This is a genomic window from Candidatus Hydrogenedentota bacterium (genome assembly GCA_019637335.1).
Taxonomy (GTDB): Bacteria; Hydrogenedentota; Hydrogenedentia; order Hydrogenedentales; family JAEUWI01; genus JAEUWI01.
This window is the reverse complement of sequence record JAHBVV010000042.1, coordinates 1-41,367: the sequence shown is the minus strand read 5'-3', so window position 1 is coordinate 41,367 and position 41,367 is coordinate 1. Positions and strand designations below refer to the sequence as shown.

The 41,367-nt window shown below is 61.9% G+C and carries 40 protein-coding genes; 22 read left to right on the top strand and 18 right to left on the bottom strand.

Annotation, left to right across the window (positions count from 1 at the left end):
• The 13 genes from KF886_25875 to KF886_25815 form a co-directional block, all read right to left on the bottom strand.
• Positions 1–672 (bottom strand): hypothetical protein (locus KF886_25875; GenBank protein ID MBX3180792.1); only part of this gene is annotated, 672 nt, incomplete at its 3' end.
• 134 nt (positions 673–806) lie between these two features.
• Positions 807–1,013, bottom strand: a complete 207-nt coding sequence (locus KF886_25870) for a hypothetical protein (protein ID MBX3180791.1) — start codon at positions 1,011–1,013, stop codon at positions 807–809.
• Between the two features lie 80 nt (positions 1,014–1,093).
• A complete protein-coding gene (locus KF886_25865) occupies positions 1,094–1,501 on the bottom strand; it encodes a hypothetical protein (GenBank protein MBX3180790.1) in 408 nt (135 codons plus the stop codon).
• A gap of 66 nt (positions 1,502–1,567) precedes the next feature.
• The gene (locus KF886_25860; protein ID MBX3180789.1) at positions 1,568–2,419 is read right to left on the bottom strand and encodes a hypothetical protein; all 852 of its coding nucleotides are present in this window, start codon (positions 2,417–2,419) and stop codon (positions 1,568–1,570) included.
• A 598-nt stretch (positions 2,420–3,017) separates the two neighbouring features.
• A complete protein-coding gene (locus KF886_25855) occupies positions 3,018–3,863 on the bottom strand; it encodes a hypothetical protein (protein ID MBX3180788.1) in 846 nt (281 codons plus the stop codon).
• Positions 3,864–3,969: 106 nt separating this feature from the next.
• Positions 3,970–5,355 carry an RHS repeat-associated core domain-containing protein gene (locus KF886_25850; protein MBX3180787.1) on the bottom strand — a complete coding sequence of 462 codons (1,386 nt, stop codon included), beginning with the start codon at positions 5,353–5,355 and terminating at the stop codon, positions 3,970–3,972.
• 326 nt (positions 5,356–5,681) lie between these two features.
• Positions 5,682–7,358, bottom strand: a complete 1,677-nt coding sequence (locus KF886_25845; protein MBX3180786.1) for an RHS repeat-associated core domain-containing protein — start codon at positions 7,356–7,358, stop codon at positions 5,682–5,684.
• 56 nt (positions 7,359–7,414) lie between these two features.
• Positions 7,415–8,131: a hypothetical protein gene (locus KF886_25840; protein MBX3180785.1), complete on the bottom strand. Its 717-nt coding sequence runs from the start codon at positions 8,129–8,131 to the stop codon at positions 7,415–7,417.
• A 147-nt stretch (positions 8,132–8,278) separates the two neighbouring features.
• A complete protein-coding gene (locus KF886_25835) occupies positions 8,279–8,968 on the bottom strand; it encodes a hypothetical protein (GenBank protein MBX3180784.1) in 690 nt (229 codons plus the stop codon).
• A 202-nt stretch (positions 8,969–9,170) separates the two neighbouring features.
• A complete protein-coding gene (locus KF886_25830; GenBank protein ID MBX3180783.1) occupies positions 9,171–9,908 on the bottom strand; it encodes a hypothetical protein in 738 nt (245 codons plus the stop codon).
• A 91-nt stretch (positions 9,909–9,999) separates the two neighbouring features.
• Positions 10,000–10,482, bottom strand: coding sequence for a hypothetical protein (locus tag KF886_25825; GenBank protein ID MBX3180782.1), 483 nt, complete (start codon positions 10,480–10,482; stop codon positions 10,000–10,002).
• A 333-nt stretch (positions 10,483–10,815) separates the two neighbouring features.
• Complete coding sequence (locus tag KF886_25820) at positions 10,816–12,321, bottom strand: RHS repeat-associated core domain-containing protein (protein MBX3180781.1); 1,506 nt, start codon at positions 12,319–12,321, stop codon at positions 10,816–10,818.
• A gap of 922 nt (positions 12,322–13,243) precedes the next feature.
• Positions 13,244–13,930 carry a heme-binding protein gene (locus KF886_25815; protein MBX3180780.1) on the bottom strand — a complete coding sequence of 229 codons (687 nt, stop codon included), beginning with the start codon at positions 13,928–13,930 and terminating at the stop codon, positions 13,244–13,246.
• Positions 13,931–14,082: 152 nt separating this feature from the next.
• On the opposite strand from KF886_25815, the gene KF886_25810 reads away from it, so the two are divergent.
• From KF886_25810 to fliP, 21 genes are all read left to right on the top strand, one after another.
• A complete protein-coding gene (locus KF886_25810; protein ID MBX3180779.1) occupies positions 14,083–15,162 on the top strand; it encodes an exo-alpha-sialidase in 1,080 nt (359 codons plus the stop codon).
• Positions 15,163–15,270: 108 nt separating this feature from the next.
• Complete coding sequence (locus tag KF886_25805; protein ID MBX3180778.1) at positions 15,271–15,744, top strand: metallophosphoesterase family protein; 474 nt, start codon at positions 15,271–15,273, stop codon at positions 15,742–15,744.
• Between the two features lie 25 nt (positions 15,745–15,769).
• Complete coding sequence (locus KF886_25800) at positions 15,770–16,618, top strand: alpha/beta fold hydrolase (protein MBX3180777.1); 849 nt, start codon at positions 15,770–15,772, stop codon at positions 16,616–16,618.
• A gap of 155 nt (positions 16,619–16,773) precedes the next feature.
• On the top strand, positions 16,774–17,172 hold the full coding sequence (gene flgB, locus KF886_25795; protein MBX3180776.1) for a flagellar basal body rod protein FlgB: 399 nt from the start codon (positions 16,774–16,776) through the stop codon (positions 17,170–17,172).
• A gap of 10 nt (positions 17,173–17,182) precedes the next feature.
• Positions 17,183–17,605, top strand: coding sequence for a flagellar basal body rod protein FlgC (gene flgC, locus KF886_25790; GenBank protein ID MBX3180775.1), 423 nt, complete (start codon positions 17,183–17,185; stop codon positions 17,603–17,605).
• Between the two features lie 65 nt (positions 17,606–17,670).
• Positions 17,671–17,991 (top strand): flagellar hook-basal body complex protein FliE, encoded by a 321-nt coding sequence (gene fliE / locus KF886_25785; protein ID MBX3180774.1) that lies wholly within the window; start codon positions 17,671–17,673, stop codon positions 17,989–17,991.
• Positions 17,992–18,433: 442 nt separating this feature from the next.
• Entirely contained in the window at positions 18,434–20,023 is a 1,590-nt protein-coding gene (gene fliF, locus KF886_25780) for a flagellar M-ring protein FliF (protein ID MBX3180773.1), read from the top strand.
• 37 nt (positions 20,024–20,060) lie between these two features.
• Entirely contained in the window at positions 20,061–21,062 is a 1,002-nt protein-coding gene (fliG, locus tag KF886_25775) for a flagellar motor switch protein FliG (protein ID MBX3180772.1), read from the top strand.
• Positions 21,063–21,099: 37 nt separating this feature from the next.
• Positions 21,100–21,783: a hypothetical protein gene (locus tag KF886_25770; protein MBX3180771.1), complete on the top strand. Its 684-nt coding sequence runs from the start codon at positions 21,100–21,102 to the stop codon at positions 21,781–21,783.
• 7 nt (positions 21,784–21,790) lie between these two features.
• On the top strand, positions 21,791–23,104 hold the full coding sequence (locus KF886_25765) for a FliI/YscN family ATPase (protein MBX3180770.1): 1,314 nt from the start codon (positions 21,791–21,793) through the stop codon (positions 23,102–23,104).
• Between the two features lie 3 nt (positions 23,105–23,107).
• On the top strand, positions 23,108–23,596 hold the full coding sequence (locus tag KF886_25760) for a hypothetical protein (GenBank protein ID MBX3180769.1): 489 nt from the start codon (positions 23,108–23,110) through the stop codon (positions 23,594–23,596).
• Entirely contained in the window at positions 23,584–24,147 is a 564-nt protein-coding gene (locus KF886_25755; protein MBX3180768.1) for a hypothetical protein, read from the top strand. Before KF886_25760 ends, KF886_25755 begins: the two co-directional genes overlap by 13 nt.
• Positions 24,148–24,602: 455 nt before the next feature.
• On the top strand, positions 24,603–25,904 hold the full coding sequence (locus KF886_25750; protein ID MBX3180767.1) for a flagellar hook-length control protein FliK: 1,302 nt from the start codon (positions 24,603–24,605) through the stop codon (positions 25,902–25,904).
• 16 nt (positions 25,905–25,920) lie between these two features.
• The gene (locus tag KF886_25745; protein MBX3180766.1) at positions 25,921–26,508 is read left to right on the top strand and encodes a hypothetical protein; all 588 of its coding nucleotides are present in this window, start codon (positions 25,921–25,923) and stop codon (positions 26,506–26,508) included.
• Positions 26,509–26,613: 105 nt separating this feature from the next.
• Complete coding sequence (locus tag KF886_25740) at positions 26,614–27,906, top strand: flagellar hook protein FlgE (GenBank protein MBX3180765.1); 1,293 nt, start codon at positions 26,614–26,616, stop codon at positions 27,904–27,906.
• Positions 27,907–28,063: 157 nt separating this feature from the next.
• A complete protein-coding gene (locus tag KF886_25735; protein ID MBX3180764.1) occupies positions 28,064–28,846 on the top strand; it encodes a MotA/TolQ/ExbB proton channel family protein in 783 nt (260 codons plus the stop codon).
• A gap of 1 nt (position 28,847) precedes the next feature.
• Positions 28,848–29,636, top strand: coding sequence for a flagellar motor protein MotB (locus KF886_25730; GenBank protein MBX3180763.1), 789 nt, complete (start codon positions 28,848–28,850; stop codon positions 29,634–29,636).
• 6 nt (positions 29,637–29,642) lie between these two features.
• On the top strand, positions 29,643–30,188 hold the full coding sequence (locus tag KF886_25725) for a hypothetical protein (protein MBX3180762.1): 546 nt from the start codon (positions 29,643–29,645) through the stop codon (positions 30,186–30,188).
• A gap of 7 nt (positions 30,189–30,195) precedes the next feature.
• On the top strand, positions 30,196–30,531 hold the full coding sequence (locus KF886_25720) for a FliM/FliN family flagellar motor switch protein (GenBank protein MBX3180761.1): 336 nt from the start codon (positions 30,196–30,198) through the stop codon (positions 30,529–30,531).
• Positions 30,524–31,276: a FliO/MopB family protein gene (locus KF886_25715; GenBank protein ID MBX3180760.1), complete on the top strand. Its 753-nt coding sequence runs from the start codon at positions 30,524–30,526 to the stop codon at positions 31,274–31,276. Before KF886_25720 ends, KF886_25715 begins: the two co-directional genes overlap by 8 nt.
• A 28-nt stretch (positions 31,277–31,304) precedes the next feature.
• Positions 31,305–32,042: a flagellar type III secretion system pore protein FliP gene (fliP, locus tag KF886_25710; protein MBX3180759.1), complete on the top strand. Its 738-nt coding sequence runs from the start codon at positions 31,305–31,307 to the stop codon at positions 32,040–32,042.
• A 355-nt stretch (positions 32,043–32,397) separates the two neighbouring features.
• On the opposite strand, the gene KF886_25705 is transcribed toward fliP, so the two are convergent.
• The 5 genes from KF886_25705 to KF886_25685 all read right to left on the bottom strand — a co-directional run bounded on the left by KF886_25705 (position 32,398) and on the right by KF886_25685 (position 38,360).
• Positions 32,398–33,240 (bottom strand): PEP-CTERM sorting domain-containing protein, encoded by an 843-nt coding sequence (locus KF886_25705; protein ID MBX3180758.1) that lies wholly within the window; start codon positions 33,238–33,240, stop codon positions 32,398–32,400.
• A 724-nt stretch (positions 33,241–33,964) separates the two neighbouring features.
• Complete coding sequence (fusA, locus tag KF886_25700; GenBank protein ID MBX3180757.1) at positions 33,965–36,001, bottom strand: elongation factor G; 2,037 nt, start codon at positions 35,999–36,001, stop codon at positions 33,965–33,967.
• 237 nt (positions 36,002–36,238) lie between these two features.
• Complete coding sequence (locus KF886_25695) at positions 36,239–37,030, bottom strand: class I SAM-dependent methyltransferase (protein ID MBX3180756.1); 792 nt, start codon at positions 37,028–37,030, stop codon at positions 36,239–36,241.
• A gap of 2 nt (positions 37,031–37,032) precedes the next feature.
• Positions 37,033–37,197, bottom strand: coding sequence for a hypothetical protein (locus KF886_25690; protein MBX3180755.1), 165 nt, complete (start codon positions 37,195–37,197; stop codon positions 37,033–37,035).
• Complete coding sequence (locus KF886_25685; protein ID MBX3180754.1) at positions 37,191–38,360, bottom strand: DUF481 domain-containing protein; 1,170 nt, start codon at positions 38,358–38,360, stop codon at positions 37,191–37,193. Before KF886_25685 ends, KF886_25690 begins: the two co-directional genes overlap by 7 nt.
• A 282-nt stretch (positions 38,361–38,642) precedes the next feature.
• Here KF886_25685 and KF886_25680 point away from each other — a divergent pair, with 282 nt between their 5' ends.
• Positions 38,643–41,285 carry a tetratricopeptide repeat protein gene (locus tag KF886_25680; protein MBX3180753.1) on the top strand — a complete coding sequence of 881 codons (2,643 nt, stop codon included), beginning with the start codon at positions 38,643–38,645 and terminating at the stop codon, positions 41,283–41,285.
• The last annotated feature ends 82 nt before the right edge of the window (positions 41,286–41,367 follow it).

Below are 41,367 nucleotides of genomic sequence, written 5' to 3'. Positions count from 1 at the left end.
ATAATGCCGCAAAATGAAAAGAAGAACAAAGCCAGCGCTAATTGATTTTCCTGTCCAACTGCTTTCCCGGTACAGCGCTGTCAAGACAATCGTCGCTAGCAATGCGATACAATAGAGAATCCAACCAATAATAAGAATTCGATGAAGGTACGGCGGCCGCGGCGTAAGTAGAGACGCTATCCGCGCATGAATAGCCCTTCCTTCGTCCGTATCCTTGAAGCCGAGATTCACTGCGATGGTATCGAACACATCGGTCGGGCATACATAGTCACCGAGGTGCACCGTACCGAGCTCTCTGTCATCACGAACATCTTCCAAACGACAGCGGAGTCCGCCAAGATCGACAACACGAATGTAACACCACGGCGTCCGGATCAATCCCCTCCATGGATGAAGGTTCCGAACGCCTGTCTCCTCGACACGGAGAAAAAGTTCTTTTGCGACGATATATGTGAAACCTCCAGTAAGAATCGCAAAAAAGAGCAACATTAGAAGTACTCTAACATCGAGATCCCCCTCTGCTTGAAAGTCCCCAGAGTAAACATACAATGCTACAGCCGCCAACATGAACAAGAACATCCCGAAAAACGGTAACGTCTGAAAAAAATCACGTACTACACTTAATCGTATCATCTCCAGATTCTTGCTCTCGATCTCGATTGTACTTCCCACAAGCAGAATCTCCTCTTGTGCAAGCCGCCAAAATCCGTGTCGGATGGCCAGGCTACACCTTCCGACAGAAACTGGCCGGGCAAGCACCCAAAATTGCGGGAAGCCGCGACGGCGGCATGGCAATGCGGCTAATCTCAATCCTCGGACGGGCTTGGGTCCAACAATTCACACAGCAACACCAAACCCAGGCACTGTGCCATGAGGCAGGTCGCGGCCACCGAAATGCTTAACGTGCATTCCCCCATGAACACAGCACCGACCAAAGCCGCCACGGCGGCAACCAGCCAGATCGGAATCAGACGTCTTGTTGTGATAACCAGGGACTTGGTATTCATTTTCATAGTTGCGGAATTCCCAAAGCAAGAACCACACCGTAGTATTATACTATGTTCACCGGCGCAACGCGGCGCCGCGGCCATCCTCAGGTAAGTTTCTCATTTCGATCCACTATCATGCCAATGACAAAGCCCAGGACGACGAGATAGCCAACAGGCCACAAATATAAAAAGACCTCATGAACTCCCCAGATGCCGCGATCCTCCGCCAGATAGAACGCCGGATGCGTCAGGATCAGGATGGCCGAGCCAAGCTCGCCCAAACTGCAGCCGACACCCTTCCCAAACACAACGCGCCGACTGGTGAGTTTGTTAAGTTCCAGCCAGATAACAAAATAAACTGCGCAAACCCCTATACCATACAATACGAATGGCAGCGGAAAGCTTTGCCCGCCGATACGTGTGAAGAACCATGCGGAACCCAACACGAACACGTACTTGGTATTCAGGAATTGGCAACAACGGATTGCCATAGTCACTGCGCGATTCGACATATCATATACCCTCCTACTGAGCTTGCCGCCATTCCTCTATACCCGCGCCCGCGCTTCCCCTTCTACTCATTCGCGGCACGCGCGCTCACCAGTTCCCCGCATCTTTCGATTGTAGTCCGCAACAAACCTCCGGACAAGCGCCGCACCGGTCGCTTCATCACCGGTCCACTCCAGCCGGGAAACGCTCAGGGACCGGTCCCCGTCGGGTTCCGATTCGCCCTCGACGGCGGTGTCCTCCAGGGTAAACAGGCGCAGATTGCCGGATTCGTAATCCGATTGCGCCAATCGCAGACTGAGGGAGTATACCGCCACGTCCTTGAAGGAAGCCTCGTTCAGCAAATCCTTTCGCACCTCCGCGATAGTCACCTTGTGCCAGACGACGCCGACCGCCATCACGGCGGCGAATACGAAGATCAAGCCCAGTTGCAGCCCAAGCGCCCTGCCCAGCGAGACTTTGACCCCGCCGCCGCCCGGCGATCGGCTGTCTTGCGCTGCCGCCGGAAACCCCGATCTCCCGCGGGCGTTTCGGTAGATGGATACCAGCAGGCAAATGATTCCTATGGACAGCACCAGACACGCCGCAATGCCGATTCTCTCGGACATCCGCTCCACGGGTACCGGGGCAAAGGGCGGCAACGAATCGCGCAGCCAGATCCAGAAAAAAGAGGCCGACAGCGAGAAGAGGTTGCCCACCACCAGCAAAACAGCGGGTACGAATGCGCCGACGGCATTCATGCTGAACTGGGTGGGATCGCGTCCCTCGTGCCTCGCCAGACGAATGCCGAAGTAAATCGCCACGCCCAGGAGAATGAGATCTGCCGCAAACTTGTTGTGAAGTTCCCCGCGCGCCGCAAAGAATAAGGCGAGCGAAATTACCGCGTGGACGCACACGCTGCAAATGAAGATAATCAAGCGCATATGGACAGCCTCCCAACATTCTCCGCGATGCGCAGCGCTCGGCGGCTAACCGCAATTGCGCTCGCAAGCCTCCTCGGATTATCGATTGCGCCTCACTCTCTGCACAAACAAGATTACAACAGCAACCTACGAAATATTCAACCCACCCGACGAGCGAGATACCCCCCCCACCCTAGCATTCCGCCCCGCTGGCTGCAAAAGCGCAACCCGCCGCCCTGGATCCAATCAGAAGCCCTCGCGCCACCACCACGCTTTGCGTTCCCCATTGAAATGGGTGCAATGCTAATATTACCGCACCCGGACTATGAGGAAGTAAGAATAGTCCCGATTTTTGCAGTTCGCCGGAAACCCACTATGATACGGGCTTTCAGCCCTGGCCGAATTCGTCGGCATTCTTCCTGGGCCTGCGGCCCAGGCTGATATGATCGGGCGCCTTCGGCGCTGAAGAAACGATATTCAGGGCCGAAGGCCTGTTTCAAACCAGCCTGGGCCATCGGCCCAGGCAAAGGGGTCCAATAACCTATGAGGGCTGAAGGCCCGCTCCATAGCGCTCGTAATTCATCGGTAATATCAGAACTGCACCCATTGAACTCCAAAGCTATTCGCGACCGGATGTTTCGCCCCTTTGGCGTGCATGTTTTACGTACATGTTATATCCTTCGACAAATCCCTTTTGTACGATGTAGTGCATGTACCCCAATTTGCTCTCCCAGTATTCAACCCTTAAGTCTCCGGGCACACGGTCAGTATTAGCCACGGGCCGTCTACGCAGAACCATATCCTTGGGAGCCTCTCCTTTCTCTAGTTCAGACTCCGCCGCCCAGCCGCCCGCCATATATGCTGTGGCCACTGTGGCGTGTTGCGTAACCCAAATCGCCTTCAACCACAACGATGCAAAGACTGCGACCAGTGAAAATAACACCAACACCATAACCCGCTTTACACAAACCGGGGGCGGCACCAAAATTGCACGCAATACCCGCGCGGAGTTAGATGAAGGTCGATATGCTTCGTATGAACGTAAGAGTGCCAACCCCGCACCCGGGGCCCGAACTTCTCTCCAATAGATTTCTGCCATGCCAGTACTAAACCCAAGCAGGGCACAGAGAGCCAAGGAGCCTAGAGCCAAAGAAATGAAATACCACGCTTCCAAGAACTCATGCAACAGCAACCACCCTTCTTGTTCCGTGATCCACGTGCTTATGAGTAAGGAGTAGACTGCAACTTGAATAAGAAGACACCACCCACGAAGGCGCTTGAGGTGTGTTGTGGCTTGCGCACTTGCCATCTCCTTTTGGAAGCGCTTTACAATACGACCGATGATTACAGATGCAGAAGACAAGGCGAGCAGACAAGCGATGATTATGTACATGTCATATTTCGCCACAGCAAATAGAAAGATCACTGGAAAAGTGAAAAAAGAGTTTGCTTCGGGAATTTGCACGGAATCACACCCTCTCTGTTACTCTATTGACCACGTAGAGTTATCCCGTTACTCAACACTTTCAAAACCATTGGCTCTTTGAGTGAGGTCGACCTGACCTTGAGTGTTACGATCTCACGGTCGGTATTCGACGCCTATGCCCTCGTTCGTCTCGGTAGTATCCGCCACCCAGGTCCAAGTCATCGGAATCAACGCCGATTTGAAGTAAGCATCGTTTCAGACTCTTTACGGTTTCTCTCAATGCCGTATCTACGCTCCCTGTTGGAGGGCTAACGAGAACAGCGCTCAAGCCCAAGAGCCCAAAGGAAGACACCGCCCAGCACGCTGCGGCGACAACCGAAAGAGTTCCAGCACTGGCAATGGCTACATATGTCGCATACGCACAATAGAAAACGAGGCCGCCCTCAAGGAGGAGTCCGACCACATAACCTATGGCTTGGGACGCAAGATAGTCTTCGACTTCGCTCAGGAACTCTCTCCGAAGTTTTTCATAGCACTCCGCTTCGTCTGCCCGCGCTGACAATCCGAGCACGTCTACCATCATTACCACACCTCCGCCCACATACGCATACACATTCGGCCCATCCACCATCCCCAGCGGGTCGCGGGTCATCCAGCGCGCGCGTTCGGGGCTGTACATGCGGTAGGGGAAGTGGTACAGGTTGCTGTCGGCGTCCCAGGGCTTGCCGGTGAAGCTGGCGGAGAGGGTCTCCAGCGCGTCGCCCGCGACGGCGTAGGCCCCGCCGTAGGGGCTGTATTCGTAGGTTCCGGCGGCGGCTCCGGACGCGTCGTACGCGCCGCGGGTGCTGCCGAGGTGGTCGGTGACGTAGTAGCGCGGCGCGCCGCTGGCGGGGCTGGCCCCCGCGATGTCCGCGAGAAGTGCGCTCACCTCCGCGCCCGGCGTCAGCAGCACGTTCGTCGCCGTCAGGGCGCCCGTGGCCCCGTCCGCGTCGTCCTCCTCGGACAGCACGTTCCAGCCCATGTCGTAGTTGTACCACGTCTCGCTGGCGCCCGCGACGCGGCTGCGGCGTTTCTGGTCGCCCCCGTACTCGTAGGTGACGTCCCCCTCGCCCGGGAAGTCGCTGGTCACGCTGTAGAGCTTATCGCCGTAGCGCCGAAGGTCCGCCGCAGGAGGATAGGCGTAGGTGGCGCTGTAGCCGCCCTGGGCGCGGCCCGTAAGGCGCCCCCACGCGTCGTAGGCCTGCGTTGTGGTCGTCCCGCCGAGATTCATCGCCGTCACCCGGCGCCATTTGTCGTAGGCATGGCTCATGATCCCGCCGCTCACCGTGCTCCGGGCGCTCACGCGCCCCAGGAGGTCGTAGGTCGTCGTCTGCGCCTCATTGATGCCCGGGGAGGACACCTTTGTCAATCGGTTCATCCCGTCGTAGGCCAGCAGCGTGTCGTCCCGGCCCGTGGCGGTGACCTTCGTCAGGTTCCCGTTGTCAGAAATTCGGCACCTATCCCCAATCCCTCTATTTCGTCGAAGTGTCATCGCTCGCTCGTGACGAATTCCTTGAAATGCCGCCCAGCGCAGTAAAGATAGATCGCACCTTGACATAGACTGGCCAACCGAGAAAAAGCCATACCATAAATATAGGAACCAGAATTAGGGGTGCGACGACGAGTGTGCTTGGAAATATGAAGAGAACTTCCATGACAGCAATGTAGATGCATGCAAAGATGGCATCTGTTATGAATACTGCACCTCTTAAGCGAATCCACTTCCTCGCCCCGACGAAGTATTTTTTCCCTGAGGACGAAACCCATCTTCCAGCTGTTCGCATCATCGATTTAAATCTCCTTGCCTCAAGAAACCAATTACGCTCGTCCAGCCTTGCAGTTCTTTCGCCTATGACCCTGATCCATACCCGTGCATTGGTAGTACACATATATATACTCATACTGGGCATCCTCGTTTCTGCAGAAATCTCTACATGTATAATGGGTCACAAAGGTGGAGAACCCGAGTGTACCATAACCCTTTATAAATTCCAATATATCGCCCAAGAGCGAATCCGGAGCCAACCATTCTCTGCATTCATCATAACATTCTTGATAAAACCCCGCGTTCCAATACTCCTGCTGAATCAAGCATCGATATTGGCGAATCTCTACGGTTGAACCCTGAAGATAGCACCCTCTACTCTGCTGAATTAATCCTTCAGAAGTTTTATACTTATAGGAGAGCCAATTCGTCCAATTAAGGTCTCCTGGATCAGATGAGACGTTCCCAAGCAAATCTGTAAACATAACCGGATTTGCTCTTACATAGGTAAAGACATTCGGCCCATCCACCATCCCCAGCGGGTCGCGGGTCATCCAGCGCGCGCGTTCCGGGCTGTACGTGCGGTAGGGGAAGTGGTACAGGTTGCTGTCGGCGTCCCAGGGCTTGCCGGTGAAGCTGGCGGAGAGCGTCTCCAGCGCGTCGCCCGCGACGGCGTAGGCCCCGCCGTAGGGGCTGTATTCGTAGGTTCCGGCGGCGGCCCCGGACGCGTCGTACGCGCCGCGGGTGCTGCCGAGGTGGTCGGTGACGTAGTAGCGCGGCGCGCCGCTGGCGGGGCTGGCCCCCGCGATGTCCGCGAGAAGTGCGCTCACCTCCGCGCCCGGCGTCAGCAGCACGTTCGTCGCCGTCAGGGCGCCCGTGGCCCCGTCCGCGTCGTCCTCCTCGGACAGCACGTTCCAGCCCATGTCGTAGTTGTACCACGTCTCGCTGGCGCCCGCGACGCGGCTGCGGCGTTTCTGGTCGCCCCCGTACTCGTAGGTGACGTCCCCCTCGCCCGGGAAGTCGCTGGTCACGCTGTAAAGCTTATCGCCGTAGCGCCGAAGGTCCGCCGCAGGAGGAAAGGCGTAGGTGGCCGAATAGCCGCCCTGGGCGCGACCCGTAAGGCGCCCCCACGCGTCGTAGGCCTGGGTTGTGGTCGTCCCGCCCACGGTCATGGAGGTTTGCTCGTTGGCGCTGTTGTACGCGAAGACCGTGGTGGTCGTCGTGGAGGTCCCGTTGTCCAGCACCGCCTTGGTCACCAGGTTGTCCCCCGCATCATAGGTGTAGCTGTAGCGGTGCAGGAGCGTCGTCCCGTCCGTATCGAAACGCTCCGCCCTGGTGAGCCGCTTGCGCGCGTCGTGCTCGTATTCCCACAACGAGCCATCGCCGTGGGTGATCTTTGTAATGGCATTCCCATCGGTGAACGCGTAATCAAAACTCTGCTTCACCGTCGAGCCGTCCTTATGCGTGATGGAGGTCCGCCGGCCCTCGGAATCGAAGGCGTATTCCGTGTGCATGCCGTTGGGGATGTCCACCCGGGTCAGCCGGTCGTAGCCATCGTAACTAAAGGCCCATGTTTTCGAGCCCGGCGCCGTGATGGTGCTCAGCTTCCCGTCGCTCGCGTAGAGGTAGCTTGTGGTGTTGCCATGGTAGTCGTTCATCGAGGTTACCCGCCCCTGGCTGTCGTAGCTGTAGTCCAGGTGGCTGCCGTCGTAGTCCGTCCGTACTCCCACGATTTCACAGAGGCGCCCGCTCTTCGTTGGCCTGCGCCATGCCACTGGAAATGCGGTTAGTAGCGGGCGTGTTTGTAACTTCCCATGTATTCTACATCGAATCTCATCGTTATTTCTTGTCCGCCTCCCTTTTCTACTGCAGTAATGATAAGCGCTCCATTACGAAACTCCGCCGCCTCAAAACCTACCAGAAGTTCCCTTACGTCTTCTGGCTCTACGGTGAACTTGGCATTCACGAAAGGTTGGGGTACCCCGCCGGCGTCCTGATAGAAGGTTTGTTTCCTGTGGTACACCGTAACTCTTCCAGGCATCTCGCCACGGCGCACAACCTGGGCCCAGTCTGCAGGTACTGTTCTCTCCGGAGAGCGTGAAGCCTTCTCTTCCTCGCCATCCAACTCGGCCGCAACGTCCAGCTGCATGGACCCGAAGGGAATGGCGAATTCGCTATCCCCATTATTGAATATCCGTAACAAAATTTCAGTTTGGTCCTTTATGCACAATACGCTTAACGGCTCTATATTCAGGCCGCGAAATTCGCCCCGAACCGAGCGGCGACTATCTGCCCACCTGGCCCCGTCAGTTGGGAGCGGAAAAAAACGTGGATCCGTCGTAACAGTAGGTTCTATTGCTATTGCCTCGCCGCCGGCCTCGCCCGATACATCCGGGACCTCATACACGTGCACGTCCGGCATACAGCTCATGCCGGAAAACGCACAGTAAAACAGGGCCAAAACTGCGAGAAGTCGTTTATGTTGTTCGATATAACGCGTCATGCATGCCTCCAAACAAAACGAGAACGCCCGGGCGCCTCGGGCGCTGCGCGTCGCGCAACTTTAGTAAAGCCCGTTCTCGCGAACAGGGTGGCGCCGCGACCAAAATCGCACCGGGCGCGCGATCGCGTTCAAGGCATGGTGAATGAATCAATAGATCGCGCCTCGATACGTCAGGAAGTGCTGGATGTCGAACGATAGGGTGGTTTTTTCCAGGGTGGTCTCGTTCCGAAGTGAAAACACCAGCGTGCCAGTTTCAAAGGGTGGACTGCGAAAATCCACATTGATAATCGTTTCGTCATGCGCAAACAAGGTTATAGAACTTTCTTCGCTTTTACTTACGGCAAATTCACCCTTGAACGCCTCGAAAGCCGGCTCAACTCTTTTTCTCATAGCGGAAAGATAAGCGGGAAGGATTTCCTCATTTGCCCCTTCGGGCGCCTCGGCGCGCACATCGCCGCCTCCATCGATTGGAATCTCGAGTCGGATCTCATCGACCGGCACCGCGTACACGGCCTCACCGACATTGTCGAAACGTAAATGCACCTCAAAGTAATATGCATCCCCGGCCAGGTTCAGCGGCGAAACGGAAAGGTCGTTAATACGGGCCTGAATCGACTTCCGGCGCTGCAACTGCGGGTCTACTTCCATGGGATCTTTTGGCAACCGGTTCGTGAATTCAATCACGATGGGGGAAACTTCCAGTGGCATTGCGGAATTGCTCGACTGCACCCCATTGCACGAATAGGCCTGTCGAATTGGCCCACATCCTGACAACGTGATCACTCCAAGCAGGATCACGGCAACGACTAAGCAACGATGCGCTCGCGACTTTTCCATGGTGGATACCTCCTCGGCAACCTGGCTCTGGAAGAATTCGAACCAGGTCCTTCTGTCGCCCGTCCATTTCCGTATGTGACGCTGTCGGATGTATACGCAGTATAATCGAATCCGGCCGAAATAACATGGTCTGCAAGAACTTCTACACTTTTCTCGCCGCGAAGGTATCGGTCCTTTCCCAATCGTATGTACCTGCCTGAGTTCAGGGAACGGGAAGTATATTATGACCACGGGCTCTGTAGGCTCCAACATACCGAATTTGGAATCTCGGCATTACCTCTTGTTCGCTATCACTTTCCAGGACCGCGAGGCGCAGTTCCCCGGTGTTGAAATTGAAGCCCGGATATCCGAGTACAACGTCGAGCTCTTCCTTCGGGAGCACCGATATTGTGCCCTCCGAAAAAGGCGAGTTGGGCTCCGCGCTTTCACCCTTCTTTACATCCAAATGGTAAAGACGTATATTAATATACGGCAAATCTCGACGCAGGCCGACCGGTTCACCGTTTTCGTCTTCCAGCCTTGTTGTTTGCAGATACGCCAAGGGGAGAATCTCACCGCCCCGGCCTTCATCTGCCACTTCCAGATAAATGGATTCAAGAGGAATGGATTGAACGGAACTCCCCGCATTCTTCAATCTCAGTGCGATGGTCAACCCGGATATCCGCGTCGCGCGAATTGGTTCGATATACAGCCCCTTGTATTCGACACGTATCGACTGGCGCCCTTTGAGTAGCTCCCGCCCTTTCGAATCAACTGGAAACCACGGGGTCACAATATAGTCGACTTTGGTCTGCGCCGTACCAAGCAGCGGCGATTCGTTTACGCCGGATACGTCATACGTTTCGTAAACGCGCACCTTCTGCGAAAGACAGGCGAAATTAGAACTCCCGCAGCACAAAATCATCAGTAGAGTGCCTATAGACTTGTAGACGTTCTTCACCTCATGGGTCCTCTCAGCGGCCACATTGGGGACGCTCCTCGGCCTGCGGCGCCAGGCGCTCTTGGACTTTCTACCGATTTGCGCATCTGCGCTAGGGCACTGTGCCCCTGTATTGAAGCATGTGCTTAAGATCAAAAAACAGCATGGTCTCCATGCCGCTTGTTTCCTGCTTCAGGGGAAGAACAAGCGTACCGGCCTCAAACGGCGCGGCATCGATATTAACATGCACATAGGCTTCGCCCCGCGGAACCAACTGTATTGAATCCACTTCAACGGTCCCGTCCGCTGTCTTACCTTTTATTTGCACAAACGACAGATTCCGGACCATGTATATGTCGTACGGATAGTATTCCGCGTTTTCCCCTTGCGACAGGACACGCTCGTCAAGGCCATCGGCGCCCGCCATGACCAGCCGTATCTTATTCACTGGAACTGTATACGCCATATCTCCAATATTCTCAAAATGCAACTTAATTTCAAACTTGTACGCGTCCGCGCCCAGATTTTCGAGCGAAACGTATAAATCGTCAACACGAGCCCGGATCGACTTCCGGTCCTCCAGCTGTTGCTTCACCTTGGAAGGGTTTTCAGGCCTCATTGTAAATGAAGGGCTTATCGTAATCGGAACACCCTCAACGGGCATGGCCGCATTGCTGGACCTGACGCTCTCGCACGAATAAGCATGTCTCGCCCGGGAACAGCCGGAAGCTGAAGCGGCGAAGAACAAGCTCGCCGCAATGATCAAAGACCCATGCTTACATTGCCGCCACATAAGCGTATTCCTCCGGTTGGGCGACCAGCTCAAAACATCTTAAGAGCAAACGCTCGCCTGTAAGCCACTGTAAGCGCCTTCTGAAAAGGCGATGATTGATTCCGTTGTACTTATATCCAGAGTTGTCATTTACTGCTATGGCGAGACAAGCAAAGCTGCGACTATATAATTTGCAAATTCATCAGCTACAGTCTCCTCACTCCCAGCGAACGTACCAGGATCTCGCCCGTATACATCTAGATTCATGATTCCAGTAACGACATACTTCACCCTACTAAAGTCGCGTGCAGCATGTGCGGCCTCGTGGGCAACTAGCCAAAGAAACCCTGGTGAAAGCGAAGTGTTCTGAAGCTCCTCTCGACAAGCGTTTATACTTATCTTGAAACGGCCTCTAACAAGGCTCTTTCCATGCGCTCCAAGCACTCCGCCGGCCCTGCCCGAAATCTCGGAATCCCAGTTGAAGACTTCAAACTCTTTACCTGCAACCACCATGTGTTCCTGCCATTCAAAGTGGACCCCCTCAATCTCATCACCTTCGATCGGCTCTCCATTTCGCGAGCGACCGGTAAGGTATCGCTTACTCTTGACAGTCTCCGCAGTCAAATCCAGCACCGTCTGAATTAACTTCAGGGCGCTCTTTATTCGGAGGTTACACGCTTTCCTGACCCGGTGATAAGTCCGCCGGTGTTCTTCAACTTCCTCCTCTTGCTCAGGGTTACGTGGACGGCCTCGGCTAAGCCCCATCGAATCCACGGCCATGACCGGGTTCCCGCCAACATAGGCATAGACGTTGGGTCCGTCCACGTTTCCGGCGGGGTCCCGCGTCATCCAGCGCGCACTGGCTGGCTGGTAGTAGCGGAAGGGCGCGAAGTAGGCCTCGGCGGTCTCGTCCCAGTCGTGGCCGGTGTAGCGGCGCGTGACGTTGGTTGTGGAACCCGAAGAAGCGTACACCTCCCCGTAGGGCGTCTGCTCGAAGCTGGCGTAGAGGGTCTTGTCGGCGTTCCAGACGCTCCGGCTGCTGCCGAGGCTGTCGTGGGTGGGGAACTTCCACGCGCCCGTCGCCGGATTTGTTCCGTCGACATGGGCGCCATTCCGCCCGCGGTAGGTCCGCTTCAGCGCGCCACTGGAGCCGTCCGCGTTATCCTCCTCGGACAGCACCGTCCAGCCCGCGTCCCAGTTGTACCACGTCTCGCTGGCGCCCGCGACGCGGCTGCGGCGTTTCTGGTCGCCCCCGTACTCGTAGGTGACATCCCCCTCGCCCGGGAAGTCGCTGGTCACGCTGTAGAGCTTATCGCCGTAGCGCCGAAGGTCCGCCGCAGGAGGAAAGGCGTAGGTGGCGCTGTAGCCGCCCTGGGCGCGGCCCGTAAGGCGCCCCCACGCGTCGTAGGCCTGCGTTGTGGTCGTCCCGCCCACGGTCATGGAGGTTTGCTCGTTGGCGCTGTTGTACGCGAAGACCGTGGTGGTCGTCGTGGAAGTCCCATTGTCCAGCACCGCCTTCGTCACCAGGTTGTCCCCCGCATCATAGGTGTAGCTGTAGCGGTGTAGGAGCGTCGTCCCGTCCGTATCGAAACGCTCCGCCTTGGTGAGCCGCTTGCGCGCGTCGTAGAAATAGTCCCTCTTGCTGAAAGTTTCATGCCCCATCCTGTGCTCGCGCCTTCAGTTGTTTGATCTCCACAACGCCTCACGCCTCGTGTAGACAAGATTACAACAGAAAACATCGATATATTCAACCCACCCAACGAGCGAGATACCCCACCGTACCATTCCGCGCCGCTGTCTGCAAAAGCGCGACCGCGCGCCCCGCGCCCTTAACCCAATCAGAAGCCCTCGCGCCGCCACCACGCTTCGCGTTCCCTGCAGCCGTTTGCGGTTTCCACATGCTTCCCCTCTTCGTCACACGCCTTTATTCTTTGTACTACTTTCCGTCAACTTCTTGTTTTTTCTGCAAGCGCTTTCGTTCAAAATCCATATAACCAATTGTTGCAAAATCACTTACGAAGCGAAATACCCAGGGAGAATTTCCGGGCCGTTCCGCAAGTTTCGTGGGCGAAATTCTTGTCTTGACCACAGATTACACCGATGACACGGATTGCAGCGACACGCGAACCAAACGAGAAGAAGCAGCCCGCCACCCGATCAACCCCGCTACAATTCCGATGCTGAACAATCCAAACAGGCCACGTCGAAAATCGCACGCAGCCGCCGGCACGCCGCAACGGCCGGAACGAATTGCTATCCGTGTCATCCGTGTAATCCGTGGTCACAACTCCTGATCGCCGCCCGCGGCTGCTCCCGATGCATTCGTGTGCATTGGTGTTCATTCGTGGTTAAAAATGCGCTCTCTGCGTTCTCTGCGGTCAAAGCTTCGTCTCTCTTTCCTTCGTGACCTTCGCGCCCTTCGTGGTGATCATTTCTTTGGTAGCGGCCCAAGGCTGCCCTGTGTTCTTTGCGCCCTTTGTGGCTCCCCCTCTTCCCCTCCTCCTCTCCCCGCCCCGCCAATCTTTGCGCTCCTTGCGTTCTTTGCGGTTCCCCCCAAATCTCCAACCCGTCGCCCCCCAACCGCCTATTCCCCCGCCGCCAACTCCACCCAAACCTCATTCCGCCGCATAAACGGCGGCGTCCACGGCGGATCAAACTGCGCCAGCATCGGTTGTCCCACATGCCCCAGGCCATCCCGTTCCAGCAACGCCAGCAGCCGTTCCTTCCGCGCCGCCGCCTTCTCGCCCCCAACCGATCCCGAAAAGGCATGCACCGCGCAGCGCCGTGCGGGGACTTCCACAATGCGCACCGCCTCATTCCGCGGTTTGGGCAGCGTCTCCAAGGTGTACGACGCCGGCATCACAAACGTGATGATACGCAGGCCCGCCGAAGCGTCCCGCTCCAGCACGGGCGCGGTCATCGCGATTTCCTCCGAAACCGCCTCCCGCTCGATCACCGGCGCCGTCATGGCGATGCCCGCCGACGACTCCGCGCCCTCGCCGTTCGGCACGACATTGTTGCCAAAGATGTAATCGGCCAATTGCCGGAAACCGCGATTCGTGGCCTCCGTGAACGCGCCCTCTACCTCGACCTCCGCCACCAGTTGCGGCCCGTACTGCCGGATTTCATAGCCATCGTGGCGGCTGATCACCTCGTAGGACGGCTCCGCCACGCCCGCCACCGACCACCACCCGATGGCGATCCAAACGCCGAGCAACACGATGGTCACGGCGGGCAACACCAGTAATCCAAGCACGGACCGTCTCGACACCTCGTCTCCTTTCGCGGCTTCAGGACCGGAACCGCGCCGCAAACTCCCCTAAAGCGTACGGCCCCGCCCCGGCACATAGCAAGAATCGCGGCGGTACACGATTTGACCATGTCCGCCGGAGTACGTATCGTACCCGCGAGGAGGCAAACCGTATGATTCTTCCCTTCACTATAGCACGGGGCGTGTTGCTTGCGGCCAGCCTGATTCCCGGCGCCGTACTCGCCGCGCCCGTCAAGATCGACGTCTTCACCGGCGGCGAAGCCGGCTACCACACCTACCGCATCCCCGCCCTCGCCATCAGCGCCTCGGGAACCGTGCTGGCCTTCTGCGAGGCGCGAAAGAACAGCCCGTCCGACGCCGGCGACATCGACCTGGTGCTCAAACGCAGCGCGGATGGCGGCGTAACGTGGGGGCCAATGCTCCTGGTCCACGAGGAGGGCGGAGACGAGCCGATCACCATCGGCAACCCCTGCCCCATCGTGGCGGGCGACACCATTCACCTCTTCTTCACGCGCAACAACCGCCGCCTCTTCCACACGCGCAGCACCGACGACGGCGCAAGCTGGTCGGACCCGATTGAGCGTACCGAGATGCTCCGCGGCGTCGATTTCCCCTGGGTGCGCATCGGCACGGGCCCCGTTCACGGCATCCAGCGGGCCAACGGCGAGTTGGTCGCGCCCATATGGTATTGCAGCGCGGAGCCCGGCGCCGAAGGCATCCGCTACCGCTCCGGCGTGCTCCTCGGCGCCGCGGACGGCCAAACGTGGCGCGCGGGCGGTCTCGTGCCCGAGCGAATTCCGCGCCTGAACGAGTGCACCGTGGCCGAGCGTGCGGACGGCGTCCTCTACCTGAACATGCGCGCCTACAAGGCCGGCCACCGCGCCACGGCCACCAGCGACGACGGCGGCCAGTCTTGGACCGAGCCCGCGCTCGACGAAAGCCTGCCGGACCCCACCTGCCAGGGCAGCCTCCTTTGCCTGGCGGACGGCCAGTTTGTCTTCGCAAACATCCCGAACGCCGAATCGCGCTCCGGCCTCGCACTCCGGCGCTCGGCGGACGAAGGAAATACCTGGAGCAACCCGCGCGTCCTGGAATCCGGTCCCAGCGCCTATTCCGACCTCGCCCAGCGCGATGACGGGACCCTCCTCTGCCTCTACGAACGCGGCGACCAGCGCTACAACGAAAAGATCACCATCGCGCACATCGAGCCCGCGTGGCTGGAAGCGGACTGACCCCGCGCATGGACCTTCCAGTGCTGCGCTCCATCGTGGAAAACGGTATCCCCTGCCGCGATATGATACGCCTCGAACGCGACCTCACTGAGTAAGGATACCGCCGCCATGCCCCCATTTATCGGCGTCATCTCCGACACCCACGGCCTCCTCCGCCCGGAAGCCCTCGAACCGCTCCAGGGCGCGGACCTCATCATCCACGCCGGAGACGTCGGCGACCAGCGCATCCTCGATCGCCTCGCGGCCATCGCCCCGGTGCACGCGGTCCGGGGCAACACCGACCACGGCCCCTTCGGCGCGGCGCTCCCGCACGATGCCGTCGTGCGCTGGCGCGGCAAACTGATCTACGTGCTCCACATTCTCGCCGATCTCGCGCTGGACCCCGCCGCCGCCGGCTTCAACGCCGTCATCTTCGGCCACTCGCACAAGCCCGAAATCACCGAAACGCCCGAGGTCCTCTATTTCAATCCCGGCAGCGCGGGGCCCCGGCGTTTTTCTCTGCCTGTCACCGTCGGGCGGCTCTCCCTGAAAGGCGATGCGCTGGCGGCTGAGATCCTGCCGCTCCCCGGCATCCCCGAATAAACCCCACCCCGCAAAGGCCCTCCCAATGCTTCCCTCGCTTCACCGCCACGCCCTCGCCGCCCTCTGCGCCCTGGCGCCGCTGACGCTCCACGCAGAAACCGCCCCGGGCTTCCGCGCGCCGGTCGACCGCGCCTTCACCGCAACCTGGGATGGGTCCACCCAGCGCTACATCCTCCTGACACCCGAGGCGCACCGCCCCGGCGATCGCCGCGACCTCCTCATCGCCCTCCACGGCCACGGCGCCGACCGCATGCAGTTCGCAATGCACCCGCGCGACGAATGCCGCGCCGCGCGGGACGCCGCCGCCGAAGCCGGCATATTCTTCGTCTCGCCCGACTACCGCGCGAAAACCTCCTGGATGGGCCCGGCGGCGGAAGCGGATCTGGCGCAACTCATCGCGCTGCTCAAATCGGAGTTCGGCATCGAACGGGTCTTGCTCTGCGGCGGCTCGATGGGCGGCTCATCCGCCCTGACCTTCACCGCCCTCCACCCCGATCTCGTGGATGGCGTCGTCGCCCTGAACGCCACGGCGAACCACCTCGAATACGAGAACTTCCAGGAGGCCATCGCGGAGTCCTTCGGCGGCGCAAAGCACGAAATCCCCGTCGAATACCACCGGCGCAGCGCCGAGTACTGGCCCCTCGCCTTCACCATGCCCGTCGCACTTACCACCGGCGGCCGGGACACCGCCGTCCCGCCGGACAGCGTCGCGCGCCTCGCCGGCATCCTCCAGAAGATCGGCGCCATCGTGCTCCACATTCATCGCCCCGACGGCGGCCACGCCACCAACTACGAGGACACCCGGGCCGCGCTCGCCTTCGTCCTGGAGCGCATGCCCAGGACCGACGATCCAGCGCACTCCCCGGCAGATTAGGCCCGGACGGGGGCAATTCTTGCCGGGTCCCGAAGCCCCACCTCCCCCCTCCCGCGCCAGAACCCCCGGCATTCGCGACATCCAGCCCGTATACCCCACTGGCACGAAACTTGCTCCTCCACACTCAGGTAACCGAAACGGAGCGACCGAAAACCATGGGTGCGTACGCCGGGGTAGACACCAGCACGTTGCTGATTCAGGCCATGAAAGTGCGGGAGCAGAACCACCGCTTCATCGCCAACAACATCGCCAACGTCGACACCCCCCACTACACCCCCACGGAGCTCGACTTCGAACGGACGCTGCGTTCCATGGTCGAGGGCCGGGGCGGAGTCACCCTCCGCACGACCCGACCCCGCCATCTCGACCACGAAACGCACCGTCTGGATTTCGAACGTCTTGCAATTTTGTCAAAGAATGACTACAATAAGGTCGACCTCGACGATCAGATTATGAAACTGTCGCGAAATACCGGTGAGTACACCACTTACGCACGGTTACTCGGCAAGAAATTTGAAATGACCAAGTCCATGTTGCAGAGCCTGGCGCGGTAGGAGCGGCGGTATGAATATTGACAAAATCTCCGCCACCGACATCGCCGCAAGCGGGCTCCGGGCCCAGCGCGCGCGGATGAATATCATCGCCAACAACGTCGCCAACGCCGAAACGACAAGAACCCCCGAGGGCGGCGCCTTCCGGCGGCAACTCGTCATCCTCCGGGGCGACGAAATCCGCCCGGGCGCCAATCCGGAGCGGCTCGGCGTGCGGGTAAAGCGGATTATCCGCGACACCTCCCCCTTCCGGATGGTGTTTGATCCCCAGCACCCCGACGCCAACGAAGACGGGATGGTGGCCTACCCCAACATCAACATGGCCGTGGAAATGGTGAATCTTATCTCGGCGCAGCGGGCCTACGAAGCCAACATCGCCGTGATCACTTCCGGGCGCCAGATGAGGCAGCGGGCGCTGGAAATTCTGCAACAGTAATTGAACACAGGGACTTCGATGTTCCTGTCTGAGGCATAGGCCAGGTACTGAGAGTACTGGAATTCATGATTGATCCCTTGAGAACACCGGGCGCCGGCCTTCAACCGCCGGAAATCAGCGCCCGTACGCCGCGCCCCCCGCAGGCCCAGCCCGCCGGGACGGAAGCGCGCTCGTTCCAGGACTTTCTCGCCGACGCCATTACCGAAGTGCGGCAGCTGCAAAACGAAGCCGACACCACCATCAAACAGGTGGTTTCCGGCGAAATCAAGGATGTCTCGGAGGCCATGATCGCCGTCGAGAAGGCCGATGTCTCCTTCCAGACCATGATGACCGTCCGGAACAAGGTCATGACGGCCTACGAGGAAATCATGCGGATGCAGATTTAGCGCGCCGCTCCCCATTTTGAATCGTTTATGCTCGTGAAGAGGCGCGGCCCACCCGGCCGCCGCTTCTTCCGTTGGTGTTTACGGGACGCCACGCCGCACGGATGCGGGTTTTCGCCACGGCGGGACGCCGGGCGGTCCAGTAAGCCCACTTCGGGACCCGGGAGCATTCCCGGCCCCGTTGCGCGGAGGTTACATTTGAATCACGCTACCGCATTGCCGCCGGCGGCCTGCTTGGGAACAGCCGCCGCGCAACGCCATGCGGTATCGTCTCCATTCACGCGATCCGCCGTGCGGGCCAGTATCGCGCGGGTGGGTTCCTAATCCGTCGTCCAGGGGGACGGCGCCAGGCGCAACAGGTCGCCGCGCGGGATGCGATCCCGGGCGGGCGGCTGCGGTTTGGTGTGCGGGTTCGCGCCCGCAACGACAGGAACAGGGTAGACGAATGCGATTCGCGGATTTTATCGACTTCATGCGCCAGACCGGCGCGCAGGTCAGCGATGCCTGGCGGCAGCTCTCCCTCAACGCGAAGGTGATGCTGGTCTGCGTGGGCCTCCTCGTGGCGGCGCCCATTTTCTACATCACCTTCAGCGGCGTCGAAACGCGCTACATCACCCTGGCGGACAACCTGAGCGCCCAGCAGATTTCGCAAACCATCGCGCTCCTCGAAGAGCAGCGAACGCCCTACAAGCTCGACGAAACCTCCCGCTCGATTCACGTGCTCCCGAAAGATCGCGGCCGCATGCTCCTCCTGCTCGAGCAGAACAACCTGCCCGTGGGACGCAGTATACCTTCCGGATTCGAAGAACTTTTCACCAGCCCGGACTTCATGTCCAACCAGTGGTTCAACAACGTCAACTACATGCGGGCGGTGCAGGGCGAACTCGAAAAACAGCTTTCCTCCCTGGACTTTGTGGAATTCGCCAACGTCTTCATCCGCGAAGCCGACAACAAGTACTTCATCGAAGAGCAGATTCCCTCGGAGGCCACCGTGGTCCTTTCCGTGAAGCGCCCCGTCTCCCCCCTCGAAACCAAGCTCATCGTGAGCATGGTGAGCCGCGCGGGCGGGGCGAACCTCAACCCCGGGAATATCACCGTGGCCACCACCGACGGCAAAGCGCTTCACCTGCCGGCGGACTCGCGCTTCGCATCGATTGCGAACGACAAGATCGAATACCAGGACACCGTGGAGTCCCGCATCGAGCGCAAGATCCAGGAAAGGCTTGACCGCCTGGGCGTGTATGGGACCGTGACGGTCGGCGCGCAAATCGATTTCGACGAAATCGAAACCATGGAGAGCCTGGTGAGCGAGGGCACGCCCCTGAGCGAACTCGACACGCGCCAGACCATCACCTCCACCGAGCGGCTTCCCGAAGGCGCCCCCGGCGCCTTCCAGAACGTCCCGGAAGCCGCCGCCGCCCCGGGCGGCACGCAGACGAACGACGAAATGCGCGAAACGCTGGTGAATCACGAGCCCAGCCGGACAACCCGGACGGTCCGGACCGACCCCGGCAATGTGGTACGATATAAGGTAGCGCTCGTGGTGCAGGGCGAAAGCGAGACCGTCACCGACGAAGCCGGAAACGAAACCAGCCAGTACACCGGGCTGGACGAAAAAACGCGCCTCGCCTGCCTGAGTATCGCCCAGAGCGCCGTCGCCTCGGAAAACGCCGAAGCGGACGTGCAGATCACGGATCACCCCTACGTATCGGCGGGCGTGACCGCCGTCGCGGCCGCATTGCAGCACCGGGAAGCCTCGGAGATGCGCGCCGATCGCCAGCGCTGGATAAATGCCGCGCTGCTGCTGGCCGCCATCTTCGCCGGCCTCTTCCTCGTGCGCTGGGCGCTGAACAAATCGATCATTTACCCGTCCGACGAAAGAATGGAGCAGCCCGTCAAGGAAATTCCGGAAGCCACGCTCGAAGACATGCGGCGCCAGGAAGTCGCGGCCGATATCGCCCGCCTTTCGATGGAAGATCCCGAGGCCGTGGCCGCGCTGCTGCGCAGCTGGATGATGGAAGAAGACGAGGAGTAGAACAACGGCCCAGCCACCCAAAAAAGAACCCGCCGCCATGGACGGGCGCCGGAAGGCGGCTGTGCTGCTCGCCTGCCTCGGCCCCGACAACGCCAGCCGGGTGCTGAATTGCTTTTCGGACGACGAGATCGACCAGCTCACCCTCGATCTCTCCAGCCTCGGCACGGTCGACGCCAACAGCAAGTCCGCCGTGCTCGACGAGTTCTACGAAATGGCGGTGGCCAAGCGCTACGTGGCCCAGGGCGGCATCGAGTTCGCCAAGAGCCTGCTGGAGAAGTCCTTCGGCAGCGAACGCGCGTTCGAAGTGCTCAACCGCCTCCAGAGCAGCCTGCAGGAGGTCCCCTTTCAATTTCTGAAACGGGCGGACCCCTCGCAGATTTGCAGCTTCATCCAGGACGAGCACCCGCAGACGATTTCATTGATTCTCGCGCACATGAATCCCGCGACCTCCTCCATTATCCTCTCGGCCCTGCCGCCCGATGTCCAGTCCGATGTCATCATCCGGATCGCGACGATGGACCGCACCGCGCCCGAGATCGTGCGCGAGGTGGAGCGCGTCCTGGAGCGGAAGATGGCCGCCGTCTTCAGCCAGGGCTTTACCTTCGCCGGCGGCGTGAAGGATGTCGCCGAAATCCTCAATATGATCGAGCGCGCCACCGAGAAAACCATCATGGCGGACCTCGAGGAGCGCGACCCGGAACTGGCCGACGAAATCGCGCGGCTCATGTTCACTTTCGACGATATCATTTACGTGGACGACGCCGGCATCCAGAAGACCTTGCGCGAAGTGGAAAGCAAGGACCTCGCGCTCGCGCTCAAGGCTTCCACCGAGGAAGTGGCGAACAAGGTCTACCGCAACATGTCCGAGCGCGCGCGCGAAATGATCAAGGAAGAAATCGAGTTCATGGGCCCGGTGCGCATGCGCAATGTCGAAGAGGCGCAGCAGAAGATCGTGGCCGTCATCCGCCGCCTGGAAGAATCGGGCGACGTAGTCATTTCGGGCCGCGGCGGTGGCGACGCCGACGAGATCCTCGTCTAGCGCGCCGGCCACGAAACCGCGCGGAAAGGTTGACGTTTTGGCACGCGTGCTCAAATTCATACGATCGGAAACGGGCGGCGTGACGCCCTATGGGCGGGAATCCCTCGAGGAATTCCCCGAGGCCCCCGATCCCGCGCCCCCCGAAGAGCCGGACACCGCCGTCGAATTGCCCTTCGACCCGGAACAGATCCGCCAGGAAATCATGGAGGCAGCCCGCTTCGACGCCGAGGAAAAAGTGAAGCAGGCGTACCAGGAGGGCCTGGCGCGCGGTACGGAGGCTGGACGCGAACGATTTCTCGCGTCGATCGCCAAAAGCGCCGAGGCCCTGGAAGCCGCCGCCGAGTCCCTCCGCGAAGCCCACGAGGACTTTCTGAGCACCCTGGAGCCGCAGGTCGTCGACCTGGTCAAGCTCCTCGTCCGGCGCGTGCTCGATCGCGAGATCCGCACCGACCCAAGTCTCGTCCAGCAGACCGCGCGGCGCGCCCTGAGCCGCCTGGCGGGGCAATACACCGTTACCCTCCTCGTCAACCCCGAGGATTTCGACGCCATCCGGATGCACGAGATTACCCTGCTCGAGAGCGTGTCCGGCGTCGAGAACCTGCACGTGGTGGCCAGCGACGCCGTCGAGCCCGGCGGCTGTATCGCGCGCTCGGAGGAGATGGAGGTGGACGCGCGCCTCGAAACGCTGCTCGCCCAGGTGCTGGATGCCCTTACGGAGTGACCGGGCCATGATCGACCTCAGCCCCTACCGCCAGCGCGCCGAAGGCTGCGAGCCACTGGTGACCTCGGGCCGCATCACCGATGTCGTGGGACTCGCCATTGAAGCCTCCGGACCATCGATGCAAATCGGCGATCACTGTTTCGTCGAGCCCGAAAACGGCGCGCCCCCCGTGCCCGTCGAGGTCGTCGGATTCCGGAAGGACCGGATCCTCCTCATGCCCCTGGGCACGATGCGCGGCATCGGCCCGGGATGCCGCGTTCGGCCGACCCACGCCCCCCATACCACCCCCGTGGGCCACGGGCTGATCGGGCGCGTGATCGGGAGCAACGGGTCCCCCATCGATGGCCAGGGCCCCCTCAACCACGAAGCGAAGGCCCCGCTGCACCGCGATCCGCCCGCGCCGCTCTCGCGCCAGCGCATACTCAGCCCGATCGCCACCGGCGTCCGCGCCATCGACGGCTGCCTCACCTGCGGGCGGGGCCAGCGCGTCGGCATCCTCTCCGGAAGCGGCGTCGGCAAGAGCAAGCTCATCGGCATGATCGCACGGAATACCAACGCCGACCTGAACGTTATCGCGCTCGTCGGCGAACGCGGGCGCGAGGTGCGCGAATTCATCGAGGGCGACCTCGGCATCGAGGGCCTGCGCCGTTCCGTCGTCGTCGTCGCCACCTCCGACGAACCCGCCCTGCTGCGCCTCAACGGAGCCCTCATCGCAACGGCCATCGCCGAATGGTTTCGCGATCAGGGGGCCAATGTCATGCTCATTATGGACTCCGTCACCCGCGTGGCCATGGCGCAGCGCGAGGTCGGGCTCGCGATCGGCGAGCCGCCCACCACCCGCGGCTATCCCCCTTCGGTCTACGCCATGCTCCCCCGCCTGCTAGAACGCGCGGGCAACGCCGAAACCGGCAGCATCACCGGCTTCTACGCCGTGCTGGTTGAAGCCGATGACTTGAACGATCCGGTCGGCGACACGGTGCGCTCCATCCTCGACGGGCACATCGCCCTCTCCCGCGATCTTGCGGGACGGGGCCACTACCCCCCCATCGATGTGCTCGGCAGTGTTAGCCGCGTGGTGAGCGAAGTCTGTGACGACAACCATCAGCGCTGGGCCGCGCGCCTGCGCGAACTGCTGGCGGCCTACCGCGACAACGAGGATTTGATCAATATCGGCGCCTACGTGCCGGGCAGCAGCCGCGAAGTGGACACCGCCATCCAGTCCATGCCGGAGTTCAACCGATTCCTCCGCCAGGGCCTCAAGGAAACAACCACCTTCGCCGAGACGGTACACGGCCTGTCACAACTGGTAAGGAACCGCTGACAAATGCGCGATCCGGACCGATACAAGGTTATCCTGCGAATACGCTCGCAGGCGGAGAACCGCCAGGCGCAGGCCGTCGCGGCGATACGCGGCGCAATACAGCAGGCCCTCCGCGAACGCACCGGGCTGGAAGTGGCCCGCCAGTCGGCCCTCAACGAAGCCGGCGCAACCATGCGCGCGCAATTTGATGCCGATGAGGTCCGGGGCTATTATCAATACGAGCGGCACGTGGCCCACCTCCGAGATCGGAAGGACGCCGAAATACGGGACCTGCGCCAACGCGAGACGGAGGAGTTGGGTAAACTCGAAGCCGCGACACGGTCAAGGCGCGTCGCGGAGAAACTGCACGTCCGGCGCCACGCCGCATACCGGGCGCACCGCCGGCATATGGAACAGAAGATTCTCGACGAAACCGCAACCCTCTATGCCGCGCGCAACGCCGAACCGGAGCCCGAGACCGAACCGGGAAGTGTATCGAAATGGCCAAACTAATCCTATTCGCATGCGTCGGCGTCATTTCCTTTGCCGCCACCGTCGCGGCCGTCCTCATGCGGAGCGGGTATACCATTCAGGACGCCGTTCTCGCGATAACCGACCGCGAAGGCTACGCCCGGGCCCAGGCCGAGCGCGGCGAGGCCCAGGAAGCGGCCGGCCCGGCCCTGAACACCCTCGCCAGGCAGCTCAACCAGCGCGAGAAAGACCTCGACGCGCGGCGTATCGCGCTCGATGAACGCGAGAAGCAACTGGTACAGCGGGAAAGCGACCTCGATCGGATGCGCGCCGAGTTACAGGCGCTGCACGACAGCATAAACCAATCCTACGACGCCGCGTCCGAAAACCGGCAGGCGCAATTGAAAACAATCGCGATCACCATCGAGGGCATGGACGCCGAAAACGCCGCCCGAACGCTCGAAACCATGCCCACAAACGAAGCCGCCGAAATCCTCCTGAACGTCAAGGACAAGACCCGGGGCAACATCCTCGACGCCATGGCCACAGAGACCGCCGCCCGCGTCCTCAAGGAAATGCGCGACCGCCCCTAGCCGCCGCACGCCGCCCGCACCCCGGCAACCACACACCGTGCCACGCGATTCCGCGCCGCCGATTCGTGTGCCCGCCGTGAAACAACCCCAGTCCAACAGTACAACCGGCAATCCGCGGCTGAAACGAAACCCGTGACACGCGATTCCGCCACAGGCGGATTCGTGTGCCCGCCGTGAAACAACCCAACTCCGCCAGTACAACCGGCCACCAGCCCTTCCACCCCAAACGTTCAACGCCCGCCAACGTGGCTTAGGCTTCCAGCCTGAGACAGCGTGAACGGCAATTTCGAACGGCCCGTTGATGCCGTGAATACAGCGTCGGAATCCCAGCGCAGAACGACAATTCTTCCATTCGTGTCCATTCGCGTTAATTCGCGGTTCAAAAAAAACGGGTCGCGACCAAAGCCTGCGCTGCGCCCGCTGTGTCAACCGCCCGCTCAAAAGGAAACCCCAAAATGAACGTATCCACCGATATGCGACGCGATGAAGCCCTGGAGGCCGTCAAACGCCCCGGCGCCTACGCCTACGCGCCCGGAGCGGGTGGATTCTTCGAGCTCCTGACCAGGCTCAATACCGGACCCGACCTCCGCGCACCCGGCCAGGCGCCGGACGCCCCCCGGGACGATTCCGCGCCATCGCCGGAGGCCCGTACTCCCGCCCCTTCCCACGACGCCGGGCGCACTGGAGCCGCACAAGATTCCGACGCCGCGTCCGAGGCCGCGACCAGCACAGCGGACACGAACGAGACGCCCGATTCCGCGGAAACGCCGGATGCCCTGCGTGATCCCACAGATTCCGAGAACGCTGAGTCCGGTGAGGCGCTCACGAACGTCAATACACCGTTGCCGGAAGGTGCCGAAACGGCCCCCGCCGACACCACCGCCGAGGCAGCCGCGCCCGCAAGGGCTACGGACGCGCCCGTGACGCAGCCCGCCCTCGAAAGCCCCGACACAGTCAGCACCGCGCCCCTGCTTCAAGCCGAGGCCCCTTCAAATACATCCGCACCTCCGGGCCACGCCGCGGCAACATCAGCCGAAAAGTCGCCCGGCCCGGCCCTCGCGGCGGATGTGGAAATTGAAGCCGATCCGGCGCCCGATGACGCGCCGCCGCCCCTGCCGAAAACGCTCAACGCCCTGCTGGCCGAAAGCGTGCTCCGCGAAATGGCCCCCAGGGATGCCGCCCCACTATCCCTGGAGGCGGAAAGCGCGCTGGATATGCCCCGAGAAAGCGGCGCGACGGCGCCCGCCGAAGAGGCCCCGCTCCCGGCCCCCACGCCGCGCGCCGGAGCCATGGATATCGCCGGCGTAAGGACCGACACAGCCACCCCGCCCCGAATCCCGCTGGCCAACCTGCCCGGAGAGCTTGTCCAGCAGGTGCACTTGATGCAGCAGGAGGGCGCGCGAAGCATGCGGCTTCGGATCGTGCCCGAGCACCTGGGCGAGCTGCGCATTGAGATCCACGGCGCGGGAGACACCCTCCGCGTGCGCATGATCGCGGCCAGCGCGACGGTCCGCGATGCGCTGGACAGCCAGATGGCCGATCTCCGGCAGGCCTTTCAAAAGCAGGGCCTGAACCTGAACAACGTCACCGTGGACGCCGGCGCGGGCGGCCGGGAATCGCCCTACCGCCAGGAAAGCGCGCCGCGATACGCACCGGGCTCCCAGGAAGAGCCCCCGGCGCCCGAGGCCAGGCCCCGGGCCGAAACGCGCGACGCCGGCCCCGCTCCCGGGGCGACCGCGCTCAATATTCTAGCCTGACCATGGAGGTCTTCTGATGAACGCATTGATCTCATTCCGCGCCAATGCCCTGGGCAACCTGAACGTGACCCACAAGCAGCGCCAGGACGCGGCGGCGGCGATCACGTCCAGCTACCGCGCCAAGGTCGCATCCCTTGCGCGGCAGCACCCGCACACAAAGCAGGCCGCGTCCACATCACCGGCGGCGCCGGCCCCCGCCCTTCCGTCCAACGAACTCGGGCGCGACGCCTTCCTGCGGTTGCTCGTGCTGGAATTGCAAAACCAGGACCCGCTCGATCCCGTCGACAATGGCGAGATGATCGCGCAATTGGCGCAGTTCTCTTCGCTGGAGCAGATGGAAAAGCTGAACGGGCGCTTCGAGGCCCTGGCCGGAAACATTGACCAGCTGAACTTCATCTCGGCGCAGGGCATGCTGGGAACGTACGTCGAGGGTCTGAACTCCGGCGGGCAGCCGATTACCGGCACGGTCAATTCGGTCTACCTTGATGGGAGTATCGTCATGCTCAACGTCGACGGCCAGATCCTGCCAATGAGCGGTGTCATGTCCGTGTCTCGCGCGGCGCCCGAAACCGCGGGCGAAGGCAACGAAACGGCGTCCGAATAGACAATCCCGCTCAATGGCCCTCGTGGCCCGTTATTCTTCCACCACCAGGACACCCCGGTGTCCGTATTCGGCCGGCCCCAGGGCGCGGCTTTCAGGAGTTCAACCATGGGTAGAGCACTTTTCACCGCGGTCACCGGGCTGAAGGCCCAGCAGACCAAACTCGATATTGTCGCGAACAACATCGCAAACGTGAACACCACCGGCTATCGCAGCTCCCGCATCCTGTTTCAGGACCTTTTCAGTCAGACGCTCAGCGGCCCCTCCGCGCCCGCGGGGCAGTTCGGCGGAACCAACCCGCGCCAGGTGGGCCTCGGCGTACAGGTCGCCAGCATCGATGTAAACCACGGCCAGGGCTCGCTCGTCACCACCGGCATCAACTCCGATCTGGCGATACAGGGCAACGGCTTCTTTATCCTCAGCGATGGACTCACCAGCGTCTACACGCGCGACGGCTCCTTTACCATCAATTCCGTGGGGACCCTGATCGACCCCGCGACCGGCCTGCGCGTCCAGGGCTATACCGCCTCGCCAGCCGGCGTAATCGATGCCGTCAACACCATTCCCGGCGACATTACGATCCCCCTCGGACAGGCGGGTTTCGCAAGCGCCACCACCGAAGCCGAGATCGTCGGCAACCTGAACGCGCGCACGCGCGACGGCGAGTTCGTCGTCCGGAATATCGAGGTCTTCGACTCCCTCGGAACAGCCCGCAACGTCGAACTGACCTTCACCAAGACCCCCAACCCCAACGAGTGGACCTGGGAAGCCACCTTCGACAACGGCGGTGGACCAGCGACCGTCGGATCCGGCACGCTGACCTTTGACACCGACGGCACGGTCCAGGCCGGGAGCGAAACCGGCGCCATCAGCATAACCGCCGCCGACCTGGGCAGCGAACCAACCATGCCCGTCGATCCCCTCGCGATAACGCTCGACTTTTCCACCATAACCCAGCTCACCCCGCCCGTGGACCCCGCCGCGGATCCCGCCGCCCAGCCCCCGAGCAATATCACGCTCAACAGCCAGGACGGCTTTCCCCTCGGCGTGCTCCAGAGCTTCAGCATTGGCGCAAACGGGCAGATAATCGGCGTCTTCACCAATGACCGGACCCGCGTTATCGCCCAGGTGGCGCTGGCGGCCTTCGCGAACGTTGGGGGGCTGACCCGCGAAGGAAACAACGCCTTTCGCCAATCGCCGGCCTCCGGCCTGGCGCAGATTGGAACGCCGGGCACCGGCGGGCGCGGCTCCGTGAATGGCGGCGTGCTCGAAAGTTCCAACGTCGATCTGGGCACCGAATTCAGCGAACTGATCATTACGCAACGGGCCTTCCAGGCCAACTCCCGAACCATCACCGCGGCCGACACGCTCCTTCAGGAAGCCGTGAACCTCGTCCGCTAGCCGCGCATGAACGCCCCGCCACCGACGCCCGCACGGCGCGGTGGCGGGCCGCGCCGCCGCTGATGGACGCCCTCATGGGCCGGGTGTTAGAATACGGCACGGAACGGGAACCCCAACATCGGCGCGGCATGCATTCGCCGATCACAAGGCACAGGGTATGGACCTCGCAACACTCATCGGTTTGGTGGCTGGCTTTCTCCTGATCCTGATTACCATTGTGCTCGGGGGGCCGCTCGGCATCTTCATCAATATTCCCTCCTTCGTTGTGGTGCTCGGAGGAACGACCGCGGCGGTGCTTGTGAACTTTCCGATGTCCCAGGTCGTCGGCGTTGTGGGCGTCCTGAAGAACGCCTTTTTCAGCCGCGACCTTCAGACCGAGGAGCTCATCAAGAAAATGGTGGAGTTCGCCACCATTGCGCGCCGCGAAGGCATCCTCGCCCTCGAAAGCCACGTCTCCGACGCCGGCGACGAATTCCTGGGCAAGAGCGTCCAGCTCGCCATCGACGGCACCGCCCCCGAGCTCATCAAGGACATCCTCACAACCGAAATCGCCTTCATGGAAGACCGCCACAATATGGGATCGTCCATTCTAGAGTCCGCCGGCGCCTTCGCGCCCGCCTTCGGCATGATCGGCACCCTCATCGGCCTCGTGCAGATGCTCGCCAACATGGCCGACCCCTCCCAGATCGGCCCCGCCATGGCCGTCGCCCTGCTCACCACCCTCTACGGCGCCGTGCTTGCCAATCTCGTCTTCCTGCCGTGCGTCGGGAAATTGAAAGTGCGCACCGCCACCGAACTGCTCCAGAAAGAGGTCGTAATCGAGGGCATCCTGAGCATTCAGTCCGGGGACAATCCCCGTGTGGTCGAACAGAAGCTCAAGGCTTTTGTATCGCCGGCTATCCGCGAGCGAATCGTGGTTGGCGGCCGCGGCGGCCGGTGATATGGCCAGGAAGAAATGTAAATGCCCACCGCCCGGCGCCCCGGCATGGATGGCCACCTTCGCGGATATGATGAGCCTCCTCCTCACCTTCTTCGTACTCCTGCTGTCCTTTTCGACCATCAGCGAGGACAAGTTCAAGGAAGCCCTCATGTCGCTCGAAGGAGGATTCCGCCCCTTCCCGCGCTCGTCCCACTTCGTGGCCCCGTTGCCCAAGCCGCCGCGGCGCCAGAACGAAGAGGCGCAGCAGGCCGCCCGCAAACTGCGCCGGCAATTGCAGGTGCGCGGACTGGAACGCAAGGTGCGCGTCGACTTTGACGCCCTCGGCGGCATCAAGATAAACCTGCCCGCAAGCCTGCTTTTCGAGCCGGGCGAAGCGGCCCTCCGGCCGGCGGCCATTCCCGTGATCCGCGATATCGCCGCCGTGCTCGCCGAATTGCCCGAGAGCTTTTTCGAGGTGCAGGGCCACACGGACACCACCCCGCTGGCCTCCACCGCCCGATTCCGGGACAACTACGACCTGAGCTACGAGCGCGCCCACAGTGTGACCGAACAGATGGTCATCTCCGGGGGGCTTCCGGTCAACCAGTTTGAGATTCACGCAATGGGCGCAACCCAGCCCATGGCCACCAATGCCACCGAGGAGGGCCGCGCGGCCAACCGGCGGGTCGAGATCTACGTTCGCGGGCTGCTGGACAAGGCCCGCTTGAATACGCTATTACAAGGGCTGGACACGGAAGGGCAGCGGACCGATTTACCGCTCTCCCCCGCCGAACTGGATGAGTTGAGGTAATCCCCCATGGCCGAAGACCAGACACCCGAAAACGAGGCCGAGAAGAAGTCCTCGCCGCTCATCAAAAACCTCATCCTTCTGGCCGTCGCGGTGCTCGTCCCCGCGGTGATCGGCGTGGCGGCCTACATGGCGCTCCTGAAGCCGCGCCTCTCGCCACCCGCCCCCGCCGAAACCGGCAGCGCCGACGATATACCTCCCTTTCCACCATCGATGGGCACGGTCGTCTTCGACGATATGAACGTCTCCGTCCTCACCGAAGACCCGGATCTTGTCGCTCCGCTGCTGATTCTTCAGGTGGCGCTCTCCTGCGCCGACGGCCAGACCGCGGCGCTGATCAGCGAGCCCGGGAGAAAGGAATACTTCGCCGCTGAAATCCTCAGCGCCCATCAGGGCCGGACACGGGGAGAATTGAACGACCCGCTCGTGCAAAACAGCATCCTCGAACAGATCCGGCAGCGATCAAACATTTTGCTCAAGCGCATGGCGCCAAACGCGCAACTGAGCGTCTTGAAGGCCATGTACCTCAAATTCGCCATTATGGACCTCGGATAGGACGGCGATGCCAAACGAAGAACGAGACACGTCGGATCACGCTTTCGACGAGGAACTGACCCAGGGTTCCCCCGCGCAGGAGCATCTGGAAATTGGCGACCTCGGCGAGGTGACGCTCGACATCTCCGCCGACCTTGGCCAGTGCGCGGTCACGGTGCGCGATGTGCTCGAACTGCAAAAAGGCTCGATCCTGACCCTCGACAAAATCGCGGGCGAATTGGCCGACATCTATATCAACGATGTTCCCTTTGGCAAGGGCGAGGTGGTCGTACTCGTAGATTCGCTTCATGTGCGCATCGCCGAAATCGTCGGCCTCGCGGAGCGGGATGGCGGCTATGCGTAGGGCGATGGCCATGATCGTGGCGGCATACATGGCGGCGCTCGCGTTCGCGGCGGGAGCTCCGGCGCTCGACGAGTTCGGGCAGACCGCCCCGCCAAAGGTGAATCTGCCCCAGCTGTCGGGCGTGGAGAGCGGCGGCGGCGACGGCCAGCACAGCGCCAACCCCGATCAAGCCGGCGATCAATCCCCAACCGGCGACCCCCTGCTCGACGCGGTCGGCGCATTCATGCGCGAAGATCCCGCCGCCGCCGCCCCGGACCCGCCCGAGGCCCCGGCGCCCGGGGAAGCCGGCTTTTCCCCCGTCTCGGCGCTGATGAACGCGCTCTTCGCGCTGTGCGCCGTCCTGGGCATATTCTTCCTGCTCGTCTACCTGACCCGACGCCTCGGGCGGCGTACGCCCATCGTTGCCGGACAGAAACTGGCCCAGGTCATCGGCCGCGTCGCGCTTTCCCCGCAGGCCTCGCTGCATTTCGTGCGCACAAACGATCAGGTGCTCGTCATCGGCGTCACGCAGCACACCGTCAACCTCCTCCAGCAATTCGACGCGGCGGATTTCGACGTGGAGCCGGACCTCGCCGCGGCGCGCGCCGAAGCGCCGGAAAGCGGGGCCTCCTTCCTCGATCAGTTGCGATCCGTCCAGGATTCCATGCCCGCCGCGCCCGCGGTTGATCAGGATATTGACTCGCTCAAGGGCGACCTGCAACGCCTCAAGAAATACTTCCAGGACAGCGCCCGTGCCCGCGAGTAGCCGACCCGTCCGCGCCGCGCTCGCCGGCCTGGCGCTGGTATGCTTCCTGCTCGCCGTTCCCGCCGCCGCCCAGGTCACCCCCGCCACGGATTCGGGAATCGACATCGCGGGCGCCGCGCGCAACCTGACCAGCCGCGAGAATGCCGAAACCTCCCTCGCCGTGGTCCTGCTGATCACGGTTATCTCCCTGGCCCCCGCCATCCTCGTCATGACGACCTCCTTCACGCGGATCATCGTCGTGCTGGGTTTCCTCCGGCAGGCCATGGCCACCCAGCAGACCCCGCCCAACCAGGTGCTCGTGGGCCTCGCCCTCATCCTCACCTTCTTCATCATGACCCCCACCTACCAGCAGGTCAACACAAACGCGCTCCAACCCTACCTCGCCGGAACCCTCGAAGGCGCGGAAGCCATGGAAGCCGCCATCCAGCCCCTCCGCGAGTTCATGTTCCGCCAGACGCGGCCCAAGGACATCGCCCTCTTTCAGCGCATCGCCGAACTGCCCCGCCCCGCCACCCGCGACGAAGTCCCCACCCACGTCCTCGTCCCCGCGTTCATACTCAGCGAACTCACCACCGCGTTCATGATCGGCTTCATTATCTACATCCCCTTCCTCATCATCGACATGGTCGTCGCCAGCACCCTCATGGCCATGGGCATGATGATGCTCCCCCCCATCTTCGTGTCCCTCCCTTTCAAGATCATCATGTTCGTCCTTGCGGACGGCTGGCACCTGCTCTTCGAGACCCTCGCCCGCAGCTTCGTCTGACACCAACCCACTACACGCCCCGCCCTCTTCCAGCCCCTGAGTCCCCCGAAGAGCCTTCCCCGCCGTCCCCACCGGTCCCCGCCGTCCCCTCCGTCCCCTCCGTCCCTTCCGTCCCTTCCGTCCCCTCCATCCCCCCCGTCCCCTCCGTCCCCTCCGTCCCCTCCGTCCCCCCCGTCCCCTCCATCCCCTCCGTCCCCCCCGTCTCTGTAGTCCCTGTAGTCCCTGTAGTCCCTGTAGTCCCTGTAGTCCCTGTAGTCCCTCCCAACCCCACAGCCTAAAGCCTAAAAAAGGCGGCGTCCGATCGGGCGCCGCCCTTTCTATTCCCAGACAATGCACTGGCCAGTCAGCCGCTGTCTCAGCAATCCGGACGGCGGGCCCTGAGCAGCGCACCCAGCACGCCCATGCCCAGCACGATAGCCGTGGAGGGCTCGGGAACCGGGACCAGCGGCGTATCGTCGCGCACGTCGATCACGTCGTTCCCGCACAGCATCGTCCAGTGAAGGCCCAGACCGCCATTGTCCTCGTCGGTGATAATCCCCTCGATACCGCCATCCACGGTCAGGGCGATTTCCAGGAAATTGTGGACCCCCATGCCCCCCCAGGCGACCGTCGCGGCGCCCGGAAACGGAATCGCTCCCGGCGCGTTCTCGTCCACACGGTACGGATTCGAATCCGAATAGGCGGGAACGACAACCCCCTGAAGCGTCCAATTCGGGACGCCGGAGTTGCCCCACGCATTCCCGAAGCGCGCGCCGCCATTATTCTGCACCGTGTTCTCCGTTCCCACGCCGACCGCGGCGTCATACCCGCCCGTGTTCCCGAAATCAAAGAACATGTCCCCCGCGTAGTACCACGTTCCAGAAACATTCACCCCCGCCGAGTTGAAGCCCGTCACGAGCCCAACCCGAATAATGCCGCCGCTCGCGCCGTCTTCCGGATCGAAGTCATCCCAGAAATAGAAAATTTCCTCGATATCGAACGGCTGCCCGCCACCCCCCGGCGTGGGACCCTCCTCATCGGCCAGCCGCCGGATATTCAGATTGGTCAGCGTGTAGTTGCCCTGCTGCCAGTCATTGAGGCTCGGATTCCCGTGGTACGTGAACCAATCCGACCAATTGCCGTCGGTGGTAAACGCGAATGCCTGCGAAGCAAACAGCGCCACCGCCAGCACACTCAAACACAACCCAACTTTTCTCATTGGATGAACCCCTTTCATAGAAAGCGGTCCAAGGCATCCTTATGTCTTCCGGACCGCCTCCAATTGCGAGTACTTTCCTACACCACCTCGATAGATTTGGCTCATACATTACCTCCTATAGTTAATGCCACCTTGCCGGCCGGTTGGAAGTCTGAATCCTGCGCCCCGCATCGAATCCCCCGCTTCCCTTCCATCCCCTCTGCAAGATGAAAGCGTTTCGCGCAACCATAGATCACAAACATACTCTGACTAAATTCTATGGCGATTCGAAACCCTTGTCAATAGACCCGCTACCGCGCGCACACCCGCGTTGTTGAGGGGTCGGATATTTATTTGACAGCACGCCCCCGCCGCCCCACACTATTACACACTCCCCAGCTTGCGTCATGGGCAAAACCGGCGCAGGGCGCATCAAACTCAATAAAAACAATTATTTTCAAACCCACACATTTTCTCAATCCGAACACACAAACTCCACCCATCCCCCAACCCGAAATCCAAAACACTCACGACAGCCATAACCCCAAAGCCCCCAGCAGTCCCAGCAGTCCCAGCAGTCCCAGCAGTCCCAGCAGTCCCAGCCGTCCCTGCCGTCCCTGCCGTCCCTGCTACCCACAAAGCCCAAAGCCCAAAGCCCAAAGCCCAAAGCCTAAAGCCTAAAGCCTAAAAAAAAAACGAGACCCGCGATAAATCGCGGGTCCCGCCGGGTTGAGCGAAATTCCGATCAGTTCCCTTCCGCCCGGGCAGCCTCATACGCCTCAATAATCCCGCGCGCGATGCTCTCCGGCACTTCGTCGTAGCCCGAGTGCTGGACCTCAAAGCTGCCGCGCCCGTGGGTAATGCTGCGCAGATCCGTGGAGTAGCGAAGCACCTCGGACTCCGGCGCCAGCGCGCGAATGCGCTGGCGGCCGGCGCCGGCCGGCTCCATGCCCAGGATGCGCCCGCGCCGGGAGTTCAGGTCGCCGTTGATATCCCCCATGAACTCCTCGGGAATGGTCACCGCCAGTTCGACAATGGGCTCAAGCAGGCACGGGCGCGCGCTCTTAACCGCCTTCTGTATCGCCAGCGACGCGGCAATCTTGAAGGCCATTTCCGAGGAATCAACATTGTGGTACGACCCGAAAAACAGTTCGACGGCGACATCCACCACCGGATGCCCCGAGATAACCCCGCGCTGAAGCGCCTCCTGCGCACCCTTGTCAACGTGCGGAATATACTGCTTCGGGACCACCCCGCCGACGATGCTGTCGATGAACTCGTAGCCGCTGCCCCGGGGCAAGGGCTTGAGCCGCAAGTGCACGTCGCCATACTGGCCGTGCCCGCCGCTCTGCTTCTTGTGCTTGCCCTGGGCCTCCGCCTCGGAGCGGATCGTCTCCCGGTACGCGACCCGCGGCGTCGACGTTTCGACGTCCACGTTGTACTTCCGCCGCATCCGGTCGAGCATGATTTCAATCTGCAAATCGCCCGTGCCCTGGATGATGTGTTCGCCCGTCTCCTCGTTGCGGAAGTGCTGGAACGTCGGGTCCTCCTCCGCGAGCCGGTGCAGCGCCTCGCCGATCTTGTCCTCGTCCGCCCGGGTCTTCGGCGTAATGGCCAGCTTCACCATCGAGGGGGGAAGGGAGATCGGAGGCATGCTGTAATTCGAGCCCACCGCCGCAATCGTGTCGCCGAAATTCGTGTTCTTCAGCTTTGTCATCGCCGCCAGATCCCCCGGGCCCACCGCGTCGACCACCGTCTGCTCCTTGCCGTTCAGCAGCAGAATCTTCCCCGTGCGCTCCTTCGCGCCGGTCGTCACATTGTAGAACTCGGAATCCGACCGGAGCGTACCCGTCAGCACGCGGAAAAACGTCAAGTGGCCCACGTACGGGTCCACCACATTTCGGAATACCTGGCCGAGAAAAGGCTCGTCCGCGCCGACTTTGAGCTCGACCGATTCCCCGGTCCCGTTCGTAGCGACCACATGCCGGTCAAGCGGGCTCGGAAAAGACTCCGCCACGACATCGAGCAGCTCGTCAATGCCAAAGTCCTTGATCGCGCTTCCCGCGATGATTGGCATGATCTTGCCCGCCGTAATTCCGTCGTGCAGGCCCCGGTGGAACTCCTCCGGCGAAAGCTCGCCAGTCTCGAAGTATTTCTCCATCAAGGCGTCGTCGGTTTCGGCCACCGCGTCCACAATGGCTTCCTTCACCCGCGCGATCTGATCTTCGATACCGGAGGTGTCGCCCTCAAAGATATTCACCACGCGCTCGAGATTCCCGCCCTCGCCCACCGGTATCACCAGCGGCACGCACTGCTTGCCGTAGGTCTCCCGCAGGCCGGCCACGACCTCGTCAAAATTCGTGTGCTCGCGGTCCAGTTTGTTCACGAAAAAGGCCCGGGGCACACGGTGGCGCTGCGCATACTTCCACGCGATGTCCGTCCCAACCTGAACCCCGGTTGTCGCGTCCACCATGATGATGAGGCCGTCGATCAGCGGGGTGGACGCCGCAATCTCCCCCTGGAAGTCCATGTAGCCCGGATGGTCGATAAAATGTATCCGGTCCCCGCGCCATTCCACGTGGCACAGCTTCATCGTGATGCTGTGCTTCCGCTCCCGCTCCTCCTCAAGATAATCCCCGACGGTGTTGCCCTCTTCGATACTGCCCATTCGGTTGGTTACGCCGGCGTCGTGAAGAATATGCTCCAGAAGCATCGTCTTCCCGACGCCGCCGTGACCTACAATGCCCACATTACGTTCCTTGCCCGGGTCAACAACTGGCATGAGACTTCCCTCCGCTCGGTATTGAACAGCGTGTCAAATACCCGGTCGGGGTTGCCGGGAACGGCGGGTCCGGCCAGGCGCGCGCCGCGCGCGTCTCGTACCGAGGGGCGAAAGCGCCACGGCGCTGCCGTCGGGAATCACCGTGGGGAAATCGTCTGATCGCCGGGCAAATCCACGGCGGCGTCTCACAGTATACGCTTTGCGCGCGCGCCTGACAAACTGGCCGCCACGCCGCCTTCACGCCCGGGGTGGCGCGCCTCGGCCGGGGCCGGGCCGCAGCGCCCCCAGATAGATAATGGTTTCATAGTTCAGCACAACAACACCTCCAACTTGGCGCTCATCGAAGAGCGCGCCGGCGTCCCCCATCATGGCCCCATAGCCCGGCGCGCCGGCCGCCGGCACATACGAACACGATCGGACGCGCCCCGCCAGCCCCGCTCGGTCAAGGGACTGGGAATTCGACAACACGATCCGCTCCGCCCGCGCCGGATGGAAAAACTCGTCCACGCGCGCGGCATCGACACGGCGGTGGTCCACCGCCGCGTAGTCGATAGCGTGGCGCTCCAGCAGCGCTTCGTAGGCCGCCTCAAAACCCGTCGCCTGCCGCGGGCGCTCATTCCAGATCAAGGCGACCCACCCCGGCGCGCGAAGAATCCGCCGCAACTCGTCCCGTGTAGCCCGGGGCTCGAACCAGTGGAATGCCTGCGCCGCCACAACCAGGTCCACCGACGACGCCAACAGTGTCGTCGCCTCCGCCGTGCCGTCCACGCTGAAGAAACCCGGGCGCCCGCCCAGGCGCCGTTCGGCGGCCTCGCGCATCGGGCCATTGGGCTCCACGGCGTAAACCCGGTTCCCGTGTTCCAATATCAGGTCCGTCAGAATCCCGGTACCCGACCCGATGTCCGCCACGGAATGCCCGGGCCGCAAACCGCACCGTTCGGCAATCAGGGAAACCAGCGCGCGCGGGTAGCCCGGGCGGTAGCGATCGTAATCGTCGGCCCGGTTGGAAAAGCGATCGCGCGGGTCCAAGGCTACATCATGAACTGCTGAATGAGCTCGATCAGGGTGAAAATCGGTGAAAACTGAATTCGGAGCAACTCGACAAACAACGCGAGAATCGCCTCAATAATACCTGCAAAGAAATTGTCCGCGCCCATAATCACTTTCTCCGTGCGGCGGATTCCGCCGCCTACCATTTATATCCAAGGTTCAGGAAATACGATGTGTCCAGGCGTTCCACACCGGCCTGCGGCATGGCGTTATATTCGTTGCGGACCCCCGTCCGCAACGTCCAATCCGGATCCTTCCCGAGCGGAAACTCCAGGGAGGTATCCGCGTTAATCCGGTAATCGCCCGTGGGATCATTCACGGACGGATAATAAGTCAGACCGTGGATGAAGCGGAAATTCGCGCCGAAATCGTGCCGGTAGTTGTACCCCAGCTCCACCACCGCCTCGCTCATGATCCGGTCCGGATCGCCACCCGACAGGCGCCGCGACACCTCGCGGCGCACGGCCACCTCGATCGCCTCCTCCAGCGAGGACACCGCCGGCAGGGGCTGGCGCTCGGGTTTCTCGAAAATCTCGCGCTCGTAGCCGGCGCCCGCCCAGCCCTTGAGTTCGATCTTCTCCCGCTTGATGAAAAAGTGGCCGAGGCCCGTGGTGATCGTGGTGCGGAGCTCCAGATCCTCGAACTCATCCTGCTCCAGATCGATCTTCGCAAACATGTAGGTCCGTTCGCTGAAGTCCCATTCAATGCGGCCGCCCACCATCACTTCATTGGCTGATCGATCGTTGTTCGTCTCGGCGTACTGGCCACGGAGATACAGATTCAGGCGGGTCGTTTCCGTCGCGCGATTCAGATTCACGCCCCCGCGAACGTCGATTCGCTCCTTGTTCCCCGATTGACCGTTCAGCCCCAATTCCGCGCGACCGGTCCAAGCCGCCCTGGGCTTTGCTTCCACAACGGTGGCCGCGGGTTCGGGCGCCAATTCCCGCTCCGGCGCTTCGCCCTCGGGCCAGATCGCGGTCAGGTCCCGCAGGGAAAGGGAAGACGTCGCGCCGGAAGCGTCCAGAACGCCCGGCGCGCCATCGGTTACCACCAGGCGGCCGGTTAGACGGGAGCCATCGCTTCCTTCGGCGACAATCACCCCGTCTGTCGCCAGGCCGCGCACCTGCGCCCACGGAATCGACAGTTCTCCCCCGAAAGACGTCTCAATCCGTAACGCGCCCTCCGACATGCCGCGCACCGCGCCCACCAGCACGGATCCATCTTCGAGAAACGCCTGATCCGACGCCGCCAGCCCCGCCAAACCGATATAGCCGGCCAGAATCGCCGGAAACAACCCGCGTAAGCGCATACTACTCCTTCCAGTGAAAAAAGGCTACAGCCGCGCGCACATGCTAGCACAATGGCGCGCTCTCGGGAAAACGCCCGCGGGAGGCGTGGGAGTTTACTGGACCGGCAAAAGTCGGTATCATTGAGCGTGGATGACCCAGGTCAGGCGGCGGATGGGAGGGCCTGGACAAACCCCGGAGACTACGCCCGTGCCCGGTGCGGCTGAAAGACCTGGACTGGAATCCCGCCACCGCAAGGCGGTGCGCGGGTGGCGCGCGCCCGCGCGGCGCGCCGGGGGCGCCCCATGAGCGACGAACAGGATCAGGATTACGCCGGCGGCCATATCGACACCCCGGTGCCGGAAATGCGCTCGAAGCGCCATTCGGATCCCATCGATACCCCCTATCCCGTCGATGGCATCGCCGCGCGCCCGCAGCCCCAATACCCCGCCCCCCGCTTCTGGCGGCTGCGCCAGCGGCCCAACCCCTATTTCATGGGCCGCGAGTCGCTGATGGTCACACTCCACAACACCTTTCAACGCCACGCCATGGTGCACCTGCTCGGCCCGCGGGGCTCCGGAACGACGCAAACGGCCCTGGCCTACGCCTACCGCGCCCGCCCCAACTTCGACGCCATCTTCTGGATAGACGGCGAGGACGCCACCATCGCCCGCTTCGACCTGGTACGCACCGGCGCGCGCCTCGATGATCGCTGGAAGGACGAGGCCCGCCTGCAAGATCAGATCGAGGCGATCCGCGCCTGGATGAAAACCCATCTCCGCTGGCTGCTCGTGGTGGATGGCGCAAGCAATGCGGATGTCTTCCGCGCCTTCCCCCCGGATCCGCCCACGGGCCGGATTCTAATTACGGGCGACACGCCTCTCGGAGACGCCGCGATCGAAGTGGTCGAGCATCCCCCCTTCACCCACGCCCAGGCCGGACTCTTCCTCGCGCACCGCAGCCAGAAGCAGCGCGACAAATTCACCGGCGCCCTCGTGCGCCATTTCGGCTGCGCCGCGCTGCCCATCTTCCTGGCCGGCGCCTATTGCCAGGTCACGGACACCTCACTCGAAGATTACCTCGCCGCGCTGCCCGCGCGCGAAGACCGCAAGAAAAAAGAGAAAACGCCAACCAACGCCCCCGCGCTCGGTTTCACGGAATCCACCCGAATCGTGGTGCAGCGATCGCTGCGCTACCTCTCGCAAAACGATCCCGCCGCCCTGGAGATGATGTGCCTCTGCGCCTGGTTTGATACCGAGGATATCGCCCTCGCCATGCTTTGCGACGGAGCCCCCTTCCTGCCCAAACGCCTGGCCGGCTGCGTCAGCGACCCCGAATCGCTCAACCGCGCGCTCACCCTGTTGCACCGGCTTTCCCTCGTCCAGTTCGAGCAGAACAGCATCGCCATTCACGCGGCCGTCCAGGAGGCGACCCGGGACCTCCTCGATCAAGACCAGCAATTCGCCTGGCTGATGACCGCCCTGCGCGTCGTCCGGGAGGCCTTCCCCGTGGAATCGAAATACGGCCACCCAATCCCCGCATGTTCCATGCTCCTGCGCCACGTATACGCCGTTACCGCGCGCAGCGAGCAATCCACCAACCTCCGCGAAGGCACCGGGCTCCTGTTGAACCATGTCGGGCTCTACCTCCACGCCTGCCGCGAACTCGACGCCGCCCGCGCCGCCTTCGAACGCTCCATCCGGCTCGCCGAATCCCTCTACGGCCAGGTGCACCCCACGATCGCCGCGCGGGTGAACAGCCTGGGCGTCATTCTGCAGGAAATGAAACGCTACCCGGAGGCCCACGCCTGCTACGAGCGCGCCTTCCACATCTGCGAAACCGTATACGGCCCCGCGCAGGACGCCGCCCTCGGGCCCGCCCACCGAAGCATGCTGACCATGCCCAGCCGCAACCTGTGCCAGGTCCTCGAACTGATGGGCGATATTCCCGGCGCGAAGGCCGCCTACCAGCGCGCGATTAAGGTCTTCATGGAGGTCTATTGCTGGAACCACTCGCTCGTCGCGGAAAGCATGAACGGCCTCGGCCAACTCTTCCTCAAGGAAAAAAACTTCCCCGTCGCCAGGCAATACTTCGAAAAGGCGATCCAGGCCGAGGAAAACGCCGACGACCCCGATCGCGGCAATTTGGGGCGGTTCCTGCGCAACCTCGGCCAGTGCCTGCTCGATGAAGACAATTTCAGGGAGGCGCGCGCCTGCTATGAGCGCGCGCTCGACGCCGACCGCAAGGACTACGGCCCCCAGCATTCCCATGTTGCATCAGACCTGATAGGCCTTGGCAAGGCCCTGCGCGAAGTCTCCCTCTTCGAAGAAGCCCACCGCGCCTTCGATGACGCCCTCTCCATTCTGAAGGCGCGCTCGAAAGGCGCCTCCCGGGAGCAGGCCAATATCTGGCGCCAGAAGGGCCGCACCTGGATGGAAGAGCGAGCATACGAAAAGGCCGTCGAGTGCCTGAACGAAGCCATCGTGACCCTTCGGCTCGCCGAAGGGCCCGAATCACCCGCCATGGGCCCCGACTACTTCTATCTCGCCCGCTCCCTGGCCCGGCTCGACCGCCATGCGGAAGCCGAAAGCGCCCTGAAATCGGCCCTCGATCTGCACGTCAAGCGCGCCTGGATGGACGAAGAAACACTCGGCGCCGTCTGCGGGCGTCTCTGTAAGGCCCTCAAGGAACAAAAGAAAGTCAATCGCGCCATCGAGATCCTGCAAGACCTCCTCGCCTGCGAAGAGTCCCGCAACGGACAAACCCACGAATCCGTCGGAGCCGTCGCCTACCAGCTCGGCGCGATGCACCAGGCCGCCTACGACTACGACGCCGCCCTCGAATGCTACCAGCGCTCCCGCGACATCTACGAAGCCACCCGAGGCCCCCAGGACTCCCGCGTACAACGCGCCATCCAACGCGTGGAACTCCTCCAGAATATCGTGTAAGCAGAAACAAACTGCCGCAACCACCACCCCACCAAAGCAGTAACATCCCTACCCCCCAACAACGCAAATCCCGCCACCCCGT

What these genes read in the sequence shown, in the direction of transcription:
- KF886_25805 (MBX3180778.1), top strand. Translation starts at nt 15,271, where the DNA reads ATGCCCCCATTTATCGGCGTCATCTCCGACACCCACGGCCTCCTCCGC.
- KF886_25850 (MBX3180787.1), bottom strand. Translation starts at nt 5,355, where the DNA reads ATGACACTTCGACGAAATAGAGGGATTGGGGATAGGTGCCGAATTTCT.
- KF886_25860 (MBX3180789.1), bottom strand. Translation starts at nt 2,419, where the DNA reads ATGCGCTTGATTATCTTCATTTGCAGCGTGTGCGTCCACGCGGTAATT.
- fliF (MBX3180773.1), top strand. Translation starts at nt 18,434, where the DNA reads ATGCGATTCGCGGATTTTATCGACTTCATGCGCCAGACCGGCGCGCAG.
- fliE (MBX3180774.1), top strand. Translation starts at nt 17,671, where the DNA reads ATGATTGATCCCTTGAGAACACCGGGCGCCGGCCTTCAACCGCCGGAA.
- KF886_25735 (MBX3180764.1), top strand. Translation starts at nt 28,064, where the DNA reads ATGGACCTCGCAACACTCATCGGTTTGGTGGCTGGCTTTCTCCTGATC.
- KF886_25740 (MBX3180765.1), top strand. Translation starts at nt 26,614, where the DNA reads ATGGGTAGAGCACTTTTCACCGCGGTCACCGGGCTGAAGGCCCAGCAG.
- KF886_25840 (MBX3180785.1), bottom strand. Translation starts at nt 8,131, where the DNA reads ATGACGCGTTATATCGAACAACATAAACGACTTCTCGCAGTTTTGGCC.
- KF886_25715 (MBX3180760.1), top strand. Translation starts at nt 30,524, where the DNA reads ATGCGTAGGGCGATGGCCATGATCGTGGCGGCATACATGGCGGCGCTC.
- KF886_25750 (MBX3180767.1), top strand. Translation starts at nt 24,603, where the DNA reads ATGAACGTATCCACCGATATGCGACGCGATGAAGCCCTGGAGGCCGTC.
- flgB (MBX3180776.1), top strand. Translation starts at nt 16,774, where the DNA reads ATGGGTGCGTACGCCGGGGTAGACACCAGCACGTTGCTGATTCAGGCC.
- KF886_25800 (MBX3180777.1), top strand. Translation starts at nt 15,770, where the DNA reads ATGCTTCCCTCGCTTCACCGCCACGCCCTCGCCGCCCTCTGCGCCCTG.
- KF886_25730 (MBX3180763.1), top strand. Translation starts at nt 28,848, where the DNA reads ATGGCCAGGAAGAAATGTAAATGCCCACCGCCCGGCGCCCCGGCATGG.
- KF886_25755 (MBX3180768.1), top strand. Translation starts at nt 23,584, where the DNA reads ATGGCCAAACTAATCCTATTCGCATGCGTCGGCGTCATTTCCTTTGCC.
- KF886_25765 (MBX3180770.1), top strand. Translation starts at nt 21,791, where the DNA reads ATGATCGACCTCAGCCCCTACCGCCAGCGCGCCGAAGGCTGCGAGCCA.
- fliG (MBX3180772.1), top strand. Translation starts at nt 20,061, where the DNA reads ATGGACGGGCGCCGGAAGGCGGCTGTGCTGCTCGCCTGCCTCGGCCCC.
- flgC (MBX3180775.1), top strand. Translation starts at nt 17,183, where the DNA reads ATGAATATTGACAAAATCTCCGCCACCGACATCGCCGCAAGCGGGCTC.
- KF886_25835 (MBX3180784.1), bottom strand. Translation starts at nt 8,968, where the DNA reads ATGGAAAAGTCGCGAGCGCATCGTTGCTTAGTCGTTGCCGTGATCCTG.
- KF886_25680 (MBX3180753.1), top strand. Translation starts at nt 38,643, where the DNA reads ATGAGCGACGAACAGGATCAGGATTACGCCGGCGGCCATATCGACACC.
- KF886_25870 (MBX3180791.1), bottom strand. Translation starts at nt 1,013, where the DNA reads ATGAAAATGAATACCAAGTCCCTGGTTATCACAACAAGACGTCTGATT.
- KF886_25685 (MBX3180754.1), bottom strand. Translation starts at nt 38,360, where the DNA reads ATGCGCTTACGCGGGTTGTTTCCGGCGATTCTGGCCGGCTATATCGGT.
- KF886_25760 (MBX3180769.1), top strand. Translation starts at nt 23,108, where the DNA reads ATGCGCGATCCGGACCGATACAAGGTTATCCTGCGAATACGCTCGCAG.
- KF886_25865 (MBX3180790.1), bottom strand. Translation starts at nt 1,501, where the DNA reads ATGTCGAATCGCGCAGTGACTATGGCAATCCGTTGTTGCCAATTCCTG.
- KF886_25720 (MBX3180761.1), top strand. Translation starts at nt 30,196, where the DNA reads ATGCCAAACGAAGAACGAGACACGTCGGATCACGCTTTCGACGAGGAA.
- fusA (MBX3180757.1), bottom strand. Translation starts at nt 36,001, where the DNA reads ATGCCAGTTGTTGACCCGGGCAAGGAACGTAATGTGGGCATTGTAGGT.
- KF886_25745 (MBX3180766.1), top strand. Translation starts at nt 25,921, where the DNA reads ATGAACGCATTGATCTCATTCCGCGCCAATGCCCTGGGCAACCTGAAC.
- KF886_25690 (MBX3180755.1), bottom strand. Translation starts at nt 37,197, where the DNA reads ATGGTAGGCGGCGGAATCCGCCGCACGGAGAAAGTGATTATGGGCGCG.
- KF886_25725 (MBX3180762.1), top strand. Translation starts at nt 29,643, where the DNA reads ATGGCCGAAGACCAGACACCCGAAAACGAGGCCGAGAAGAAGTCCTCG.
- KF886_25820 (MBX3180781.1), bottom strand. Translation starts at nt 12,321, where the DNA reads ATGGGGCATGAAACTTTCAGCAAGAGGGACTATTTCTACGACGCGCGC.
- KF886_25705 (MBX3180758.1), bottom strand. Translation starts at nt 33,240, where the DNA reads ATGAGAAAAGTTGGGTTGTGTTTGAGTGTGCTGGCGGTGGCGCTGTTT.
- KF886_25810 (MBX3180779.1), top strand. Translation starts at nt 14,083, where the DNA reads ATGATTCTTCCCTTCACTATAGCACGGGGCGTGTTGCTTGCGGCCAGC.